The 57,113-nt window shown below is 70.7% G+C and carries 54 protein-coding genes (2 of these 54 cut by a window edge); 35 read left to right on the top strand and 19 right to left on the bottom strand.

What is annotated here, in order from left to right:
- A protein-coding gene (locus HDA40_RS38120; protein WP_253762879.1) for a hypothetical protein crosses the window boundary here: on the bottom strand, positions 1-318 show its 5' portion. Its footprint begins 648 nt before the window's first position; only the first 318 of its 966 coding nucleotides appear in the window; its start codon is at positions 316-318; its stop codon lies beyond the left edge, outside the window.
- Positions 319-459: 141 nt separating this feature from the next.
- On the opposite strand from HDA40_RS38120, the gene HDA40_RS38125 reads away from it, so the two are divergent.
- Complete coding sequence (locus HDA40_RS38125; RefSeq protein WP_253762881.1) at positions 460-3,582, top strand: AfsR/SARP family transcriptional regulator; 3,123 nt, start codon at positions 460-462, stop codon at positions 3,580-3,582.
- Between the two features lie 199 nt (positions 3,583-3,781).
- Entirely contained in the window at positions 3,782-4,192 is a 411-nt protein-coding gene (locus HDA40_RS38130; RefSeq protein WP_253762883.1) for a hypothetical protein, read from the top strand.
- 45 nt (positions 4,193-4,237) lie between these two features.
- On the opposite strand, the gene HDA40_RS38135 is transcribed toward HDA40_RS38130, so the two are convergent.
- The 3 genes from HDA40_RS38135 to HDA40_RS38145 form a co-directional block, all read right to left on the bottom strand.
- Entirely contained in the window at positions 4,238-6,283 is a 2,046-nt protein-coding gene (locus HDA40_RS38135; RefSeq protein WP_253762885.1) for an N-acetylmuramoyl-L-alanine amidase, read from the bottom strand.
- 15 nt (positions 6,284-6,298) lie between these two features.
- A complete protein-coding gene (locus HDA40_RS38140) occupies positions 6,299-7,729 on the bottom strand; it encodes an FG-GAP repeat domain-containing protein (RefSeq protein ID WP_253762887.1) in 1,431 nt (476 codons plus the stop codon).
- 189 nt (positions 7,730-7,918) lie between these two features.
- Positions 7,919-8,917 carry a LacI family DNA-binding transcriptional regulator gene (locus tag HDA40_RS38145; RefSeq protein ID WP_253762889.1) on the bottom strand — a complete coding sequence of 333 codons (999 nt, stop codon included), beginning with the start codon at positions 8,915-8,917 and terminating at the stop codon, positions 7,919-7,921.
- Between the two features lie 304 nt (positions 8,918-9,221).
- On the opposite strand from HDA40_RS38145, the gene HDA40_RS38150 reads away from it, so the two are divergent.
- The 9 genes from HDA40_RS38150 to HDA40_RS38190 all read left to right on the top strand — a co-directional run bounded on the left by HDA40_RS38150 (position 9,222) and on the right by HDA40_RS38190 (position 18,881).
- Positions 9,222-9,869: a KpsF/GutQ family sugar-phosphate isomerase gene (locus HDA40_RS38150; protein ID WP_253762891.1), complete on the top strand. Its 648-nt coding sequence runs from the start codon at positions 9,222-9,224 to the stop codon at positions 9,867-9,869.
- Positions 9,866-10,897, top strand: a complete 1,032-nt coding sequence (locus HDA40_RS38155; protein ID WP_253762892.1) for a ribokinase — start codon at positions 9,866-9,868, stop codon at positions 10,895-10,897. The genes HDA40_RS38150 and HDA40_RS38155 overlap by 4 nt, the downstream gene beginning before the upstream one ends.
- A 5-nt stretch (positions 10,898-10,902) precedes the next feature.
- Positions 10,903-11,043, top strand: a complete 141-nt coding sequence (locus HDA40_RS38160; RefSeq protein WP_253762893.1) for a hypothetical protein — start codon at positions 10,903-10,905, stop codon at positions 11,041-11,043.
- Between the two features lie 88 nt (positions 11,044-11,131).
- Positions 11,132-12,205, top strand: coding sequence for a glycoside hydrolase family 172 protein (locus HDA40_RS38165; RefSeq protein WP_253762895.1), 1,074 nt, complete (start codon positions 11,132-11,134; stop codon positions 12,203-12,205).
- Complete coding sequence (locus HDA40_RS38170) at positions 12,202-13,329, top strand: glycoside hydrolase family 183 protein (protein WP_253762896.1); 1,128 nt, start codon at positions 12,202-12,204, stop codon at positions 13,327-13,329. Before HDA40_RS38165 ends, HDA40_RS38170 begins: the two co-directional genes overlap by 4 nt.
- Before the next feature lie 8 nt (positions 13,330-13,337).
- Complete coding sequence (locus tag HDA40_RS38175) at positions 13,338-14,654, top strand: ABC transporter substrate-binding protein (protein ID WP_253762898.1); 1,317 nt, start codon at positions 13,338-13,340, stop codon at positions 14,652-14,654.
- Positions 14,651-15,604, top strand: coding sequence for a carbohydrate ABC transporter permease (locus tag HDA40_RS38180; RefSeq protein WP_253762900.1), 954 nt, complete (start codon positions 14,651-14,653; stop codon positions 15,602-15,604). The genes HDA40_RS38175 and HDA40_RS38180 overlap by 4 nt, the downstream gene beginning before the upstream one ends.
- Entirely contained in the window at positions 15,604-16,419 is an 816-nt protein-coding gene (locus HDA40_RS38185; protein WP_253762901.1) for a carbohydrate ABC transporter permease, read from the top strand. The genes HDA40_RS38180 and HDA40_RS38185 overlap by 1 nt, the downstream gene beginning before the upstream one ends.
- On the top strand, positions 16,416-18,881 hold the full coding sequence (locus tag HDA40_RS38190) for a GH116 family glycosyl-hydrolase (RefSeq protein ID WP_253762902.1): 2,466 nt from the start codon (positions 16,416-16,418) through the stop codon (positions 18,879-18,881). The genes HDA40_RS38185 and HDA40_RS38190 overlap by 4 nt, the downstream gene beginning before the upstream one ends.
- A 302-nt stretch (positions 18,882-19,183) precedes the next feature.
- Here the strand turns inward: HDA40_RS38190 and rbsD are convergent, their stop codons facing one another.
- Entirely contained in the window at positions 19,184-19,603 is a 420-nt protein-coding gene (gene rbsD / locus HDA40_RS38195; protein WP_253762904.1) for a D-ribose pyranase, read from the bottom strand.
- A gap of 88 nt (positions 19,604-19,691) precedes the next feature.
- Positions 19,692-20,684: an alpha/beta hydrolase gene (locus HDA40_RS38200; protein ID WP_253762906.1), complete on the bottom strand. Its 993-nt coding sequence runs from the start codon at positions 20,682-20,684 to the stop codon at positions 19,692-19,694.
- Between the two features lie 111 nt (positions 20,685-20,795).
- Between HDA40_RS38200 and HDA40_RS38205 the strand changes: the two genes are divergently transcribed.
- From HDA40_RS38205 to HDA40_RS38220, 4 genes are all read left to right on the top strand, one after another.
- Complete coding sequence (locus tag HDA40_RS38205; protein WP_253762908.1) at positions 20,796-21,125, top strand: PadR family transcriptional regulator; 330 nt, start codon at positions 20,796-20,798, stop codon at positions 21,123-21,125.
- Positions 21,122-21,934, top strand: coding sequence for a hypothetical protein (locus tag HDA40_RS38210; RefSeq protein ID WP_253762910.1), 813 nt, complete (start codon positions 21,122-21,124; stop codon positions 21,932-21,934). Before HDA40_RS38205 ends, HDA40_RS38210 begins: the two co-directional genes overlap by 4 nt.
- A complete protein-coding gene (locus HDA40_RS38215; RefSeq protein ID WP_253762911.1) occupies positions 21,931-22,833 on the top strand; it encodes a GNAT family N-acetyltransferase in 903 nt (300 codons plus the stop codon). The genes HDA40_RS38210 and HDA40_RS38215 overlap by 4 nt, the downstream gene beginning before the upstream one ends.
- Positions 22,834-22,919: 86 nt before the next feature.
- A complete protein-coding gene (locus HDA40_RS38220) occupies positions 22,920-23,243 on the top strand; it encodes a hypothetical protein (RefSeq protein ID WP_253762912.1) in 324 nt (107 codons plus the stop codon).
- 69 nt (positions 23,244-23,312) lie between these two features.
- On the opposite strand, the gene HDA40_RS38225 is transcribed toward HDA40_RS38220, so the two are convergent.
- The gene (locus HDA40_RS38225; protein ID WP_253762914.1) at positions 23,313-24,230 is read right to left on the bottom strand and encodes an arginase family protein; all 918 of its coding nucleotides are present in this window, start codon (positions 24,228-24,230) and stop codon (positions 23,313-23,315) included.
- A 59-nt stretch (positions 24,231-24,289) separates the two neighbouring features.
- On the opposite strand from HDA40_RS38225, the gene HDA40_RS38230 reads away from it, so the two are divergent.
- From HDA40_RS38230 to HDA40_RS38240, 3 genes are all read left to right on the top strand, one after another.
- Positions 24,290-24,889: a CGNR zinc finger domain-containing protein gene (locus HDA40_RS38230; RefSeq protein WP_253762916.1), complete on the top strand. Its 600-nt coding sequence runs from the start codon at positions 24,290-24,292 to the stop codon at positions 24,887-24,889.
- A 12-nt stretch (positions 24,890-24,901) separates the two neighbouring features.
- Complete coding sequence (locus tag HDA40_RS38235) at positions 24,902-25,393, top strand: hypothetical protein (RefSeq protein WP_253762918.1); 492 nt, start codon at positions 24,902-24,904, stop codon at positions 25,391-25,393.
- Between the two features lie 113 nt (positions 25,394-25,506).
- Complete coding sequence (locus HDA40_RS38240) at positions 25,507-26,496, top strand: redoxin family protein (protein WP_253762920.1); 990 nt, start codon at positions 25,507-25,509, stop codon at positions 26,494-26,496.
- A gap of 3 nt (positions 26,497-26,499) precedes the next feature.
- On the opposite strand, the gene sigJ is transcribed toward HDA40_RS38240, so the two are convergent.
- A complete protein-coding gene (gene sigJ, locus HDA40_RS38245) occupies positions 26,500-27,378 on the bottom strand; it encodes an RNA polymerase sigma factor SigJ (protein WP_253762922.1) in 879 nt (292 codons plus the stop codon).
- Positions 27,379-27,494: 116 nt separating this feature from the next.
- On the opposite strand from sigJ, the gene HDA40_RS38250 reads away from it, so the two are divergent.
- Positions 27,495-27,914, top strand: coding sequence for a DUF6220 domain-containing protein (locus HDA40_RS38250; RefSeq protein ID WP_253762924.1), 420 nt, complete (start codon positions 27,495-27,497; stop codon positions 27,912-27,914).
- A gap of 100 nt (positions 27,915-28,014) precedes the next feature.
- Here the strand turns inward: HDA40_RS38250 and HDA40_RS38255 are convergent, their stop codons facing one another.
- Positions 28,015-28,770 (bottom strand): 3-keto-5-aminohexanoate cleavage protein, encoded by a 756-nt coding sequence (locus HDA40_RS38255; RefSeq protein ID WP_253762926.1) that lies wholly within the window; start codon positions 28,768-28,770, stop codon positions 28,015-28,017.
- Entirely contained in the window at positions 28,763-29,269 is a 507-nt protein-coding gene (locus HDA40_RS38260) for a MarR family winged helix-turn-helix transcriptional regulator (RefSeq protein WP_253762928.1), read from the bottom strand. The genes HDA40_RS38255 and HDA40_RS38260 overlap by 8 nt, the downstream gene beginning before the upstream one ends.
- A gap of 103 nt (positions 29,270-29,372) precedes the next feature.
- Between HDA40_RS38260 and HDA40_RS38265 the strand changes: the two genes are divergently transcribed.
- Both HDA40_RS38265 and HDA40_RS38270 read left to right on the top strand, forming a co-directional pair.
- Positions 29,373-29,747, top strand: coding sequence for a DoxX family protein (locus HDA40_RS38265; protein ID WP_253762930.1), 375 nt, complete (start codon positions 29,373-29,375; stop codon positions 29,745-29,747).
- 52 nt (positions 29,748-29,799) lie between these two features.
- Positions 29,800-31,197 carry an MFS transporter gene (locus HDA40_RS38270; protein WP_253762931.1) on the top strand — a complete coding sequence of 466 codons (1,398 nt, stop codon included), beginning with the start codon at positions 29,800-29,802 and terminating at the stop codon, positions 31,195-31,197.
- 28 nt (positions 31,198-31,225) lie between these two features.
- Here HDA40_RS38270 and HDA40_RS42380 read toward each other — a convergent pair whose 3' ends face one another.
- Complete coding sequence (locus HDA40_RS42380) at positions 31,226-31,945, bottom strand: GntR family transcriptional regulator (protein ID WP_253762933.1); 720 nt, start codon at positions 31,943-31,945, stop codon at positions 31,226-31,228.
- 64 nt (positions 31,946-32,009) lie between these two features.
- Here HDA40_RS42380 and HDA40_RS38280 point away from each other — a divergent pair, with 64 nt between their 5' ends.
- The 4 genes from HDA40_RS38280 to HDA40_RS38295 all read left to right on the top strand — a co-directional run bounded on the left by HDA40_RS38280 (position 32,010) and on the right by HDA40_RS38295 (position 35,941).
- Positions 32,010-33,566 (top strand): glycoside hydrolase family 9 protein, encoded by a 1,557-nt coding sequence (locus tag HDA40_RS38280; RefSeq protein ID WP_253762935.1) that lies wholly within the window; start codon positions 32,010-32,012, stop codon positions 33,564-33,566.
- Positions 33,563-34,552: an SIS domain-containing protein gene (locus HDA40_RS38285; protein ID WP_253762937.1), complete on the top strand. Its 990-nt coding sequence runs from the start codon at positions 33,563-33,565 to the stop codon at positions 34,550-34,552. Before HDA40_RS38280 ends, HDA40_RS38285 begins: the two co-directional genes overlap by 4 nt.
- On the top strand, positions 34,549-35,394 hold the full coding sequence (locus HDA40_RS38290) for a BadF/BadG/BcrA/BcrD ATPase family protein (protein WP_253762939.1): 846 nt from the start codon (positions 34,549-34,551) through the stop codon (positions 35,392-35,394). Before HDA40_RS38285 ends, HDA40_RS38290 begins: the two co-directional genes overlap by 4 nt.
- A 154-nt stretch (positions 35,395-35,548) precedes the next feature.
- Positions 35,549-35,941, top strand: coding sequence for a nuclear transport factor 2 family protein (locus HDA40_RS38295; RefSeq protein WP_253762941.1), 393 nt, complete (start codon positions 35,549-35,551; stop codon positions 35,939-35,941).
- Positions 35,942-36,053: 112 nt separating this feature from the next.
- On the opposite strand, the gene HDA40_RS38300 is transcribed toward HDA40_RS38295, so the two are convergent.
- A complete protein-coding gene (locus HDA40_RS38300) occupies positions 36,054-37,367 on the bottom strand; it encodes a C39 family peptidase (RefSeq protein WP_253762943.1) in 1,314 nt (437 codons plus the stop codon).
- Between the two features lie 253 nt (positions 37,368-37,620).
- Here HDA40_RS38300 and HDA40_RS38305 point away from each other — a divergent pair, with 253 nt between their 5' ends.
- A complete protein-coding gene (locus HDA40_RS38305) occupies positions 37,621-37,833 on the top strand; it encodes a helix-turn-helix transcriptional regulator (protein WP_253762945.1) in 213 nt (70 codons plus the stop codon).
- On the top strand, positions 37,817-38,212 hold the full coding sequence (locus HDA40_RS38310; RefSeq protein WP_253762946.1) for a hypothetical protein: 396 nt from the start codon (positions 37,817-37,819) through the stop codon (positions 38,210-38,212). Before HDA40_RS38305 ends, HDA40_RS38310 begins: the two co-directional genes overlap by 17 nt.
- Positions 38,213-38,311: 99 nt before the next feature.
- Here HDA40_RS38310 and HDA40_RS38315 read toward each other — a convergent pair whose 3' ends face one another.
- The 3 genes from HDA40_RS38315 to HDA40_RS38325 are packed head-to-tail and all read right to left on the bottom strand — an operon-like array spanning position 38,312 to position 41,564.
- The gene (locus HDA40_RS38315; RefSeq protein ID WP_253762948.1) at positions 38,312-39,094 is read right to left on the bottom strand and encodes an ABC transporter permease; all 783 of its coding nucleotides are present in this window, start codon (positions 39,092-39,094) and stop codon (positions 38,312-38,314) included.
- Positions 39,091-40,608, bottom strand: a complete 1,518-nt coding sequence (locus HDA40_RS38320) for an ABC transporter permease subunit (RefSeq protein WP_253762950.1) — start codon at positions 40,606-40,608, stop codon at positions 39,091-39,093. The genes HDA40_RS38315 and HDA40_RS38320 overlap by 4 nt, the downstream gene beginning before the upstream one ends.
- Positions 40,605-41,564 (bottom strand): ABC transporter ATP-binding protein, encoded by a 960-nt coding sequence (locus HDA40_RS38325; protein WP_253762952.1) that lies wholly within the window; start codon positions 41,562-41,564, stop codon positions 40,605-40,607. Before HDA40_RS38325 ends, HDA40_RS38320 begins: the two co-directional genes overlap by 4 nt.
- A gap of 144 nt (positions 41,565-41,708) precedes the next feature.
- Between HDA40_RS38325 and HDA40_RS38330 the strand changes: the two genes are divergently transcribed.
- Both HDA40_RS38330 and HDA40_RS38335 read left to right on the top strand, forming a co-directional pair.
- A complete protein-coding gene (locus HDA40_RS38330) occupies positions 41,709-42,854 on the top strand; it encodes a sensor histidine kinase (RefSeq protein WP_253762954.1) in 1,146 nt (381 codons plus the stop codon).
- Complete coding sequence (locus tag HDA40_RS38335; RefSeq protein WP_253762956.1) at positions 42,851-43,522, top strand: response regulator; 672 nt, start codon at positions 42,851-42,853, stop codon at positions 43,520-43,522. Before HDA40_RS38330 ends, HDA40_RS38335 begins: the two co-directional genes overlap by 4 nt.
- A 35-nt stretch (positions 43,523-43,557) precedes the next feature.
- Here the strand turns inward: HDA40_RS38335 and HDA40_RS38340 are convergent, their stop codons facing one another.
- Positions 43,558-49,011, bottom strand: coding sequence for an ATP-binding protein (locus tag HDA40_RS38340; RefSeq protein WP_253762958.1), 5,454 nt, complete (start codon positions 49,009-49,011; stop codon positions 43,558-43,560).
- A 385-nt stretch (positions 49,012-49,396) separates the two neighbouring features.
- Entirely contained in the window at positions 49,397-50,128 is a 732-nt protein-coding gene (locus HDA40_RS38345; RefSeq protein ID WP_253762960.1) for a polysaccharide deacetylase family protein, read from the bottom strand.
- Between the two features lie 148 nt (positions 50,129-50,276).
- Between HDA40_RS38345 and HDA40_RS38350 the strand changes: the two genes are divergently transcribed.
- The 4 genes from HDA40_RS38350 to HDA40_RS38365 all read left to right on the top strand — a co-directional run bounded on the left by HDA40_RS38350 (position 50,277) and on the right by HDA40_RS38365 (position 54,537).
- On the top strand, positions 50,277-50,672 hold the full coding sequence (locus HDA40_RS38350) for an ATP-binding protein (RefSeq protein ID WP_253762961.1): 396 nt from the start codon (positions 50,277-50,279) through the stop codon (positions 50,670-50,672).
- A 61-nt stretch (positions 50,673-50,733) separates the two neighbouring features.
- Positions 50,734-52,503: a phosphatidylglycerol lysyltransferase domain-containing protein gene (locus HDA40_RS38355; RefSeq protein WP_253762963.1), complete on the top strand. Its 1,770-nt coding sequence runs from the start codon at positions 50,734-50,736 to the stop codon at positions 52,501-52,503.
- Positions 52,494-53,447 (top strand): hypothetical protein, encoded by a 954-nt coding sequence (locus HDA40_RS38360; protein WP_253762965.1) that lies wholly within the window; start codon positions 52,494-52,496, stop codon positions 53,445-53,447. Before HDA40_RS38355 ends, HDA40_RS38360 begins: the two co-directional genes overlap by 10 nt.
- Positions 53,448-53,490: 43 nt before the next feature.
- Entirely contained in the window at positions 53,491-54,537 is a 1,047-nt protein-coding gene (locus HDA40_RS38365) for an alpha/beta hydrolase (protein WP_253762967.1), read from the top strand.
- A gap of 98 nt (positions 54,538-54,635) precedes the next feature.
- Here HDA40_RS38365 and HDA40_RS38370 read toward each other — a convergent pair whose 3' ends face one another.
- Positions 54,636-55,307: a response regulator transcription factor gene (locus HDA40_RS38370; protein WP_253762969.1), complete on the bottom strand. Its 672-nt coding sequence runs from the start codon at positions 55,305-55,307 to the stop codon at positions 54,636-54,638.
- A 19-nt stretch (positions 55,308-55,326) separates the two neighbouring features.
- On the opposite strand from HDA40_RS38370, the gene HDA40_RS38375 reads away from it, so the two are divergent.
- On the top strand, positions 55,327-56,694 hold the full coding sequence (locus HDA40_RS38375) for a sensor histidine kinase (protein ID WP_253762971.1): 1,368 nt from the start codon (positions 55,327-55,329) through the stop codon (positions 56,692-56,694).
- A gap of 10 nt (positions 56,695-56,704) precedes the next feature.
- Positions 56,705-56,989: a DUF2795 domain-containing protein gene (locus HDA40_RS38380; protein ID WP_253762973.1), complete on the top strand. Its 285-nt coding sequence runs from the start codon at positions 56,705-56,707 to the stop codon at positions 56,987-56,989.
- Here the strand turns inward: HDA40_RS38380 and HDA40_RS38385 are convergent.
- On the bottom strand, positions 56,972-57,113 hold the final stretch of the coding sequence (locus tag HDA40_RS38385; protein ID WP_253762974.1) for a YoaK family protein. Its footprint extends 593 nt past the window's final position; the window shows 142 of its 735 coding nt (coding positions 594-735); the start codon falls outside the window, past its right edge; the stop codon is at positions 56,972-56,974. The two genes, HDA40_RS38380 and HDA40_RS38385, sit on opposite strands and share 18 nt — an antisense overlap.

Genomic DNA, 57,113 nt, shown 5'->3' on the forward strand with positions numbered 1-57,113 from the left:
CGTGGACCCGGTCCCGAGGGACGGCGGCACCACCGACACGTTGGTGCCGTTGACGACCGCCACCGGCGTACCGCCCTGCAACGAGGTCGCGACCGTCGGCGTGCGGTCCGCGTCCACGACGATGTCGACGTCCGGCGTCGCCGGGTCGTTGTAGGTGCTGTCGGCGATGTCGCTGGTCGCTGTGAAGAACTGCGCGTCGTAGTTCGCGGCGACCGCCCCGGCGTTGGCCGCGATGGCCGCCGCCGAGTCCGCCGCCGCCGCCGGTTGAGGCGTCGCCAGGAGCAACGCCAGCACCCCAGCCCCCGCAAGGACTGTCATCCTTCTGGTTCTCACGTGCCTAACCTCCATAGAGATCGTGTGTGCTTCGCAGGTGATCCTCGCCAGCGGCGGTGGTCGATCGGTGGTGCGACGGTGGCATGGTGGTAGTCAGCGATCGGCGTCTCCGTCTACGCTGCGGCTGTGATCGGCTTTCGGGTGCTGGGCGGAGTCACGGCTGAGCGCGACGGGGCAGAAGTCGAGGTCGGCGGGGCCATGGTCCGGCAGCTGCTGGCGGTCCTGCTCGCCGCGTCGAACCGGGTGGTGCCGCGCGACAAGCTCATCGACGCGCTGTGGGAGGGCACTCCGCCGGCAGCCGCGCGGAAGACCCTGCACGGATATGTCATGCGGCTACGCAAGGCCATCGGTGAACCCGAACGCCTCCAGTGGACCGCGGGCGGCTACCGGCTGACCGTCGGCGACGGCGAGCTGGACGCCGATCGGTTCGCGAGCCTCATCTCCCGGGGCAAGCAGGCGTGGGCTCAGCGGGAGCTTTCTGCCGCAGCGGCGGACTTCGCGTCGGCGCTCCAGCTCTGGCGGGGTGACCCGTTCCCGGACGTGCCGGCGCCAGGCGTCGCCGAAGAGGTCCTCGCGTTGCAGGAACTGCGGTTGACCGCCATCGAAGGCCAGGCCGAGATCGGCCTCGACCTGCACCGCGCCGCCGAGGTCGCCGCGTCGCTGGTGCCGCTCGCACTGGCTTTCCCGTACCGGGAACGGCTCCAGGAGTTCCTGATGCTCGCCCTGTTCCAGGCGGGCCGCCCGGCCGAGGCACTGGAGACCTACCGCCGGCTGCACCGGCAGCTCGCCGACGAACTCGGAGTGGCGCCAGGAGCCCGGCTTCAGCAGCTGCACGAGGAGATGCTGCGCGGATCGCCCGACCTCGTCGTGGCGGCGTCCTCGCCGTCGGTGCGTACGACCGTCCCACGGCGGCTGCCCGCCTCGGTGGCCGGGTTCGTCGGCCGGTCGGCGGAGCTGGCGCGGCTGCGGGAGCTGCTGCCGGACGAGGACGAGTCGGCGATCGTGGTCATCAGCGGCACCGCCGGCATCGGCAAGACCGCCTTGGCCGTGCGCTGGGCGCATCAGGTGGCGGCCCGGTTCCCCGGCGGCGCGCTGTACGTCAATCTGCGCGGCTACGATCCGCGTGAGCCCATGCGGCCGGGCGAGGCACTGGCCCAGCTCCTGCGGGCCTGCGACGTTCAGGAGCTGAGGATCCCCACCGACGAGGAGGAAGCGGCGGCGTTGTTCCGGGCGGTCATCGCGGCCGAGCCGACGCTGATCCTGCTGGACAATGCGCGATCGGCCGACCAGGTCCGGCCCCTGCTGCCCGGCGGCGGCGGTCACCTGCTCCTGGTCACGAGCCGGGACCTGCTCGGTGGACTGATGGCCCGGGACGGCGCGCGCCGGATCCTGCTCGACACGCTGAGCCGGTCCGAGGCCCTGGATCTCATGCGGTACATCCTCGGCGACCGGGTGGACGTCGAGTCCCACGCGGCCACCGACCTGGTGGCCGCCTGCGGCAACCTGCCGCTCGCCGTACGCGTCGCCGCCGCGAACCTCGCCAAGCGGCCCCGCCAGACGATCGCCGATCAGCTGAGCCGGATGCCGCCCGCCGACCGGCTGGACGCGTTGGCCGTCGACGGAGATTCGCAGAGCACCGTCAGCGCGGTGTTCGAGCTGTCCTACCAGCACCTCACCGACGGACAACGGGAGGTGTTCCGGATTCTGGGCCTGATCCCAGGGCCCGACACGGGCGCCGAGGCGATCGCGGCGACGGCCGGGCTGTCCGTCGCGGACGCGGACGTCGTGCTGGGCCAGCTCACCGACGTGTGCCTCGTGACGGAGCACGCGGCGGGCCGCTACAACAGCCACGACCTCATCAAGGAGTACGCCGCCCGGCTCGCCCGGGAGCCACGGCACCACGCCGCCGCCGAGGTCGCGCTGAAGCGGTACTACGACTGGCTGCTCGGCCGTGCGCACGCGATCGAGGCAGCGTTGGGCAGTGCCCCGTGGCGGCCGGACGGTCAGAATCCGTTCACGTCTGCCGGGGAAGCCATCGCCTTCGCCGACGCCGAGCGCCAGAACATCGCCGCCGCCGTCGAGTCCGCCGCCGCACTGGGACACGCCGCCTCCGCCTGGCAAATCACGTACGCCGTCAGCGACTACTACGTCATTCGCATGGCGCCGGTCGACCTGGTGAAGATGGGTGAGGCGAGTCTGTCCGCCGCTGTCGCCGCCGGGGACAAGCAGGGGCAGGCGATGGCGGAGATGGTGCTCGGCCAGGCGCACAACCTCGCCGAGCGGCCGACCGTCGCACTGCCACATCTCGAACAGGCCCAAGAACTCGCCGAATCGGTGGGGGCTGTCGAAGTGGCCTTGGCCGCGCTGAACGGCAAGACGAACGCCCGGCTCTTCCTCGGCGACGTGCGCGGCTATGTGGATGCCGCCGCAACGGTCGCGGCGCTGGCCGCGCGGCTCGGCCGGCCGGTGACGAGGTATGTGGGCAAGCAAGGACTGGGCTGCATGCTGCTGGGCCGGCTCGCCGAGGCGAGCGCCTACCTCGAGCAGGCCGCCGACGCCGATCCGGACTACTCGCGTCATGGCCGGGCCATCACGCTGCTGAACCTCGGCGAGGCGTACACCGGCCAGGGCCGGCACGACGCCGCGGAGCAGGTCTTCGTCGAGGCGATCCAATGCTTCGAGAGCGTCGGCGGTCACCATTATCTCGGCATCGCCCGGGTCGGCCTGTCGCACGTCCTCCGTGAGACCGGCCGGTACGCCGAGGCGGCCGAGCAGCTCCGCCGGGCCGAGACCGTGCTCGGCGAGACGGTCGAGATCCAGAGCAAAGCACAGCTCAGGTACGCCCAAGCCATGCTGCTCCAAGCGACCGGCCGGCCGCAGGAGTCGCTGGCACTGGCGATGGGGACGCTGGCCGAAGCGCGTACCGTGCGCATCGCGCATCCGCTGGTCCAGCTGCTGATCGTGGCGGCGCTGGCCTGCCACGATCTGGGGGAGGCCGACCGTGGTCTGCGGTTCGCCGACGAAGCGCACGAGCTGGCCGCCAAACACGAGTACGCGCTGCTCGACGGCATGGCCCTCGCCGCGGTCGCCGTCCTGTCCGCGGCGCGCGGCGACCTGCCCGCCGCCGTCGTGGCCGCGCAGCAGGCCGAACAGACGCACCAGCGATGCGGGCATCCGCAAGGGGTGCGTACCGCGCGCGACATCCTGGACAGAGTTCGGCCGCGACTGTCCATGGTGGCCGAATATTGACCCCGGCCGACTGACTACGCCGGGGGACCGGCGCTACACTCTGAGCCCCTGCGGCGATCAGGTGTGACGGGCTGGTGGTGGGAGCCCGTCCTCGGCGTGGACCGCTTCGGCGGTCCACGCCGCCCCACCTGGGGGACGGCGCGTTTGCCCGGCAGCGCAGCGGGGTAGCCCTAGGACAACCGTCCGAGGGGAGACCTCCATGTTTACTCGTAGACAGGACCGCACCGCGGAGTGGTGGAACAGCCTGTCCGACGCGTTGTCCGATGCCCGTGACAGTGCCGCCGACCGGGCGCACGACGTCGGTGGCAAGTTCGACGACGCCACCTCCGAAGCCCAGCGCCGCGCCGTACGCGCATGGGCGGCGCTGTCGGGCAAGCCGGTCCGGCCGGCCTGGCCGGTGATCGCGGCCGCCGTCGGCGCTGGAGTGGCTCTGGGCTGGCTGGGCGCGCAGGCGTACCGCCGGCCGCAGATCCGCCGGGCGCTGGCCTCGGCCGAGGAGACGGCCCAGGAGCGGATGCAGGACCTCACCATGGCCGCCGGCGAACGCGCCCGGCAGCTCAAGGCGTCCTCCAACAGCCTCCTGGACAAGGCCCAGGGCCGGATGTCGTGACCGTCGCGGGGGGCCGGGACTTCGGCCCCGGCCCCCCGCGCCAGCTCAGAGAGTCGCCTCGCCGGGCAGGCCGAAGAAGTCGTGCCACTTCACCCCGCCGTTGAACGACGTGCCCGTGGACAGCCCCACCCAGACGTCGTTCGTCGACCCCTTGGTGAAGGTGATGGCGTCAGCCTTGCCATCGCCGTTGTAGTCGCCCAGGAACGGGAACTCGCCGCCGAGGCAGAAGTAGTCGCTCCACTTGAGACCGGTGCCGACGAACGACGTGCCGTTCGACAGCGCCACGTACGCGTCGGCGTTCGAGTCGCAGGTGAAGCTGACGATGTCGGCCTTGCCGTCGCCGTTGACGTCACCGACCCGGGGCTGTTCGCTGCCGACCGCGAACAGGTCGTGCCACTTGGCCGACGCGCCGAACGAGGTGCCGGTCGACAGGGCGACGTAGACGTCGGCGAGGGTGGCGCCCGGTCCCCGGGTGAAGGTGATGATGTCGTCCTTGCCGTCGCCGTTCACGTCAGCGGCGGCCGGGATCTCGCCGGTCAGGGCGAAGAAGTCGTGCCATTTGGTCGACGCGGTGAACGACGTGCCGGTCGACAGCGCCACCCACACGTCGCCCTCGGCGTTGTGGGTGAACGAGATGACGTCGTCCTTGCCGTCGCCGTTCACATCGCCGACCGCCGGCACCTCGACACCCGGCGCGAACCAGTCGTCCCACTTCACCCCGCCGGCGAACGCGGAGCCGGTGGACAGCCCGACGTAGACGTCACCCAGTGAGCCGCCGGTGAAGGTGATCGCGTCGTCCTTGCCGTCGCCGTTGAAGTCACCGGACAGCAGCGTCTCCCCGGTCAGCCCGAAGTAGTCGTTCCACTTCACCGAGGTCCCCGCGAACGAGGTGCCGGTCGACGTGGCCACGTACGCGTCGTTGAGCGTACCCAGGGTGAAGGTGACGATGTCGTCCTTGCCGTCGCCGCTGAAGTCGGTCGACGCCCCGGCCACCGGCTGCCCGCCGGAGTTGACCAGGGACATGTAGTAGTCCCAGTTCCAGTAGCCGCCCGGGTCGGTGTGGTCGTTGCCCGGCATCTCGTTGTGGCCCTTGATCGCGGTCCGGTTCTTCGGCAGGCCCCACTTGTCGGCCAGGTAGCGGGTCAGCGCGGCCGACGAGCGGTACATCGAGTCGGTGAACCAGCCCGGATCGTCGACGTAGCCCTCGTGCTCGATGCCGATCGCGTAGGAGTTGGCGTCGCGTACGTGGTAGGCGGTGTCCTCCTCCCGCACCATCTGGGTGATGTCACCGTCGCTCGACCGCACCACATAGTGTGCGCTGACCTGCGCCGACGGGTTCTGGAACCAGCTGATCGTGCCGGCGTAGGAGCCTTGGGTCACGTGGATGACGATCGTGCTGATCGCCGACGACCGGCCGGGCGAGTAGTTGCTGCCGTTCGCGGCCACCCAGTGCGCCGGCGGATACTGCGGCACCGCTGCGGCGGCCAGCGCCGTCGCCTGCTGCGGCTTTCCGGTGCTCAGCTGTCCCGCCGGGGTGACGTCCGCGTACCGGCCCAGCTCCGGTCGTACGGTTCGGGGCGCTACGCGTACCGGGCCGTCGATGCCTTGGTTGAGCAGGCTGTAGACCTGGTCGGCGGCCACCCGCGCGGTGGCGTCGCTGCTCGCCCCGGCGAAGGCGGCCACCGCCGGATACCAGGCCGCGATCCGGTGCCGGTCAGCGCGGCTCATTCCGTTTTTCATCGCGTACGCGTCGAGCACGGCGGCCGCCCCGCGCACGTTGGCGGCCGGGTCGGATTTCAGCCGCGGTACGCCGACGCCGGTGAGCGCGGCGGCCTCGGTCAGCGAATGGTTCGCCGGATTGTCGGCGAGGTGCATGACGCCGTACCCGTTGTCCTGGCTGGGTTTTCCGTCGTGATCGAGCAGCCGGGTCTCGCTGAAGCCTATCGCGGCGAGCAGATCCCGGGGCACGTCGTACGCCGCCGCGGCGCGGGCGAAGTTGATGGCCAGTTCCGGCGTCGCCGGTGCGGCGGCGGCCGGGGTGGCCGGTGCGAGGAGCAGCAGTGCTCCCGCTAGGACAGACAGCGGTCTCACGATTTCTCCTTGGGGCTAGAGAGTGGTTTCGCCGGGCAGGCCGAAGAAGTCGTGCCACTTCACTCCACCGAGGAATCCGGTGCCGGTGGAAAGGCCGACCCAGACGTCATTCGTGGAGCCTTTGGTGAAGGTGAGCGCGTCGGCCTTGCCGTCGCCGTTCACGTCGGCGAGATAGGGGAACTCGCCGCCGAGGCAGAAGTAGTCGCTCCACTTGAGACCGGTGCCGACGAACGACGTGCCGTTCGACAGCGCCACGTACGCGTCCGCATTCGAGTCACAGGTGAAGCTCACGATGTCGGCCTTGCCGTCGCCGTTGACGTCGCCGACTCTGGGCAGCTCGCCACCGACGGCGAACAGGTCGTGCCAGGTGGCCGACGCGGCGAACGACGAGCCGGTCGACAGGGCCACATAGACGTCGGCGGCGGTATCACCCGGTCCCTGGGTGAAGGTGATGACGTCCGCTTTGCCGTCGCCATTGACATCCGCGACCGCGGGGTATTCCCCGGTCGGGGCGAACCAGTCGTGCCATTTGGCGCTCGCGGCGAACGCGGCTCCGGTGGACAGGGCGACATAGACGTCGCCAAGCCCGTCGTGGGTGAAGGACACGATGTCGTCCTTGCCGTCGCCGTTCACGTCGCCGGTCGCCACCAATTCGCCGCGCGGGGCGAAGAAGTCATGCCATTTCGTGGCGCCCGCGAAGGACGTGCCGGTGGACAACGCCACCCACACGTCGGCGTCCGAGCCGTGCGTGAAGGTGACCGCGTCGTCCTTGCCGTCGCCGTTGAAGTCGCCGGTCAGCGCCGTCTCCCCGCCGAGCGAGAAGTAGTCGTTCCACTTGACCGAGGTGCCGGCGAACGAGCTGCCGGTCGACGTCGCCACGTACGCGTCGGCCAGCGAGCCCTGCGTGAACGTGACGATGTCGTCCTTGCCGTCGCCGTCGAAGTCGGTCGGCGTGCCGGCGGTCATCTCGACCGTCCGGCGGGCGGTCGCCAGGAGCTGTCCCGCCGTGCCCGCCGCCTGGTCGTAGCGGTCAGGAAAGCCCGACCCCTGCACACATTGGGCGACCTGCCCCGCCGAGTACGCCGGATGGTTCTGGTCGCAGCCGATGGCGCGGGTGAAGAACTGGGTCGAGGCGTAGACCGGGTCCATGATCTGTTCCGGCGTGCCCCACCCGTAGTCGTAGCGCTGCTGGAACACGCCGAGCGAGGTCTTGTCCCCGCAGGGCAGGTTGTTCATGTGGGACTCGACCCAGCCCGCCTCGAACCCGGCGAGCAGCACTTTCTCGGAGACGTTCAGGTGCCGGGCGACCCGGTGCACGACGACGAGCACGGAGAGGTCCGCGGTGGACGGGATGGCGGGGCAGGCCGCCGCGGCCCGGCCTGGGTCGAGGACGGCGAGACCGCCGGCCGTGCTGAGGGCGCACAGTATCGCGAGGAGACGTCGCATCGAAGCTCCTGGATGTAAGAAGGGCGCACTCGTCCAAGGCGAGCGCGATGAGCTGGAAGTTCGGCGCGCCGGAGAAATGGGCGCGCTGCGTCAGGCCTTACGCGGGATGGATGGGGATCGAATTGTTGCGGGCGAAATTAGCAACCGCTGCGAAGCGGCGTCAAGTGACGAAATTTCAGCCGTCGAGGTTCACGCAGGCCGGACCGAGCTTTCCCGGATCTTGAGTTCGGTCTGCAGGGTGACCGTCGACGCCGGGCGGCCGGGCTCGGCGATCCGCTCGGCCAACAGCAGGGCCGCGGTGCGGCCGAGTTCGTACGTGGGCTGCACGACCGTGGTCAGCGACGGGCGTACGAGATGGGCCCACGGGATGTCGTCGAAGCCGACCACGCCGAACCGGCCCGGGACCGAGATCCCGCGATCGACCAGGCATTCCATCGCGCCGACGGTCATCAGGTTGTTGGCGGCGAAGACGGCGTCGGGCTCGGCACCGGAGTCCAGCAGCGACGCCATCGCGGCGTAGCCGCCCTCCTCGCGGTAGTCCGCGTGGCGGATGAGCTGGTCGTCGGCCGGGCGCTTGTGGCGCCTGACGGCGTTGGTGTATCCGCGGAGCCGCTGCTGGGCGGTCGGCAGTTTGCGCGGCCCGGTGATGCAGGCGATCCGCTGGTACCCGGCGGCGACCAGGTGCGACGTCGCGACGTCCGCGCCGTGCTCGTTGTCGGCCAGCACGGTGTCCACTGTGGCTCCCCGGATCTGCCGGTCGATCGCCACCACCGGGGTCCCGGACTCGACGAGCCGCGTGATGGTGGCGAGCTTGCCGGTCGAGGAGATGATCACGCCCGCCATCTGCTCGGCGAGCGCGGCGCTGACGTAGCGGTCCTCCTTGCCGGGGTCCTCGTCGCTGTTGCACAGCACCACGGAGTACCCGGCGGCCTGCGCGACGTCCTCGACGCCGCGGACCAGCGAGGTGAAGAACGGGTTCCCGATGTCGGAGATGATCACCGCCCAGATGCTGGTCTGCTGGCGGCGCAGGTTGCGGGCGACCGCGTTGGGGCGGTAGTCGAGGTCGCGCATGGCCTGATGGACCCGGGCGGCGAGCGCGGCGTCCACCGTCGTGCGCCCGTTGACGACGCGCGAGACGGTCGCGGCGGAGACGCCGGCGTGCCGGGCGACGTCGTAGATCGTGGCCATGAATCCCCGCCTTCCAGAAGCGCGTTGAGCCTAGCAGGAGAAATCGATCCCTCGGACCGCACACCTGGCGGCTCGCCCTAAGCGGCCCCCGATGTGGTCGGGGCGGTCACGGAGATTTCCCAGCCTGGCGAGGCTGTTTCCGGAAATCGATCTCGCCGTCGCTGACCAGGTAATACGGCTCTGACATCTGGTGCTAGCAGGCTGGAAACGAACTGTTGACAACCCTCGTTGCCGAGCCTACTCTCTGGAAATCGATTTCCCGAACCTGCTCGATCGGGACCCTCAGCACTTCGTTAGGAGCACCGTGACGACGCAATCGGCGGACGGGCCGGCTCGCCTCGATCCTGGCATCGGCGACCCCGGCATCACTGCGGCCCGCCAGGCGCTGCGGCACGAGGCCGACGCCGTCGCCGCGCTCATCGGCCGGCTGGGGCCGCAGTTCACCGCGGTCGTCGACGCGATCCTCGAATGCCGCGGCCGTGTGGTGGTCTCCGGTCTGGGCAAGTCCGGCATCATCGGCCGGAAGATCGCGGCGACGCTGGCCAGCACCGGAACCCCGACGGCGTTCGTCCACGCGGCGGAGGCGCTGCACGGCGACTCCGGCATGGTGGCGCCTGGCGACCTGGTGATCGCCCTGTCGGCGTCCGGTGAGACCGCCGAGGTCTGCGACTTCGCCGAGATGGTGACCGCGCGGGGCATCCCGGTGGTCGCGCTGACCGGCCGACCCGACTCCACCCTCGCCACGCTGTCCCAGCACGTGCTGGACGTGGCGGTCGAACGAGAGGCCGATCCGTTGAACGTCGCGCCGACCGCCTCCACGACGGCGACCCTCGCGATGGGCGACGCGCTCGCCTCGGCGCTGATGGTCCGCCGGGGGTTCACCTCGCAGGACTTCGCCGGGTTCCACCCCGGCGGCTCGCTGGGCCGGCGGCTGACCGGGGGTGCCCGATGATCCCGCAGCAGACCGGCGGCGACGACGGCTTCGACGTGTGCGTCCTGGGCAGCTTCATGAAGGACCTGGTCACGCAGGCGCCGCGGCGGCCGCGGCCGGGCGAGACGATCCGGGGCCGCGCCTTCGACGAGTACCTCGGCGGCAAGGGCTTCAACCAGGCGATCGCGGCGCGCAGAGCCGGAGCGCGTACGGCGATGATCGGGCGCGTCGGCGACGACCGGCACGGCGCGGAATTCCTCGCGATGCTGGCCGAGGAGGGCGTCGACGCGGCGTACGTGCGGCGCGACTCGGGCTGGGGGACCGGGGTCGGTCTGCCCGTCGTGGAGCCGGACGGCAGCAACTCCATCATCATCGTGCCCCGCGCGAACGACGCAGTCACCGCCGACGACGTCCTGGCCGCGGCCCCGGTCATCCAGCGCAGCCGCGTACTGCTGGTGCAGTTGGAGGTGCCGCTGCCCGCCGTGCTGACCGCGTTGCACCTCGCCCGGTCGGCGAACGTGCTGACCGTGCTCAACCCGGCGCCGTCGGCGCCGCTGCCGGAGGACATCAGCGCGCTGGTCGACGTGGTGGTCCCGAACGAGGTCGAGGCCGAAAGCCTCACCGGCCTGCCCTGTCACGGCGACGCCGTCCTCGGCACCGCGCCGACGCTGCGGCGGCGGCTGGCCCGCCGGGGCGCGATCATCACCCTCGGCGGACGCGGTGTCGTGGTGGTCGACCGGCCCGGCGACGACGAGGTGCCGCCCGAAGCCGTCGACGCGTACGCGGGCTGGCGGACCAGCGTCCTGAACCCGTTGGCGGTCGACACGATCGACACCGTCGGGGCCGGCGACGCCTTCTGCGGCGCGCTCGCCGCTCGCATCGCAGCCGGGGACGGTCTGCTGAGCGCGGCCGAGTACGCCAACGCGGCCGGCGCGCTGGCGACCACCCGACGGGGAACCGCACCGGCCATGCCCCGCGCCGACGAGATCGGCGCGCTGCTCACCCGTACGACAGTCTCCGGCGCGCCCGTCGGAGAGCACGCACTGTAACCCCGTTGGAGGTGGTGCTCGATGAAGACCCGGACGCACCGCGCCGCAGCGGCGGGCGTACGCAGGCCGAGGTGTTCGCCGGGATTTGGACGGACAACGGGGACATGTGGTTGCAGCATGACGACTTCGCGGTGGTCAAAGCCTGACACGCCCAGCCAGGAGATCAACGCCTGAGACATCATCGGATCGGTTCGGCGGCAGCGTGGCCGCTGTGACCGCGAGAGAGGGGACAGCGTGAACTACGGTTCATACGGCAGCAGCCTTCGGGACCTGCCCCGGTTGCGACCGCATCGCCGCCGGCGGGAGTCGAGCTGGGACCGGAGCGGCGGCAACGACGACCGGGTCACCGTCCACCCCGGCGAGACCGTGACACTCGCCGACATCCAGGGCGCGGGTTCGATCAACCACATCTGGATGACCGTCGCCCCGCGCGACGCGGCCACGCCCGCCACCGCCGACCGTGATTTCCTGCGCAAACTGGTCCTGCGGGTCTACTGGGACGACGCCGAGCACCCGAGCGTGCTCGTGCCGCTCGGCGACTTCTTCGGGGTCGGCCACGGCCGCACCGCGAACTTCGTCTCCGCGCCGCTCCAGATGAGCCCGCAGGACGGCAAGGCCTTCAACTGCTTCTTCCACATGCCGTTCGCCACCCGCGCCCGGTTCGAGCTGACCAGCGAGTGCGAGTCGGAAGTCCTGTGGTTCTACTACTACATCGACTACGACCAATTCGATGAGCTGGGCGCGGACCTCGGCCGGTTCCACGCCCAGTGGCGGCGCGAGTGCCCCACCGACGGGATCGAGCAGGGCGACCTGTCGAACTCCGACTGGCTGTTCTCCGGCAGCAACCTCGACGGGGCGGGCAACTACACGATCCTCGACGCCGAGGGCCGCGGCCACTACGTGGGCTGCGTGCTCAACGTGACGAACCTGCGCCAGACCGCCGACTGGAACTGGTACGGCGAAGGCGACGACATGATCTTCATCGACGGCGAGGCGTTCCCGCCGAGCCTGCACGGCACCGGGACCGAGGACTACTTCAACACCGCCTGGTGCCCGAGCGAGTCCTACCACGCGCCGTACCACGGGATCACCCTGCCCGGCGGCGAGAACTGGAGCGGGCAGATCTCGCTCTACCGGTTCCACATCGAGGATCCGGTGCCGTTCCGCAGCTCCATCCGGGTGACCATCGAGCACGGTCACGCCAACCGGCGCAACGACGACCTGTCCTCGGTCGCGTACTGGTATCAGGAGCTGCCCCACAAGCCGTTCACTCTGCCGCCCGTCGCCCAGCGACTGCCCCGGCTGTGAATCACCGACCCCGTCTGCCCGCTCTCGTCGCGGTGGTGCTGCTCGCCGCCGGATGCACGAGCCCGTCAGGAGAGACCGTGACCGTGCTGGACCCGCGCACCGACAAGCCCTTCGTGCTGACGGGCGTCGGCGGCCTGACCGAGATCGGCCAGGTCACCGGCGTGCCGGGCGGCACCGACAAGTACGCCGTGCACGGCACCGACCTGGGCTCGATGTTCAGCGCCGGCGGCACCACGTACTTCGTCTTCGGCGACACCTTCGGCGAGCGGACGGACGGGCAGACCGGGGCGGGCGGCAGCTTCTGGCGATCGAACGTCCTCGGCTACACCACGGATCGCGACCCGTCCGACGGCGTACGCCTCACCGGCATGGTCACCGACGAGATCGGGCTCGCCAAGGAACTGCTGGGCAGCAAGAAGGTCGACGGGGACGAGATGACCGTCATCCCGACGTATGGGTTTGCCGTCGGGAAGACCTTCTACCTCTATTACATGTCGGTGCGGCACTGGGGCGACCCCGGCCGCTGGGACGCCAACCACGCCGGGCTGGCCCGCTCCACCGACGGCGGGCAGAACTGGACCCGGCTGGACGCGGTGACCTGGCCAGGTGACTCCGGATTCATCCAGGTCAGCGTCACCCATGCGCTCGAGGACGGGGTGGACCAGCTCTACTTCTGGGCCATCCCGGCCGGCCGATTCGGCGGCGTACGCCTCATGCGCGTACCCGCCGCGCAGGTCGAGCAACTGTCGGCGTACCGGTACTACGCCGGCGCCGGCTCCACCGGCCCGATCTGGGCCGCCGACCGGGACCAGGCGGTCCTCGTCGTCGACGACACCGTCGGCGAGCTGTCGGTGGCGTACAACTCGTATCTCGACCGGTGGATCATGATGTACCTCCGCGAGGGCGACGGCGTCGTCCTGCGGGAGGGCGTCACCCCCTGGGGCCCCTGGAGCGAGCCGCGCACCGTTGTGGACGCGGCCGGTCACCCGGGCCTCTACGCACCCTTCCAATACCCGGTGACCAGCGAAGCGACCGATGACGGTGGCCGCCGGATCTACTTCAACCTCTCCCTCTGGGGACCGTACAACGTGTTCCTCTACTCAATTGATCTTGAGAAATCCTAGGAGTTGCGATGAAGCGCAGAGCTCTGCTCAGCGGGCTGGCCGGCGCGGCCGCGCTCGCGGCCGCCGGGTGCGGCAGTAAGGACAGCGGTTCCGGTGACAAGGCCGAGGTGACCATCTGGCAGCAGAAGTTCACCGACCAGGAGGACGCCTGGTACAAGAAGGCGGTCGCCGCGTACAACGCCTCGCAGAACAAGGTCAAGGTCGTGCACCAGATCGTGCCGGCCGACGCCTGGGACCAGAAGATGAAGGCCGCGCAGGCGGCGGGCAAGGCGCCCGACGTGTTCACCCTGAACTACAACAAGGTGCAGGGATTCGCCCGGACCAGCCAGATCCAGGCCCTCGACGGGGTCATCGCCGCCGACAAGTGGTCGGGCCTGCAGGAGTCGGTCGTCGGGTCGATCACCTACAAGGGCAAGAAGTACGGCTACCCGATGCTCGTCGAGCCGTCGGCCGTCCTCTACTACCGCAAGGACCTGTTCGCCAAGGCCGGCCTCGACCCCGAGAAGCCGCCGACGAGCTGGGCCGAGCTGGTCGACTTCGGCAAGAAGCTGACGACCAAGGACGTCTCCGGCTTCTCCACCGCCGGCAACCAGATCGACATGGGCTGGTCGACGTGGGGCCTGCAGTGGAACGCCGCCGGGCACCTGCCGATCAGCGACGACTGGTCGCAGCCGCGGGCCAACGACCCGGCGTACAAGCCGCTCCTGCAGGCCTACCAGGATCTCTACAAGCAGGGCATCATGCCGAAGCAGCCGCTCGCGCCGTACGCCGACGCCACCCCGTTCGGCCAGGGCAAGGCCGCCATGATGGCCTGCGGTTCCTGGGCGGCCAGCGTGCTGCTGTCGGACTTCCCGAAGGTCGTCGGGAACGTGGCCGCCGCGCCGATGCCCTCGTTCGACGGCGACGTCACCAAGCCGACCGCCACCCTCGGCGGCTGGACCTGGGTGATCGACGGCAAGTCGACCAAGGCCCAGGCGGCGGCCGAGTTCATCGCGTACGTGCTCGCCGGCGACCCCGCCCTCCTGGTCGACTACTTCAAGACGACCAAGTTCTCGAAGTACTCTCCCCGAACCGCGGTCGCCGACACGATCAGCAGCGACCCGGCCGCGAAGGAGAACCCGTGGGCGCAGACGATTCAGGACAAGGTGGTCAAGTACGCCAAGCCGGAGCCGACCTACGACTGGTCGATCAGCCTGGCGTTCGGCAAGGCGATCGAGAAGGCCCTCCAGGGCAAGGACATCGACACGGCCCTGAAGGAGGCCGACGCCGAGATCAAGGACATCATCGCGAAGAACAACCTGGCCGGACAGGGCACCACGTCATGACGAGCGCGGCCGGTGCTGCGACCGCGGTCGCAGCACCGGGCACCCGCGGCGCGTCGGGGTCGACGGCGCGGCGACGGCGGCACGGCGACACCAAGGTCGCGTACCTCATGCTCACGCCGCTGGTCGTCCTGCTGGCGATCTTCGTCATCTGGCCGTTGCTGCACGCCGTCTACATCAGCTTCTTCACCTGGAGCTTCTACGCGCCATCGGAGTTCGTGGGGCTCGACAACTACGTGAACGTGCTGACGGACCAGGCGTTCCTGTCCTCGGTGCTGCGCGGACTCGGGTTCGCCGCGATGGTGGTCCCGGCGCAGCTGCTGATCGCGTTCGCGTTCGCCAACCTCGTGAAGTCGTTCAGCGGGCGCATGGCCGGCGTACTCAAGGTCACGATCTATGTCCCGGCCGTGATCTCCGAGGTCATCGCGTCCATCATCTTCACGATCATCTACGCGTACCGTGGGGGCATCCTGAACTGGGCCCTGGGCCTGGTGGGGCGCGACGACACCGCGTGGCTGGGGGAGACCGGGACCGCGCTGCCCGCGATCGCGGTGCCGGCGATCTGGATCGGGATGGGCATCGCCTCGCTGATCATGCTGGCCGGCCTGCTGGACATCCCGGAGGCTTACTACGAGGTGGCCTCGCTGGACGGCGCGGGCTGGTGGTCCAAGATGGTCCACATCACGCTGCCGCTGATGAAGAACATCTTCCTGTATCTGCTGGTCACCGGGTTCGCCGGCTCGCTGCAGTTCCTCGTCGTGCCGCTCGTGATGACCAACGGCGGCCCGCTGGAGTCGACCACGCTGCCGAACCTGTTCATCTTCCGGCACTTCACCAACGACCTCTACTCCGGCTATCCGATCGCGGCCGCCCTGCTGCTGTTCCTCGTCCTGGGCTCGGTGTCGGCGATCATCTTCCGGCTGGTGCGATCCGAGAAGGCGGTGGACGGCTGATGCGGTTCCTCGTGATGGCGGGCAAACTCGGGCTGGCCGGGCTGTTCCTGCTCAGCGCCCTGTTCCCGCTGGCCTGGATGCTGATCGCGGGATTCAAGAGCAAGACCGAGGTCGTGCAGACCCCGTTCCAGTTCTTCCCCGAGGTCTGGCGCTGGGAGAACTACACCCAGATCCTCGGGGACCCCGCGTTCCTGCGCTCGATCGGCGTGACCTTCGTCGGCGCGCTGCTGTTCGCCGCGCTGAGCCTGGTGGTCAACTCCCTCGGGGCGTACGCCTTCGCCCGGCTGGACTTCGCGTTCAAGCGCACCCTGTGGGTCGTGGTCATCACGACGATGTTCATCCCGGGCATCGCCATCATGCTGACCTCGTTCATCGTGGTGACCCAGCTCGGGATGCTCGACACGATGGCGGTCCTGGTCATTCCGGGCGCGGCGTCCGGGCTCCAGGTGTTCTTCCTGCGCCAGTACTACCTGGGTGTGCCGGTCGCGCTGGAGGAGGCCGCGCTGATCGACGGCGCCGGGCGGTGGCGGATCTTCCTGCACATCTTCACGCCGATCTCGAAGGGCGCGCTGGTCGTCGTCGGGGTCACCTCGTTCCTGGCGTTCTGGAACGCGTACATCTGGCCGGTGCTCACCATCACCGACCCGAACCTGTTCCAGATCCAGCAGTACCTGGCGACCTTCCGGTCCGACCGGTCGTCCGAGCTCGGCCTGCTCATGGCCGGGTCGACGCTGGCGGCGTTGCCCGTGATCCTGCTCTTCCTGGCCTTCCAGAAGCAGATCATCGGCGGCATCCGGATCTCGGGGATGAAGTGAGGGCCCGTCCGATCCCTCACGAGGAGGGGCGCTTCGTCGCGATGCCGCTGGGTGGCATCGGCACCGGCGGCTTCGCGATCGGCGCCGACGGCGGGCTGCGGCAATGGCAGCTGCAGAACGTCGGCAACCATCGTGGCGAGCTGCCGGGGACGTTCTTCGCGTTGCGGGTCAGCCAGATCGAGCCGCCGCTCGACCGGACCTACGTGCTGCAAGCGCCGCCCGGCCCGGCGGACGCCGCCCGGACCCCGCTCGTCAACGACGATCTCGTGCCGGGCTGGCAGCGGGATCTGCTCGGGGCGTACCCAGGTGTGACGTCGACGACGTTCCGCGGGCTGTATCCGGTCGCCGAGATCGATTATCACGGGTTGCCGGTGGACGTCCGGCTGACGGCGGTCAACCCGCTGATTCCGCTCGACGTCGAACGGTCGTCGCTGCCCGTGGCGATGTTCACCTTCACCGTCACGAATCCGTCTGATGTGGATGCTCATGTCTGGCTGGGTGCGGCGATGCAGAATCCGGTCGGGCACGACGGGACCACTCCGATCGACGGCGTGACCGGGCGTGGGTACGGCGGCAACACCAATCGCGTACGGCGGGAGAACGGCTGGACCTCCCTGGTCCTGGAGAACCATGCGATCGACCCGCTCGCGCCGGGCGCGGGCCAGGCCGTCCTGGCGATCGACTCGCCGTCTGCCGCGACGCTGCCGCAGTGGCAGCATCCCGCCGAGTTCCTCGGCTTCCTCGACGCCCGCGCGTTCTACGTCGACTCCTCGGTGCTCGCCCCACACACCGCCGAGTACCAGCCCAGCGGTCCCGCGCCGACCTGGGGGCCGAGCGGCCCCGGCCGCACGTGGAACGGCGGGGTCGCGGCGGTGCTCGACCTCAAGCCCGGGGAGACCGGCACGATCCGCGTCCTGCTGGCCTGGCATTTTCCCAACCGGTACGCGAATTTCGTGCAGTTCGGCCCGCCGAATCCTCAGTGGGGGCCGACCCGGTTCTGGCTCGGCAACGCCTATGCGCAGCGGTACGCCGACGCCCAGGCGGTCGCCGCCGAGGTGGTGTCGCAGTGGGATTCGCTGCTGGCCGACACCCGGGCGTGGACGTCGGTGCTCACCGAGAGCAGCCTCGACGGCGACGCGGTGGAGCACCTGGCCGCCCAAGCCGCGATCCTGCGCAGCCCGTCCTGTTTCGTCACCGCCGACGGCGCGTTCTTCGGTTTCGAAGGCGTGCTCGGGGCGTCGACCGTGATGTGGACCGGCGACGTCGGCGGCTCATGCCCGCTCAACTGCACCCACGTCTGGAACTACGCCCAGGCCGTTGCGAAGCTGTTCCCGCAGCTCGAACGCAGCATGCGGCAGACCGAGTACGACGTCATGCAGGCGCCGGCGGGTTACCTGCCGCATCGCGTGATCTCGCCTCCCTACCTGCCGCAGCTGTGGGACAAACCCATCGGCGGCCCGGTCGAGCCGGCCCTCGACGGGATGCTCGGCAGCGTCCTGAAGACCTACCGGGAGGTACGCAACGGCGCCGGCCTCGACTGGCTCCGACGGTACTGGCCCTCGGTGCAACGGTTGCTGGACTACGTGCGCGATCGCTGGGATCCGACGGCGTCCGGGGTGCTGCGCGGCGTACAGCCGTCCACGCACGACATCGATCTGTGCGGGGTCAACAGTTTCATGGGCACCCTGTGGCTGGCCGCGTTGCGGGCCGCGGAGGAGATGGCCCGACTGGTGGACGATCCCGCCTACGGCGCGGTCGTCGCGGACCTGTTCGAGCGGGGCTCGTCGGCCTATGACGAATTGCTGTTCAACGGCTCGTACTACGTCCAGGTCCTCGACGAGGGGGAGTCCACCGACTACCAGTGGCTGCACGGCTGCCTGGCCGACCAGCTCATCGGTCAGTGGTGGGCGCACCAGCTCGACCTCGGCTACCTGCTGCCGCGGGAACACGTGGTCACCGCGCTGCGCTCGATCGTCCGGCACAACCTGCGTACGGGGTTCGACGGGTTCGATCACATCTACCGGGTGTTCGCCGACCGCGACGACACCGGGCTGCTCATGTGCACCTGGCCCGACGGCGGACGGCCGTCCGTGCCGACCCGCTACTGCGACGAGGTGTGGACCGGCAGCGAGTACCAGGTGGCGGCGCACTGTCTCCGGGAGGGACTCGACGACGAGGCGTACGCCATCCTGCGCGGGATCTGGGCGCGGTACGACGGGCGGCGGCGCAACCCGTACAACGAGATCGAGTGCGGCGACCACTACGTACGCGCGATGGCGGGCTGGTCGGTCGTCGACGCGCTGTCCACGCGACCGGGGACGTGGCCGTTGCTCACGCCGAGCGGATGGGGCACCGTCACCCGCGGCCCCGACGGCGTCTCGGTCTCGTGTGAGTACGGCGTGATCACGGTCGGCGGGGTGGACGTTCCGGCCGGCGGCCGCCACGATCTTCCTGCTTCGTAGTCCCCTACGCCCGCTCGCTTTGGTGATCGTCGGCCGCCGCCGATCATGGAGCTCTACGCGTACTGATCGTCGGTAGCCGCCGATCTTGACGGTCCTGACCGCGGTGATCGTCGGCCGCCGCCGATCATGGAGCTCTACGCGTGCTGATCGTCGGTAGCCGCCGATCTTGACGGTCCTGACCGCGGTGATCGTCGGCCGCCGCCGATCATGGAGCGCAGAGCGCCAAGAATGGCGGCAGCCGACGATCTTCCGGGTGGCGGCGCGACAAGTGGCGGTGAGACGGCGGCGCCGCGGCAGCGGGACTATGCCCCGAACGGCTCCGGCGCGGCCGGTCCATAGGGGACGCCGGCCTGCAGGATGATGTTGGCGTACGGGGTCACCTCGCCGGTCCGCACGATCGCCCGCGCGGACCGCGTGATCCGCTTGAACTCCTCGTGCCCGACCCGGCCGATCCGCGACGCGGGAATCAGGCCGGCGATGCCGTCGGCGATCGTGGCGTCGGACAGCTCCTCGGCCACGGTCGCGTGCTCCACCACGAACTCGCCGAGCACCTGCCGCAGGACGGGCAGGAAAGCGGGTTCGCCGGACCGCCACGCGAGGTGGACGACCTCGACCCCGGGCGGGGCGGGCAGTCCGGCGTCGCACACGACGATCAGATCGGTGTGCCCCGCGCTCGTGAGGATCTCCAGCAGGCGTGGGTGCCACAGGCCGTCGTGCCGCATGCTTCCTCCTGGTCCGTCCGTCGGGAACGCCAGTCCGCCGACCGAGAATTCGATTTCCCGCCAACGCTAAAGAAAGGGTCGCCCGGTGTCAACGGGCCGGCGTCAGCGCCGCCACGATGCCCGGGACGTCCTCGCGGAAGTTACGCGTCCAGTGCTCGCCGGAATGCGTACCGGGGTAGTCGTGGAAGTCGTTGGCGATGCCGGCGTCCAGCAGCCGCTGATGGAACGCGGCGTTCTGGTAGTGCACCACCCGCTCCTGCACGTCGCTCATCCAGGCGCCCGGCGTCACGTCGGTCAGCCCGGCGTACAACGCGATCCGCTTGCCGCGGAAGCTCTCCACCCGGTCCCACGGATTCTCCGGCGTCATGAGGTCGTGGCGTTCGCCGACGACGCCGTAGACCGCGCCGGGGAGCTGCCCGTCGGCGGCCGGGGTCACGAAGATCCAGCTCTCGATGTCGGCGGCGAGATTGTTCGACGGGCCCGAGTACGACGAGACGGCGGCGAACCGGTCCGGGAATTCGGCGGTGTACTTCTGCGCGCCGTAGCCGCCCATCGACAGCCCGGCGACCGCCCGGCCAGCGGCTGCGCCGGTGGTCCGCAGGTTGGCGTCGATCCACGGGATCAACTGGTGGATGTGGAAGTTCTTCCAGTTCAGCGGGCCGAACAGCGGGCGCAGGTGGTTCGCGTACCAGCCGATCTTGTAGCAGTCGGGCATGACCACGATGACCTCCAGGCCGGCGGTGGACTCGACCGCGCCGAGTTCCAGGTGCCACTGCCGGAAGTCGGTGTTGCCGCCGTGCAGGAGGTAGAGCACCGGATAGCGGCGCGTCGGGTGGGCGTCGTAGCCGTCGGGCAGCAGGATGTTCACGCCCGGGTCCCGGGTCAGCTCGGTGCTGCGGAATCGCACGTACGCGAGCCGTGCGTCCCAGCGTTGGTTCTCCAGCACGGTCAGGCCGAAGCCGTTGCCGACCGGCAGGCCGGCGGCGCGCGCGGGCGAGCCGAACAGCCCGGCGGTCGCCACGGCAGCGGTGGTGGCGGCGGCGCCGGCCAGCAGGCCGCGCCGCGAAACCGTTGGTCGCATGAGTCCTCCCCAGATGCGTCAGTGAATTGGGAAATCGATTTCGCGAAGGCTCCATGGTGTCACACGGATAGACGTTGACGAAAGGCTTCGACCCTATGTAGAGTTCCGAGCATGGTACGCGAGGTGCGATTGACCGTCCCGGTCGCGCGGGTGCTGGCGGCGCTGATCGCCGATCCCGAGGGTGACCACTATGGACTGGAACTCATGCGGGAAGCGGGTCTGCCCAGCGGCACGCTCTACCCGATCCTGACCCGGCTGACCGAGGCCGGCTGGCTGGAGAAGCGGTGGGAGGACGTCGATCCGGTCGCGGCGGGTCGCCCCGCGCGGGCGTATTACCGGCTCACCCGGGACGGTCTGGCCGCGGCCCGTCAGGACCTGGCCGCACTGCACGAGCAGACCCGGAGCACGGGCGTGCATCGGACGAAGGCGGCGACGGCATGATCCATTGGTTGTGTGAAGGTCTGCTCGACGGCGCGGCCGCCAAATGGCCAGCCGACCGCCGGGCCGAGATGCTCGCCGAGTGGCGGGCCGAACTGCAGGCCGCGCCGGGTCGCTGGGCCCGGCTCCGCTACGCGGCCAGCCTCGCGACGTCGCCCGCACCCGATCGGCCCGCGATCGGTTTGGGACGGGCGATCGGCGGCATCCTCGGTTCGCTGATCGTCCTGCTCGTAACGCCGATTCTGTACCTTTTTCTCGCTGGCCTCTGGGCCCACCGCATCGCTGACGACACCGTCGGTTGGCAGTGGTGGGCGGCCGCGGGCAGCTTGGTGGGTGCGGTCCTGGCGGGACGGCTGTGCGCCCGACTCAGCCGATCGGTCGCCCGGGTGATCGGGCCGTGGGGGACGATTCCGTGGACCTTTGGGCTCGCCTTCCTCGGCTTGCTGGGTGTGATCGCCGCGATCGATGGTGTCCGGGAAACAGAATTGGTCGACCTGTTGCTGTGGGCCCTCGGTGGAACGTGCTTCCTCGGGATCAGCGCGGCCCTCGCCGTCCGCGGGCGACGGGTGCTGTCGTGGACGTTCACCGCGCTCGGCGTACCGGGTGCCATCGCCTTGTTCACGACGCACGCCGCGCTGTTCCTGCCCCTCGCGGATGAGGACATCTTCGGCGGTCACCTACTTCTGATCTATCTCTTCGAGTTCGTGACGTCGCCGGTGGTGCACGTCACGGTGTTCCTCATGGTGTACGGGCAGACGCTCGTGGTGGCCGCGTGGGACGCACCCAGGAATGGCGTTACGTTGTCTGCATGATCCAGGTGACCTACCGCCCGGCGACGATGGCGGACGCGGCCGCGCTGGCCCGGCTGCGGACCGCCGTCCACGAGGAGTCCGGCCACGGCCGGCCCGCCGCCGAGGTCGACGTGGTCCGCGAGTTCACGGAGTACGCGACGCCCGACTCGGTCCTGCTCGCCGAGGCGGGCGGAGACCTCGTCGGCTGGGCGTACGCGGAGACCGCCGGTGACCCGGGGCGGCGCTTCCTGCCGGGCGGAGTACTGCCGGCACACCGAGGCCGGGGCATCGGCCGGCGCCTGCTGAGTTGGCAGCTCGACCGGTTCGGCCCGGCGGGTCAGCCGATCATCGGCTGCCGGAGCACCGACCTGGCAACCGAGGCTCTGCTTCGCCGATTCGGGCTGCGCCCCCAGCGCAGCTTCCTCTGGATGACCCGCGACGTGGCACTGCCGACGCTCACCGCCACGACGGGGCTGACAGTCGCCGCCTACCGGCCCGGCGACGAACACGCCCTGTGGGTGGCTCACCAGGAGGGGTTCGCCGATCACTACGGCTTTCATCCGACGCCGTTCGAGGAGTGGGCCGACCGGTTCCCCCGGGACAAGCGGTTCCGCCCCGACCTGTCATTCGCCGCCTGGGACGGCGACGAGTTGGTCGCCTTCGCGTTGTGCTACCAGCTGTCACTGGCCGACGAGAAGCCGAGGACGGTCGTCATCGAGCAGGTCGCCACGCGGACGCGGTGGCGAGGTCGCGGGGCGGCCGGCGCTCTGCTCGCCGCGGTGATCGACGCCGCGCGGGCGGCGGGCGTACCGGAGTTGGCGTTGAACGTCGACGGCGCGAACCCGACCGGAGCCGTCCGGATCTACGAGCGGGCCGGTTTCGTCGAGGCGTTCCGCCGCGTCCAGTTCGCCCGCCCGTGACCGGGATGCGAAGCGGGCCACGCGATCCGCGCCGTCGGTGCTAATTTCCTGGGCGATACGCATCAGATGGCGGACGGGAGCAGCCGATGAACGACGACCTCGACCTGGGCCTCGACCTGGACGTGGCAGTGGCGATCGTCGGCGAGGGCGCCATGATGAGCGACTTCCTGGTCTGGACGCTTCAGCACGGCTATCAGGCCGGGGAGCGGACGAAGGTCGGCGACGGGTTCTCCCGGCTCGAGATCGTCTACCGCGGGCGGGTCACCGAGCAGGATGCGCGGTCGGCCGAGGAGAACCTGCGCCGCCTGTGGACCCGGCACGCCAAGAAGCCGTACAAGGTCCGGGTCAGTTTCGTGCCGAGCCAGGGCCAGGCCTGGCAGCAGAAGTACCCGGCGTCGGGAAACTGGTGAGAAGCCCCCGTTCAGCCCGGCAGTGACTTCAGCCCGGCAATGACTTCAGCCTGGCAGTGACGAGGTCCGTCACCGCCGGGCTGCGAAGCCCTCGCCGAGCGCGTCCGCGATCGGTCCACTGTAGAGACGATCGGGGTCCAGCTCCGGGTCGTAGATGCCGACGTCCGCGCCGATGACCCGCTCGTCCGCCGCCAGCCGCCCGAGCAGCTCGGTGAGCTGCGCGAAGTCGAGGCCCGGCGCGCCGGGGGAGTCCACGGCCGGCATCACGGCCTCGTCAAGGATGTCGACGTCCAAGTGCAGCCACACACGGTCCAGGCCGCGCTCGCTGAGCCGGTCGAGCGTCCGGGCGCTCGTCGTCTCGATGCCGTGGCGCAGGATCTGCTGCGTGGTGAAGCAGACGATCGCGGAATCCTCGACCATCGCCCAGTGGTCCTGCTCGGCCGGCACGTCGGTCTCGCGGTCGCCGAGCTGGACGACGTCGGCGTCCGCCACCAGCGGCGTACCGATGATGGGCCAGTGGGTCAGCAACGGCTCGCCGCGACCGGTCGCCAGCGCGAGGTCCATGCCCGCGGCGGAGCCGAGCCGCGCCGCGGTGTCGTAGTTGTTCGGGTGGAAGAAGTCGTTGTGGCCGTCGAGGTGCACCAGCCCGCACCGCCCGTCGCGGCGCGCGCCCGCGAGGCACCCCAGCAGATTCGCGCAATCACCCCCGACCACCAGCGGAAATCGGCCGGCCGCCAGGGCCGTGCCCACGACCTCCGCGATGATCATCGAGTACGCCCGCAGACCGTGCCCGTTGCGTAGCCGCGTGAGGGGCTGGGCCTCGAAGTCATAGTCGGGATGGTCGAGCGTGGTGACGTGGCGGGCGCCGAGGCGGTCGGCGAGCCCGGCGTCCAGGAGGGCCTGCGGGGCGCGCCAGGCGCCGGGTTCGTGGCCGGGTGTGAGTGGCCGCAGGCCGAGGCTGGACGGTGTGGTGATGAGCTCGATCATGCCGGCAGTCTACCAGTGAAACGCTGTTTACCGGTTGCATGATCGCGTATCGTGGAGACATGCAGGTACGAGCGCACGACTTCCAGCCCCGGGACCTGGTCGCCGGCGACGTCGTGCTCGACTTCGTCAACACGGTCACGGCGCGGGACACCGAGCCGATCGACTGGCTCGACGACTACGCCGCGTTGCTCTCCTGGTCCGTGCTGGCGGACCTGCCGCCGGACGCGGTGGCCCGGCTCGCCTCCGAGGCGGTCGCGCACCCGCGCCGAGCCGCCCACGCGTTGGCGGGGGCGAAGGTGCTCCGCGAGGCACTGTGGGAACTGTTGAGACACGACCAGGCCGAGGACGCCGTCGCCCGGCTGACCGAGTCGTGGCGGTCGGCAACGACCGCAGCCGTCCTGACCGGCTCAGCCGGTCGGCTGGAACCGACCGCCAGGGTCGAGAACTCCGGGCTGGCCTATCCGGAGCACTTCGTCGCCCTAAGGGCCGTCCGCCTGCTGGAGACCCTGCCTTCCGTCCGCCTGCGAGTGTGCGGCGGTAGGCACTGCGGCTGGCTGTTCCTGGACACGTCCAAGGCCGGCCGACGCCGCTGGTGTGACATGGCCACCTGCGGAAACGCCGAGAAGACGCGTCGCCATCGATCTGTCCTACGCCCGTGACATCATCGGATCATGGAGATCACGAACGACGGACGGCACGACTTCGATTTCATTTTCGGCCAGTGGCACGTGCTGAATCGCAAGCTGCGGGATCCGCTCGACGCCGACTGCGATGAATGGGTGGAATTCGGAGCGCGCGCGGTCGCCGAGCCGATCCTTGGCGGTCTCAGCCACGTCGACCGGATCTGGGCCGAGGCGCCGCCGGGAGGGACCGCGTTCGAGGGATACACCCTGCGTCAATTCGACCCCGCGGCGAGGACCTGGCGGATCTGGTGGGCGTCCACCCGGCAGCCCGGCCATCTCGACCCGCCGGTCGAGGGGGCCTGGTCGGGCGGGCAGGGCGTGTTCGAGTGCGACGACGTGCTGGGCGGGATGCCGACGCGCGTGCGGTTCACGTGGACGCACGATCAGCCAGACCAGGCGCGGTGGGAGCAGGCATTCTCCGTCGACGGCGGAGTCACCTGGCGTACGAACTGGGTCATGGAGCTGACGCGGGCCGCCTGATCCGGGCCCAGGGGAGATCATCAGGGCTCGACCAGGGATTTTCCCGGGGGTCGGCGAGGGGCGTTCCGGACGACGATGGCGATAGGAGATCACGTCGTACGGAGGTAACCGTCATGGCAGCACAGTGGACCGTTCCGGACGGGCTGCGTACCACCCCGCCGAGGTTGCCGGTCGAGGGCGTGGTGCCGTCGTTCGCCGGTGCGCCCGCCGATCTGCGCGGGAACGTCGCCCTGGTCAGCTTCTGGACCTACACCTGCGTCAACTGGCTGCGGCAACTGCCCTACCTGCGCGCCTGGGCGCACAAGTACGCCGATCACGGGCTGGTCGTCCTCGGCGTGCACACCCCGGAGTTCGGCTTCGAAGCCGAACCGGACAACGTCAGCCGGGCCGTCGCCGCGCTGGGCGTGGACTACCCGGTCGTCGCCGACGACGACTACGCGATCTGGCGGGCGTTCGGCAACTCCGCCTGGCCCGCGCTCTATCTGGCCGACACCGAGGGCCGCATCCGGCGTCACCACCTCGGCGAGGGCGAATACCAGCAGACCGAGGCGGCGATCCAGGCGCTGCTGACCGAACGCGGCTCGACCGGATTCGACCCGGCCCCGGTCACGGTCGCCGCCGAGGGCATCGAGGCACCGGCCGACTGGACGACGCTGCGCACCGCCGAGACCTACACCGGATACCAGCGGACGGCGTACTTCGCGTCTCCCGGCGGCCTCGTGCCGAACCGGCGGCACGCGTACGCCGAACCCGCGCGGCTGGCCGTCGACGCGTGGGCGCTGGCCGGCGACTGGACCGCCCAACCGCAGGCTGTCATGTCGGACGCGCCCGGCGGCCGGATCGCGTACCGGTTCCACGCCCGCGATCTGCACCTCGTCCTGGCCCCGGCCATGCCCGGCAGTTCGGTGCCGTTCCGCGTACGCCTCGACGGCGGCGCGCCCGGTCCGGCGCACGGGCTGGACGTGGACGCCGACGGCTACGGCGTACTCGCCGAACCACGGCTGTATCAGCTGATCCGGCAGCCCGGCGAGATCACCGACCGGACCTTCGACATCACGTTCGGCGACGCCGGTGCCGGGGCGTACGCCTTCACCTTCGGCTGACGGTCAGTCCTCGGCGGTCCACGGACCCAGCTTCTCCGGATTGCGTACCGCCCAGACGCGCCGGATCCGGTCACCGGCCAGCTCGAACGCGAACACCGCCACAGTGACGCCGTCGCGCCGGCCGACCAGGCCCGGCTGGCCGTTGACGGTCCGTTCCAGCAGCACCATGCCGGGCGCGTGGGTGGCGAGGTAGAGGGCGAACTGAGCGACCTGCTCGGCGCCCTCCACCGGGCGTACCACGGTGCTGACCAGCCCGCCGCCGTCCGCGACCACGGTCACGTCCGGGTCCAGCAGACCCACCAGCGCCTGGATGTCCTGTGCCTCCCAGGCCAGCTTGAAGTTCCGCACGACAGCGGCCAGATGCGTCGCCGGAGCCGGTGACGGCTGCGCCGCGTCCAGCCGCCGTCGCGCCGCCGTCGCGAGTTGACGGCAGGCCGCGGGCGTACGCCCGACGATGTCGGCGACCTCGGCGAACGGGTAGCGGAACACGTCGTGGAGGATGAAGGCGACCCGTTCCGCCGGGGTCATCGACTCCAGGACGACCAGGAACGCCATGCTGACCGACTCGTCGAGGGTGACCCGATCGGCGGGGTCGGCCGGAGCCTGATCGGGGATCGGCTCGGGAATCCACTCGCCGACGTAGCGCTCACGCCGCACCCGGGCCGAGCCGAGCAGATCGAGACAGATCCGGCTGGCGACCTTGGTCAGCCAGGCCCCCGGCGACTCCACCTCGTCCTGCTGCTCGCGGGTCAGGGCGTACCAGCGGGCATAGGTGTCCTGGACGACGTCCTCGGCGTCGGCCAGCGAGCCGAGCATCCGGTACGCCAGGTTGATCAACTGGCGTCGTTCGGCCGTGATGGCGCTGATGTCGGGAGTGCTCATACCGCTCCGACGATATAGCCGGCCGGAATGTGACCTGGGCCTCCCTGCCTCACATTCACAGCCGCTGCGTCGTCGGACTCAGTGAAAGTGAGTCACCCCAAGGACAGGACAAACCGATGCGCAAAATCTTCGCCGCCCTCGCGGGACTCCTCGTGCTGCTCGTCGTGGCGCAATTCTTCTTCGCCGCGAGCGGTGGCTTCAGCACCCGGCCGGGCGAGGAGGCGTACAAGGGGCACCACATGCTCGGCTACGTGCTGTTCCTCTGGCCGATCGTGATGATCGTCGTCGCGGCGATCGGCCGGATGCCCGGCCGGCTCATCGGCCTGACCGCGGTGATCCCGGCGCTGACAGCATTCCAGGTCGTGGTCGCGAAGATCGCCATCGGCATGCACGACAGCGGCAGCGGCACGGGCTCCGAGATCGTCTTCGGCCTGCACGGCATCGGCGGCCTGCTGACCGGCGTGTTCGCGGGCCTGATCCTGCGCCAGGCCCGGGCCCAGCTCAAGCCCACCGCCACCCCACCCGCCACCGCCTGACTGATCGGTCGCCGGCCGCCGGTGAGCAGCGGATCAGGGTTCCAGGTCGATTCAAGCCCCATGATTCGACCTGGAACCCTGATCCAGCCGAAAGGGAGCGTCAGCGGGAGAGTTGGGCGAGCGCGACGCGGACCAGGTCGGCGTTGTCGCGTACGGGATCGCCGTCCGGCCCGGCCAGCGCGTCTTCGAGGCCGATGCGGGTGGCGAGCCCGAGACGCCCGGCTCGGCCGATCAACGGCCACGCCGACGAGTTCTCGCCGTGCAGCAGCACCGGTGGGCGCAACGCGTACGCCCGCAGCCGGTCCAGGATCGCGTCGGCCTCGGCCTCGCACGTGTCGGCGGGGAAGTCGATGACCTCGACGAGGATGCGTAACACGTCCTGCGCGTGCCGCGAGCGTCCGAGCCGGTCGGCGTCGGCGAGCGACCACACGCCGGCCTCGACGGCGACTCCGGCGCTGTGCAGGATGTCGGTGAGGTCGTCGAATCCGGGCTCCGAAAGGTTCACCGAGGCGTAGTCGGGCAGGCCGTCCGGGTCGGCGTCGATCCAGCCCCGGATCAGGCGAAGACGCGCTGCGGCGTCTCCGTCGGTGATCCAGAGCCCCGTCGTGACGCCGATCGGCGTACCCGGGCAGGCTGATCGAACCGCGTGCACGGCTGCCGAGATGTCCGCGTACGCGAGGGATTCCTGGCCGTCGGCGCGGCGCGGATGCAAATGGATGGCGTCCGCCCCGGCCGCGACGGCATCCTGCGAAGAGACCGCGAGCTGCGCGGGCGTGATCGGGACGGCCGGGTGGTCGGCGGCCGAGCGACCGCCGTTGAGGCACACCTGGATGCGGCGGACGAGCGGCTCAGTCATCGGCGGCGGGGCCGTGGAATTCGAGGCAATGATCGTTGGGGTCGATCGCCTGGATCACCTTGGCGCCGATCTCGGCGAGCTGGCGGGCCTGTTCCGGGGTGAGCGCGTCGAAGACGTACTTGCGGACGGCCGCGACGTGGCCCGGGGCGGTGGCCACGACCTTGTCCCAGCCGTGGTCGGTGAGCAGCGCGAGGGTGAAGCGGCCGTCGTCCGGGTCGGGTTCGCGCCGGACCCAGCCGCGCTTCTCCAGCCGCCCGACGACGTGGGACAGCCGCGACAGCGAGCCGTTGGCGAGCACGGCCAGGTCGCTCATACGCATGCTGCGGCCGGGGCTTTGGGAGAGCCCCGCGAGCACCTGGTACTCGAAGTGGTTGAGGCCGGCGTCGCGTTGCAGCTGGGCGTCCAGTGCGAACGGGAGTTTGATCATGACCGCGTTCAGCGCCAGCCAGCTGCAGGTCTCCTCGCTGCTCAGCCAGCGAGCCTCGGCCGGGGTCCCCATGGGCACGATCGTACCCGGCGGCCCGATTTTCGACGGTTGACGCTTCAAGTAACTGCGGCTACGGTTCGCTTGAAGGTTCAAGTCATCGAACGAACGGATCCCCATGAACGTCGTGCTCTGGATCGTCGCCGGCCTGCTCGCGCTGGCATTCCTCGGCTCCGGGCTGATGAAGGTCAGCCAGACCCCGGCCAAGCTGGCCACCATGGGCATGGGCTGGGCGGTGGACTTCTCGCCGGCGGCGGTCAAGACCATCGGCGGGCTGGAACTGCTGGCCGCGATCGGGTTGATCCTGCCGGCCCTGCTCGACATCGCCCCGGTCTTCGTGCCGCTGGCCGCGCTCGGCCTGGTCCTGGTCATGATCGGCGCAATGGTGGTGCACGGCCGGCGCAACGAGAAGCAGGCCCTGCCGATCAACGTGCTCTTCCTGGTGCTCGCGGCAGTGGTGGTCTGGGGCCGATTCGGCCCGTACGCCTTCTGACCTCGAGCCACGGGGGACGCGACCACCACGGCGGTCCGTAGGATCTTCGGACATGCAGCGTGTGCACCGGCTCTACACCGTCGTGGTGTTCGTGATCCTGGCCTCGCTGGACAACGTCGCCGCCGGGCTGGTGCCGCCGCTGTACAGCCCGATCAGCTCCGACCTGCACGTGCCGGAGGCGGCGATCGCCGCGGTCACGGCGACCGGGTTCCTCGTCTCGGCCGTGGTGGCCGTCGGATGGGCGTACGCCGGGGATCACTTCAACCGGCGCTGGCTGCTGATGGCCGGCACGACGATCTGGGCCGCGGGCACCTTCGGCACCGCGCAGGCGCAGAACTACGGGGCGTTCTTCGCCGGGCAGCTCGTGGCGGCGGTGGGCCTCGGCGCGGTCGGCTCGGTCGGATTCTCGGTCGTCAGCGACCTGATCTCGCCCCGCCGCCGAGGCCTGATCATGAGCCTGTTCGGGCTGTCCCAGGGCGTCGGCACGCTCGCCGGAACGCTGATGGGCGGCGTGCTCGGCGCCGAGGACTGGCGTCGCCCGTTCACCCTGCTTGCGGTGATCGGCCTGGGCGCGACGGCGGCGTACCTGCCGACGGCCAGCATCCGCCGGGGGCAGAGCGAACCGGCGCTCAAGGAGGTCTTCGAGGCCGGCGGCGAGTACGACTACCGGATCAGCCGCGCCGACCTGCCGAAGATCGCCCGGCACCGGACCAACATCTGGCTGGTGCTGCAAGGTGTGACGGCGCAGCTGACCTTCGGCTCGCTCGTCTGGCTGCCCCGCCTGCTCCAGGCGAAGGCGGAGGCGCAGGGCTACCCGCAGGACACCGCGATCGTCATCGGCACCATCTTCGCCACGATCTTCCAGCTCGGCGGGGCGCTGTCGATCATCGGCGGCCTCGTCGGCGACCGGTTGCAGCGGCGTACGCCGAGAGGCCGGGCCCTGGTGGCGGCGGTCGGCGTCCTCGCCGGCATCCCGTTCTACGTGATCCTGTTCTTCCTGCCGCTCCAGGTCGACATCGCCGAGGACGCCGGAGCCGGTGGGGTCACGGCCAGCGTCCTGCGCAGCCTGGTCACCGAGCCGCTGATGGGGCTGGCTGCCGTGATGGCCCTGATCGCCCTCGCGCTGTCCTCGGCGAACTCGCCGAACTGGTTCGCCTTGATCGCCGACGTGAACCTGCCCGAGCATCGCGGCACCGTCTACAGCGTCGGCAACCTCGCCAACGGCGTCGGCCGGGCGGCCGGCAACAGCCTGGTCGGCGTCGTCTTCAGCGCGCTGTCGCGAGGGCTGCCCCCGCCGTGGAACTACGCGACCGGGCTCGCCCTGTTCCAGGTCTTCTTCCTCCCGACCGGTGTCATGTACTGGCTCGCCTCGAAGACCTCGCCCCGGGACATCGCCGACGTCGACCAGGTGCTGCACGAACGAGCCGAAGCGAGGGCCACTGCGTCGTGAAGCCGGCCCGCCCGAGGAGAGGCCCGGGTCACTGCGTCGTGAAGCTGGTCCGCAGCCGATAACGCGATCCGGCGTACGCGACGACCGACAGCAGCGCCGGCCGCCCCGCTGCCGACAGGACCACCTGGTGCAGGAAGAGCACGGCGGCGCCGTCGGTCAGCTCCAGGTGCCCGGCCAGCTCGGCGTCGGCGGGCCGGGCCTCGATCGCGACGTCGGCCCGGCCGAGCGCGACGCCCCGCGCGGCCAGTTCGGTGAACAACGACGCCTCGGTGAAATCCACCTCCACCAGCCCCGGCGCGAGGGCGATCGCCAGCAGCGAGGAGTCGACGGCGACGCGTACGCCGTTGAGCAGCCGGACGCGACGCAGGTGCAACAGCGGCGTCCCGGCAGGCAGTGCGAGTTCCTCCGCCTCGTCCAGGGTCGCCGGGCGTACCTCTTGGGTCAGGACCAGCGAACTCGGCGTCAGGTTCTTGCGGCGAGCCGTCGCGGTGAACGACTCCAGCTCCTGCGGCCACTCGCGGGCAGCCGCCTGCGGCTCGGCCACGAACCAGCCCCGCCCGTGCGAGGGCGTGACCAGGCCCCGTTCGTCCAGCTCGATCAGCGCTTTGCGCAGCGTCACCCGGGAGACGTCGAGGCGTTCGCAGAGCTCCCGCTCGGCGGGCAGGCGGTCGCCTGGGCCGAGCCCGTCGCGGGCGATCTGACCGAGGATCTGGTCCGCGGTCTGCGCCCAAAGAGGTGCGGCGGTCACGGCAGCGACAATACCACCGCATACCGATCTTGACGAAGTGCAGACCACCGCATACCTTTGCCGGGTGCAGGTGCTGATCTCCCATCTCGGCTACCCGGCGTACGGCCCCAAATCGGTCGTCGTCGCCGGGACGCCCAGCACCGCCGAACTCGTCGGGCCGACGCGTACGCCGTTGACGGTCGGGCCGGTGGAGCACGTCGACCGCTGGCACCTCGGCCCGTTCGCCCGGATCGACCTGCCGGTCAGCCTGCCGCCCGGCTCGTACCGCGTGGTGGCCGACGGCGTCGCGTCCGAACCCTTCGAGATCACCGCCGACCCGTACCTGGCCACGCTGCCCGACGTCGTCGGCTACTTCCGGGCCATGCGTTCCAGCGGCGCGATCGACGCCAAAGACCGCCACGCCGCGCTCTGGGACGACCCGCTCGGCCGGACCGTCGACGCGAGCGGCGGCTGGCTCGACGCCAGCGGCGACACCAGCAAGTTCCTCAGCCATCTCACCTACACCAGCACGATGAGCCCCCAGCAGATCCCGCTCTGCGTGTGGGCGATGCTGGTCGCGCATGCGGAGACCGGCGACCCCGCGCTGCTCGACGAGGCGATGTGGGGCGCGGACTTCCTGCGCCGCTTCCGGTCGCCCGACGGCTACTTCTACACCGGGGTCTTCGACGCGCTGACGAAACGGCTCGACGAACGGGTGGTCACCGCACCGCTGCAGGACTGCGTGCGTACGTCGCGATATCAGGCGGGCTATCGGCAAGGCGGCGGGCTGGCCATCGCGGCGCTCGCCCGCGCGTCCGCCCACGACGCAAGCCTGCTGCCCGTCGCGATCGGGGCCTTCGAACACCTGGAAGTCCACAACCGCGAGTACCTGTTCGACGGGCAAGAGTCCATCGTGGACGACTACTGCGCGCTGCTCGCCGCGGCCGAACTGCTCGCCGCCGGGCACGCCGACGCCGCACCGGCCGCCGAACGCCGCGCCCGCTCACTGCTCGCGCGCCGCGACGGCTGGTTCACCGTGGCCGGCCGCCCGTTCCACCACGCGGCCGAATCGGGCCTGCCGGTGCTCGCGCTCCAGCGGTTCGCGGCGGTCCAGTCCACCGCCACGTGGGCCGCTTCCGGTGCGCTCCAAGCGATGTCCGCGTTTCTCACGGGTACGCACAACGCCGCGAACCCGTTCGGTTATCCCCGGGCGGGCGCCTACTTCTTCCCTCACGTCAACGACACCGGCTATTGGTGGCAGGGGGAGAACGCGAACATCGCCTCTCTCGCGGCGGCGGCGTATGCCTGCGCCCGGCACGACGCCGGACGCCGGACCGAGCTGGTCGCCTTCGCCGAAGACCAGTTGGCCTGGATCGCCGGGCGGAACCCGTTCGACGTCTGCATGATCGACGGCAAGGGCCGCAACAACGCCGTCTACTCCGCCGACTTCCCGCCGAAGCCAGGCGGCATCGTCAACGGGATCACCTCCGGCTGGACCGACGAACAGGACATCGCGTTCCTTCCGCCGGACGCGCCCGCGGGTGACGCCTGGCGCTGGGCCGAGCAGTGGATCCCGCACTCAGGCTGGTATCTGCTGGCCGCGGCCACCGGAGCCGCCTTCCGAAAGGACACCACCGCATGACCCGCATCTCGTACGCCGAAGGCCGGGCCGCGCAGCCCGAGGCGCTGGATCGCATCGTCGGCCGCCTGCGCGGTTCGCTCGACCTGCCCCCGGTACGCCGTCCGCTGTTCTGCGGCATCGGCGCGTCGTACGCGGCTCTCGCCGTACCCGTCGAGGCGCTGCGCCGGTATGGCGTACCGGCGTATCGGGTGCTTGCGAGCGAGGTCGCCGAGTATCCGGCCGCCTTCGACGCCGACGTCCTGATCGCGGCGTCCCAGGGCGGCAAGAGCTCGGAGACGATCGCCGCGTTCGAGCAGACGCGGGCGGCGACAGTCGCGGTCGTCAACGTCGGCGACTCGCCGTTGGCGGTGCTCGCCGAGCATCTGGTCGGCCTGGGCGACGAGCCCGACTCGTACGCCTCCACCGTCGGGTTCACCGGCACGATCGTCGCTCTCGACCTCATCGCTGCGGCCGTCGCCGGCGACCCGGCCGCCGCCAAGAAGTGGGACGGGATCGGCGAACTCGTCCGCTCCGTTGGGCGTATCCCTGATGTGGCCTCTTTCGTGGCAGCGGACGTCGTGGGCTCCGGCGCTTCGCGGGCCTCCGCCGAGGAGGCCGCGCTGCTGTTGCGTGAGGTGCCCCGCGTGCCCGCCGCCGCCTCCGCGACGCGTAACTACCTGCACGGCGAGATGGAGTCGGCGGGCGGCACGCTGCACTTGATCTTCGGCGCGGACCGCGAGGTGGAGCTGGCCCGGACGCTCGCGGGCGCGGGCCATCAGACGGTGCTCGTCACGACCGCCGCCGTCGACAGCGACGGCAAGCTGTCGGTCGTGCGGCTGCCCGACGTGGACCCCGCCGTACGCGTCGTGCTGGAGACGGTGGTGGCGCAAGAACTCGTGGCGGTGCTGGCCGAGCAGCGCGGCGTCGTGCCCGAGCAGTTCGTCTTCGCCAACCATGACACCAAGCTGGGCGGCGTCGACCGGTCCGACTTCGAGGCAGCGTCATGATCGTCGGCGTGGACGTGGGCGGCACCAAGACGCACATCCGCTCGTCGTCCGGTGTGGACGTCGTGCTGCCGTCCACCGGATGGTCCGCACTGGACGGTGCGTCGTGGCTGCTCGAACGGCTTCCGGCCGGAGTGACGGCGTTGGCCGTCGGCGCGCACGGCGCCGAGGACCGCGCCCAGTGCGCCGCCTTGCGGGACGCGCTCGCGGCGGCGCTGGACGTGCCGGTGACCGTCGTCAACGACGGGGAGCTGCTACTCCCAGCGGCCGGCCTGCGATCAGGCGTCGCCGTCGTGGTCGGCACGGGTTCGATCGCGCTGCACGACGACGGTTCCGGCGGAGTGCACCGCGCGGGCGGCTGGGGCTGGATCCTCGGCGACGACGGCAGCGCGTCCGCCCTGGTCCGCGACGCCGCACGGGCCGTGCTCACCGCCGACGACCAAGGTCAGCCGCCCTCGCAGCTGGCCGACGTGCTGACGCAGTCCTTCGGCGTCGCCACCATCCTGGACCTGGCGTACGCGCTCGGCTCGGACACCGAGACCTGGGGCCGGCACTGCCCGGCCGTCATGAGCGCCTTCGCGGCCGGCTGTCCGCTCGCCGAGTCGGTGGTGACCGGTGGGGCGTCGTCGCTCGGGACCCTCGTCGCGACCTTCTCGGCTCGCGGGCTGGCCTTCGACGACGTCGTCCTCGGCGGTGGGCTGGTGACTGCTGTTCCGGCGTACTGGGCGCTCATCCAGTCCGCCGTCTCGGCAGCGGTCCCGTCCGCCCGCGTGCGCCTGCTCACGGCTCCGCCTGTCGCGGGCGCGCTCTCGCTCGCCCACTCCCTCGCTCGCTCCGCTCGCTAGCCCCCCGCCCGCCCCCCTTTCCGCGCGATCATGAACTATCGGTCGTGATCAACCGGCGTGTCGTGTCCCGGAGACCCTGATCAATCCCGCAACTCCCTGATCAACCCGCGTCGGGGCGGCCGCCCGGCCCGACGCGGCCGGTAAGCTGGACGAGGTGACGCTTTCGCACGAGGAACTCTTTCAGCGCTACGTCTACGCCGGTGCGATCCGCCGCGATCCCGACGCGCTCGCCGAGCTGTTCACCGAGGACGGCTGGATCGAGGCGCCGCTGCTGCCTGCGGGGCACCGCCTGCCCCGCCGCATCGAAGGCCGTGAAGCTATTCGTACGCAGATCGGCGCGTACCATCGCGAGCCCGCGTACAAAGCTCCGGTGGACGTGAGCCGATCTCGATACGTGCTGCATGAGACGGCAGATCCGGACGTCTTCATCGCCGAGATCGACACCGCGTTCGAGGGTGCCGCCGAGTCGATGTCGCTCGTGCAGATCTTCCGCGTGCGTGGTGGGCTCATCGAGTCGCTTCGCGACTACTTCGCCCCCGAACCCTGACCGGAGCTGATCCTCATGATCATCAGCATCGGGGCGATCGGATCCGTGCCCAGTGCACGGGCCGGCCCACGAAAGTCCACAGGGGACAGAAGCGAGCCGGCCCGTCCGAGTGTCACCAGTTCGACGAGCCCGGAACCTGAGGCAGGGGCTTCCACCACGGCGTGATCAGGTAGGCGATGCCACCCGATCCGCTGCCGACGGTGCCGTTGGCGCGTACGCGCTTGGTGCGCTGCCAGACCGTTTCCAGCTGGTCGCGCTTGTAGACGTTGCGCACCACGTCGTCCGAGGACGACGCCGGGTCGTTGACGACGACGTCACCGGTGGCGGTGAAGCCGACGATCACGAACAGGTGGCCGGAGGTGGAGTAGTTGGAGCCGTCCAGCTCGCTGGCGAGGAAGGACAGCGACACCACCACCGGGATGCCGTGCTTGATGAAGGTCTCGACCTCGTCAAGCGAGTGCATACGGGTCACGATCGCGTCGAGGCCCACGAACGAGGCCGCGTACGCGGTGTTGAAGGGCCAGTTGCCCGCCCCTTCGTACTGCGAGTCGTAGGTGCCCCGGGCGGCCGCGTCGACCTGTGGGTCGGCGTACGCCGGGTTCACCCAGGAGGTGTCAGGGGTGTAGCCGTAGTAGCTCACCACCATCTGGGTGGACGTCGGCGAGCACCAGGCTTCGCCGCCGCCGTCGTACTCGGGGTACTCGCCGCTGTGGATGTTCTGCGAGTACGTCGGCACCGCCAGTTCCTTGCCCCAGGCGATGTGCCCGGTGCTGAGCGGGACGGTGAATCGGTCCGGCACGTTGCTCGCCATCGCGCCCAGCTCCCAGACCCGCGGGCGCTGCACCTGACCCGGCTTCTTGTAGAGGGTCAGCCGCAGCTGGTAGTCGCTGAGCAGGACGCCCCGGGAGGCGTCGTCGATGGAGAAGGTGTCGGTCCAGATCGTCGAGTAGGGGTCGCCCTGGTCGTCGACGCTGGTCCGACGGATGTCACCGTCGCCGGAGGCCCAGATGCCCATGGTGTACCAGGGCGTCTGCTCTCCGTTCGTGTACGTGCCGTGCAGTTCGACCTTGATGAACGTGCCGGCCGGGGTGACGGCGTTCCACGAGGCGACCGCCTCGGTCGCGCCGAACCCGATGTCGTGCACCGGCGACGTCCAGGTCGAGTACTCGTAGGCGGCGGTGACGCCGGTGTGCGGGTCGGTGTAGTCGGTCGTGCCGGCCGCAACGCCCATGGTGACACCGGTTCGCAGCCCTGGGATCGCGAACGCGCCTTGCGACGTGCCCTGGGCCCAGTCCCGGTACGAGCTGATGCGGTGGTACTCGATCTGCTCGTCGTGCTGCACCGGCTTGGCCGCCACCGCCGGGGTGGCGGTGAGGCCGATGCTCAATACGCCCGCCGCGGCGAGCGTGAGGATGCGCCGTGCCATTGCTCTCCTCCCACGCAGATCCCACGGGGGATCGGGTCGATTCACTATCGACGTCGCAAAGGAATTTCGCTAGGGGTGAGACGGATGAAAATCCATAACCGATGTCAAGCACGCTTGACATCGGTTCGAGTGTCAAGCACGCTTTACACATGCGCGGTCTACTCTCGATGGTCCTGCTCCGCGAGCACCGACTGGTACGCACAGGAGCGGCTGATCGGCACGCTGAACTGCCGCTGACCTTCGAGGGGCACCGGTGGAACTGGAGCTGACCGGCAACGACGTCCGGGAACTGCGGATGCGGCGCGGGCTGTCGCAGGCCGACCTGGCGGCCGCGGTGGGAGTCTCCCGGCAGACCGTCAACTCGATCGAGACGGGCCGGTACACCCCGTCGTTGCCGCTGGCGATCGCGCTGGCCCGCTTCTTCGAGACCACTGTGGAGGAGATGTTCCATGTCAAGGAGCAGTAAGCGCACCGCGACGTACTGGACGATCCCGTCGATCTGCGTGGCGGCCGGGCTGGCGTACCTGGTGTCGGCATGGGTCGGCGGCCGGCCGGGGCTCGGCGTCGTGCTGCTGTCGGCGATGCTGGTCTTCGCCGGGATCGTGCTGCTCGCCGCGCGGCGGTCCGAGACGGTCCGGCATCTGCTGGACCGGCGAGACGAGCGGATCACCGCCATCGACCTGAAGGCCAGTGCGGCCGCTGGTGGCGTACTCGCCGTCGCGGTGGTGGCCGGTGCGGTCGTCGAGCTGGGCCGGGGCAACTCCGGGGAGCCGTTCACCTGGCTCGCCGCGCTCGGCGGAATCGCGTACGCGGCCGCAGTCATCGCCGGCCGCGTACGCGGTTGACCCCAGCAGATCAGGGATGTGGCGGCTTCCGAGGCCCTCGGTAGCCGCCACATCCCTGATCTGTCGCAAATGAGGGTCAGGATCTGCCGCCCAACAGCGTCAGGCGTCGCGGAGTCGGAACAGGATCGCTCCGGCGAGCACCGCTGCGGCGGCGTAGGCCGCGAGCACACCCAGACCGGCCCAGGGCCCGATGTGGGTGGTGGCCGCGAAGTCCCGGGTGGATTGGATGGCCAGCCCGGCGTCCATCGGCGAGAACCGGTGGATGCGATGCTGCCACTTGGCGTCGGTGATGAACATGGCGATCAGCGGCGAGCCGTAGAGCAGCGCCAGGATCGCCGCGATGGTGCCGCCGGTGTCTCGCAGGACGAACCCGAGCCCGGCGCTGATCAACGCGATCAGCCCCAGGTAGAGCACCGATCCGGCGTACGCCCGCAGGGTCAGGTGGTCCGCCAGCGACAGGTAGGCGTACCCGTTGGCGGGGGTGAACCCTTTGCCGGGCAGGACGGCGCGGGCGGCCAGCAGCGAGCCGGCCATTCCCGCCGCCCCGGCCGCCAGCGCCAGCCCGGTGACCACCGTGAGCTTGCTCAGCAGCACCCGGATGCGCCCGGGTGTCGCGGTCAGCGTCGGCCGGATCGTGCGGGTGGCGTACTCCGAGGTCACCGCGAGGGCGGCCAGGATCGCCACCGCGGCCTGCCCGAGGCGTACGCCCATCAGGCTCATCCGGGTCAGGTCCTCGTGGCATTCGCTGCGGCAGTGGTCGGCGTCGATCGATCCGGTGACCGCGAAGCCGAGGGCCACCGTCGCGACCACCGCGGCGAGCAGCAGCCATCCGGTGCTGGGCAGGGATCGCAGTTTGGTCCACTCCGCTCGCACGGTCCTCACACGTCCCTCCGCCGCAGCGACCACCAGGCCAGCCCGAGCGCCACCGCGGTGTACGCCGCGACCACGCCGATGCCCGCCCACGGCCCGATGAGTGCCCACGGTTCGGCGAGGGTCAGCGTCGGGGGTTTGGCCCGCTGCGTCGCCATGCCGCCGGCGAGGGTGGTGTACATGAGCAGTCTCGGCAGCGTGCCGGGCAGGATCGAGCCGACGATGATCGGCAGGATCACGAGCACGATCGTCAGCGTGATCGCCCCGGCGCTGTGCCGCAGTAGTACGCCGACAGCCATCGCGAAGACGGCGAGCAGCGCCATGAACGCCGCCGACAACAGCAGTACGCGGATGACGACGGGGTCGGTGATGGACTCGTCCGGGAAGGCAGGCGGGGCGAAGCCGTTCTTTCGCAGCGCCGGGCGGGCGATCAGATACCCCGCGACCACTCCGACGAGGCCCAGGGCGAACGCGGTACCGCCGAGGACCAGCGCCTTGGCGGCGAGCACCCGGCCTCGCCGGGGTTCGGCGGCGAAGGTCGTGCGGATCATGCCCCGCCGGTACTCCGACGTGGCGTACAGGACGCCGACGGCGATCAGGGCCATGACGCCCGCGATGACGCCGAGCAGGGAGGCTTCCACCGGGTCGTCGTTGAAGTCCTGCGGGCCGATCCGGCCTGCGCCGGTCACCGTGTAGGTTCCGCCGGACTCTTGGAACTCTGTCGGGTTGGGTGCGCCCGACTTCACCTCCCGGCCCTCGTCGCCCGGTTGCCGGACCGCACCGGTCTGCCAGGTGGACGCCGTCGCGCCGGTCAGGGTGATGCCTTCGAAGGTGGCGGTCGATCGCGTCATGTGCGCGGCCACCGACGATCCGCCCGCGCCCCGGGACACGTAGAGGGTGGGCGAGGAGGCGACGTAGAACCCGATCTCGGCGGTGGCCGGCAGATGGGCCGGGGTCACCTCGCCGATCTTCGCCCAGGTGTTCCCGTCGGCCGACTGATACGCCGAGATCACGTTCCCCGACCGGGTGAGCCGCAGCCATTGGGGGGCCGTCGAGGACTGCCCGGCGACGTCGGTGTGGAAGTCGGACTGCAGGCGTACGCCTTGGCTGGAGTTGACGAACACCGCCGCGTAGGAAGAGCCGGACGTCGTGCCGTCTTTGATCAAGATGCCGGCCGAGGTCCCGTTCCACGGCGACGGATCGTCCAGCTTGGTCATCATGCTGTCGCCACCGGGGAGTTTGCGTTCCGGCGGTTCTTCCTGCCGGTTCAGCGAGCCGACCTTGACGGTGAGGGAGACATCGCCGGTCGCCGGCTGGTGGACGTAGGCGAACGCGTCGGCGACCGGAGCACCGGTGGGTCCGACGACGAAGTTGGGCTTGTCGTTGATGTCGGTGTCGGACCCGTTGGCGCCGAGCAGGCTGATGCCGATGGTCAGCACGGCCGCGCCGAACAGGGCGATCACCCAGCGGTTGACCGAGCGCAGTTTGACCCATTCCGCCCGCAGCAGGCCGCCGAAGCCCCTCATCGGCTCGCCTCCTCGACCGCCGTGCCGTCGGCCGGAGCACCGGCTGAGGCGGGAGTGAACTCCACCGAGGAGCGCGTCAGCTCCATGTACGCCTCCTCGAGCGAAGCGCGGTGTCGTCGCAGTTCGGTGAACGAGACCCCGCCGCCGGTGAGCAGGCCGCCGATCCCGTCCGGCGGCAGCCCCTCGACGATGACGGTGTCCGAGCCGGTGACCGACACGGTCGCCCCGGCGTTGGCCAGCACCGTCATCGCCTCCGTACGCTGCGCGGTGCGTACCTCGACGCGGTCCTTCGACGCGGCGGCCAGCAGTTTGGCGACGCTGGTGTCGGCGACGAGCTTGCCGCGCCCGATGATGACCAGATGGTCGGCGGTGTCCTCCAGTTCGCTCATCAAGTGGCTGGACACGAGCACGACCCGTCCTTCGGCGGCCAGCGACCGCAGCAGGCCCCGGATCCACACGATGCCGTCCGGGTCCAGCCCGTTGACCGGCTCGTCGAGCAGCAGCACCGGCGGGTCGCCGAGCAGCGCGGCGGCGATGCCGAGCCGCTGTTGCATGCCGAGCGAGTATGTGCCGGCCCGGCGCTTGCCGGCCGATGCCAGGCCGACCTGGTCGAGCACCTCGTCGACCCGCTTGCGGGAGATGCCGTTGCTGTGGGCCATCCACAGCAGATGGTCCCGGCCGCGCCGGCCCGGGTGCACCGCGCCCGGTTCGAGCAGCGCGCCGACGTGGGTCAGCGGCGCGCGCAGCGTCCGATAGTCCGCCCCGCCGACCAGCGCGGTTCCGCCGTCGGCCGCGTCCAGGCCCAGGATGAGCCGCATCGTCGTGGACTTGCCCGCCCCGTTGGGGCCGATGAAGCCGGTCACCTCACCGGCTCGCACGGTGAACGACAGCCCGTCGACCGCGACCGCGCCGCGATAACGCTTGCGCAGGTCGCGTACCTCGATGGAAGTTTCCATGCCGAGCACGCTAGGTCGGGTGGTGCACCGAAGGCGTCACGCGCGACCGTGGTCTTGCCGCGGCCGCGTCCCTCCCATAGGGGATGGGCGCACCCCTGGAGCGGAGGACGACAGTCGGCGCAACCGCAGGTAAGAATGGCTGCCGTGAGGTGGACGGGAAACGTGGCGGCGGGCTGGCCCGCGATCGGCGCCGCCATCCTGGGCACCGCCGCCGTCGCCGAGAGCGCCGTGCGTACCGCTTCTCATCCGGACATGGCCGGCTTCGCGGCGCTCGCCACGCTCGCGATGGTCGCTCCGCTCGCGCTGATCCGCGTGTGGCCCGGCACGGCGGCCGCCCTCTCGGCGTCCGCGTGCCTGCTCGGGCTGTTCCTGGGCGCTTTCCCGCCCGCCGCCGGGCTCGCGGCGCTCACTCTTCTCTACCTGACTACGGCGATACGCCGAAAGCCGTGGACGGGTCTGGTGCTGGTCCTGCCGTTCGCGGCGTACGCCGTCGCGCCCGTGGCAGCCGATCAGCCCGGTGGGCGTACGCTCGCCGTCGTCCTCTTCGCGGTCACCGGGCTCGCCGCGGCCGGGGGAGCGGCGTACCGGGCGCGGGGTGAGGCGCAGCGGCAGGCCGCCGCCGATCAGGCCGTCCAGGATTCGCTGCTGGAGCACATCGCCCGGGGCGAACGGGCGCGGATCGCTCGCGAACTGCACGACGTCGTGGCGCACCACATCTCGATGATCGCGGTGCAGGCGGAGGCGGCCCGGCTGACGACGCCCGGCATGCCGCCCGAGGGGGCCAAACGGCTCGTCGCCATCGGCGACACCGCCCGGACGGCGCTGACCGAGATGCGACGGCTGCTCGGTGTCCTGCGGGAAGACACGGCGTCCGCCCCGATCAGCCCGGTCCGCCGCCCACAGCCCACCCTGCAGGACCTCACGGAACTGCTGGACGAGGTACGCGACCTCGGCTCCGGGAGCGCTCGGCTCATCGTGTCCGGCTCGGTCGCACCCTTGGATCAAGGGATCGAGCTCACGGCGTACCGCATTGTGCAAGAGGCGCTGACGAACGCCCGGCGGCATGCCGCGGGTGCCGCAGTGGACGTGGAGCTGCATTATCGGCCGGACGCGTTGCTGGTGCGGGTGCGCGACAGCGGGCCGGGACGCAGCGCGGGCGTGCCGGGACACGGACTCGCCGGAATGCGTGAGCGGGCCGCGATGGCCGGCGGGCGGTTGATCGCTGGGCCTGGTCCCACCGGGGGCTTCGTGGTGGAGGCGGTTCTGCCGGTGGCGAAGGGAGATCAGTGAGCGTCACGCGCATCGTCGTCGTCGACGACCAGGAGGTGGTGCGGGCCGCGTTCGCCGCGTTGCTGGCGACGCAGCCGGACTTCGCGGTCGTCGGGGCGGCGGCCGACGGCGCGCAAGCCGTCCGGGTATGCCGTGAGCAGCGGCCCGACGTCGTCCTGATGGACGTGCGGATGCCCGTCGTCGACGGCATCGAGGCGACCCGCCGCGTGCTGGCCGACGGCGGAGACACCCGGGTCGTCATCCTCACCACGTTCGACCTGGACGAACACGTCTACGACGCGTTGGAGGCGGGCGCGAGCGGCTTCCTGCTCAAGGACGTCACCGCCGAGCGTCTGTTCGACGCCGTACGCGTCGTCGCCGCCGGCGACGCCCTCCTCGCCCCGGCGGTGACCCGCAGGCTCGTCGCGGAGTTCGCCCGATTGCGCGTACGCCGTCCAAGCCCGCCCACGAGTCTGTCCACATTGACTCCCCGGGAGACGGAGGTGCTCCGGCTGATCGCCGAGGGGCTGTCGAACCCGGAGATCGCCGCCCGGCTGGTCGTCGGCGAGGAGACGGTGAAGACGCACGTCAGCCGGGTGCTGGGCAAACTCGGTCTGCGCGACCGAACCCAAGCCGTCGTCCTCGCTTACGAGTCCGGCCTGATCGTCCCCGGCGGGCCGGCTTTCTAGGGCCGGCCCGCCGCAGGTACGTCAGGCGTCCCGCCTCAGGCGGCAAGGCCCCGTTCGACGGCCGCGATGATCTGCGGGCGCAGCTCCTCGGGGCGGATGATGGCGTCGACCGAGCCGACCTCGACCGCCCGCTGGATGCTGTGGACCCGGTCGAACTCCGCCGCGACCTCGCCGAGCTTCTCCGCGCGTACGCTCGAGCGCACCTCGGTCAGCTGACTGATCAGGGCGGCCCGCTCGGCCCCGGAAGCGGCCGCGATCGCCTTCTCCAGGTCGGTCACCCGCACGTCCTTCGCCGTACGCCCGTTGACGTCACCGACGAACACGACGGCCGCCGCCGGGGCGCCGCCGATGACCGAGGCGAACGAGCCGTCCACCGCGAGCACCGTCATCGACGGGTTGAGCGCCTTGGAGAAGACCACGAACGCGCCGCCGTGGTAGCGGGAGATCACGGTGAAGACGATCGGCCCCTGGAAGTTGACGATCGCCCGGCCGATCTCCGCGCCGTACTCCAGCTGGAGTTTGCGCATCGACTCCGGCGAGCCGTCGAACCCGGACAGGTTCGCCAGCACCACCAGAGGCCGGTTGCCGCTGGCGGCGTTGATCGCCCGGGCGGCCTTCTTCGACGACTGCGGGAACAGGGTGCCCGCCGTGTAGGTGTCGGGGCCGTCGGTGGGCGGGAACCCGCGCCGCGACACCGAGCGGGACTCGATGCCGAGCAGCGTCACCGGGATGCCACCCAGGTGGACGTCCTGCACGACGGCGGTCTCGGCGTCGGCCATGCCGGCCCAGCGCTCCAGGACCGCGTGATCCTGGTCGGCCAGCGCCCGCATGAGCGAACGGATGTCGAACGCCTTCTTCCGGTCCGGGTTGCGCTCCTTGGAGAAGATCTCCCCGACCGTGGTGAAGTCGCTGTCAGGCATCGAGTGCGGGTAGCCGGAGACGTCACGGTCGGTCGGGTCGGTGGTGGCCGCCCGGCGCGGCCGGGTCTCCCCGGGCGCGACGTACGCGTGGTCGTAGTGCGCCATCAGCACCTCGCGGGCGCCCCGCAGGTCCGGCGCCCAGTACTGGGCCTGCCCGTTCGGGCCCATGACCCGGTCGTAGCCGCCGATGCCGAAGTTGTCCTCGGCCGACACGCCGCCCGAGAAGTCCAGCGACTGCTTGCCGGTGAGCACCATCGCCGAGTCCGGCGTCATCACCAGGATGCCCTTGGTGTGCATGAGCATCGTCGCCTCGGCGTTCCAATACGGCTGGGCGCCGACGGTGATCCCGGCGACCACGATGTTGATCTCGCCGCCGGCCTGGGTGAACTCGACGATCCGCTTGAGCGCGGCGGCCACCCAGTCCATGTTCTCCGTGCCGGAGTCCATCGAGATCCGGGCACCGGCCGACAGTGCGAACCAGTCGAGCGGGACCCGCATCCGCTCGGCCAGGTCGAGCGCGGCGATGACCCGGGCACATTCCGGCTCGGAGAGCGCGCCGAGCGCCTTGGTCGGATCGCCGAGCAGCACGACCCGGGTGACGCCCTCGGGATACCGCTCGGTCGGCGTACGCACGACGCCCGCGACCAGGCCCGCCTTGTTCTGCCCCTTCGGCCGGTCGACCGGGACCAGCGCGCCGGTGTCGTCGAGGTCGTGCTCGATGAACGTGCCGTCCGTCCCGGCGAGCATGTCGGTCAGCTCGTACGGATACGTCGTGCCCCGGCGGCGGGCCGCCAAGACCTTCTGCCGGTAGTCGTCGAGCGGCTGGATCGGCTCGTTCGTCGGCTCCGCGGCCGAGATCTGCATGCCCTGGTCGTAGGAGATCTTGACGGCGATCTCGATCAGCTCACCGGTCGCCTCGTCCCGCTGGCGGCCGATGAACAGGACCTCCTCCAGCCCCGCGCCGGCCGTGATCGGCAGTACACGGTGCGCCACGTCGTTCAGCTCGGCGACGCTCAGCTCGATCGGCGGCCACACGTAGAGCGTGATCCGGTTGGTGTCGAACCGCTTCTTGGCCGGCCGCTGGGCCTGCGCCTTGCGGATGGCGTCGAGGCAGGCGTCGAGCGCGCCTTCGACGGCGGGCAGGGCGACGATGCGGCCCTCCCCGTCGCGCAACGGGGTCAGGTCGCGGACCTGGGCCATCGCCGCGATCCGCTCGTCGGCCGGGTTGTCCGGCGCGACGCAGTGGAAGACGTAGACCTCCTCGTCGGCCGAGGGCAGCCGGTTCAGCGTGAAGTTCCGCAGCCGCGGCAGCTGCAGACGCTGGGCGATCAACGGGTGCAGCCCGCGGATGACCAGGTCCTCGCCGGACCCGGGCAGGAAGGTGAAGTGGTGGTGCATGGCGGCGCCGGCGTCCCCGGCGACCGTCATGGTGACCCGCTGGACGACGTCGAGCAGCCCGGCCTGGTCGAGGATCTGGCGCAGCGTCGCCGCCATCGTGTCGGCGTCGGGCTGGTGGTCCCACGTCACGTAGACGTCGGCCACGGTGTCCTGGGTGGACAGCGCCGCGACCTCGGCGAGCGCGGCGGGCAGGTCGGCGTGATCGGCCGCGGTCGCCACGAGCCGGAAACGCCCGCCGTCCCGGTCGTACGCCGCGGTGAAGAACGCGGCGCCGGCCCGGTCGGCGCAGGTGGCCTCGATCAGGCCCCGGTTGCCGTAGTAGCGGCGGCTCAGCACCTCCAGCATCGGGCCGTGGTCGGCGCCCGGCCGGCCGATCCGCTGGCCGAGGAGGCGTACCAGGGGCTCGGGGGTGGCGACCATCTTGGCGATGCGCTCGCCGCGGTCGGCCGCGTCCGGGTGCTCGTCAAGGTAGCGAAGGTGGCCGCGGACGTCGGCGTACACCTCGGCCCGCTTGCGGCGCAGCATCGGCTGGGCGGCCCAGCGGAACACGATGCTGCGCGCCAGGTCGGCCACGGCCGGGAAACGCAGCTGTGTCGCCGCGATCAGGTGCTCCAGCGCCTGACCCACCTGCTCGCGCAGGTTCTCCGGCGGCAGCGGCTCGGTCAGCCACTGCTGGAGGAACGTGACGATGACCGAGACGTCGGCCGCCGCGCGCTGCTGCGCCAGGAAGATCCGGAACACGGCGTCTTCCAGCTCCGGCGTACGCTCAAAGTCGTCGATGCCGTAGTGCGCGAGCGCCCGGGCCAGCCGGGTGCGGAAGGTCTCCGACAGCCCGGCCCGCTCGACATCGAGGCTCTGCAGGTAGGTGTGGAAGTACTCGCGGGGGCTGTGCACCCGGGTGTCGGCCTTGTTCTCCTCGCCGGCCGGCCGGTTGCGGCTCAGCTCGGACAGGTCGGCGAAGACCTGCAGCAGCCCGGCTTCCCGGCGCAGCGGCCGATATCCCAGGTCGACCCGGGCGGCCAGATAGCTCGACAACGCCCGCCGCTCGTCGCGCGGATCGAGGTCGTAGCCGAGCAGCAGGCTGGTCAGGTCGGCGATGCCCCGGGTCACCCGCTCCTCGATGGTCCGGTCGGTCGGCTCGGCCGGCAGATCGAGGTCGACCGCCTCGGACTCGACGACCTCGGTCGCCGTGTCGTCGCCGATCGGCTCCAGGCGCAGCAACGGCGCACCGGTCTCGACCTGGCTGCCGACCGAGACCAGGCACTCCTTGACCCGAGCCTTGACCGGCGAGCGCAGGACGGTCTCCATCTTCATGCTCTCCAGGACGAGCACGGGCGCGCCCGCCTCGACCTCGTCGCCGACCGCCAGCGGGGTCGCGACCACCAGCGCGGGCGCGGGGGAGCGCAGCACGCCGCCCTCGTCGTGGCTGACGCGGTGGGTCACGCCGTCGACCTCGACCAGGTGGATCGGGCCGTGCGTGTCGGTGACGAGCCGGTAGCGGCGGCCGTTGACCACGATGCGGCCGGTGTGCTCGTCGAACCGCTCCAGCTCGACATCCACAGTGGAGGAATCGCCGTCGCCGACGCAGACGCGGAACCGCCCCGGACCGGTCTGCGCCACCGTCACCCGATAGGTCGCGCCACGCAGCTTCAGATCGATCGGACGGCCGCTCTCGTGCTGCACCTGCGGACGGCCGCCGTGCGCCGTCGACAGCAGCCGCTGCCGCTCGACCGTCGCCTCGTCCTCGTACGCCTCGATCGCGGCGGCGGCCAGCGCCACCCCGGAGTGCTGGGTGGACACGAGCCGGCCCTCGGCGCGTACGCGGTCGATCCAGCCGGTGTCGGCGCTGGCGTCGATCACCTCGGGCTGGTCGAGCAGGTCGAGCAGGAAGCTCTTGTTGGTCGCGCCGCCTTCGATGATGACCGTGGTCTCGGCGACGGCCCGGCGCAACCGGCCGAGCGCCTCCTCCCGGGTCCGCCCGTACGCGATGATCTTGGCGATCATGGAGTCGAAGTCGGCCGGGATGACGTCGCCCTCGCTGACCCCGGTGTCCACCCGTACGCCGGGACCGGCGGGCAGGGTCAGCCGCTCGATGCGGCCGGGGGACGGGGCGAAGTCGCGATCCGGGTCCTCGGCGTTGAGCCGCGCCTCGACGGCGTGCCCGATCTCGGTCGGTACGCGGTCGCCCAGCCGGCCGCCGCCCGCCACGTGGATCTGGGCCTTGACCAGGTCGAAGTCGGTGGTCGACTCGGTGATCGGGTGCTCGACCTGCAGCCGGGTGTTGACCTCCAGGAAGGCGAACAGCTTCTCACCCGGGTGGTACAGGAACTCGACGGTGCCCGCGCCTCGGTAGTCCACCGCCAGGGCCAGCCGCTCGGCCGCCCCCTTCAGCTCGGCGACCTGCTCGGGGGCCAGCACCGGCGAGGAGGACTCCTCGATGACCTTCTGGTTGCGCCGCTGCACCGAGCAGTCGCGTACGCCGAGCGCCCAAGCGGTGCCCTGACCGTCCGCGATGACCTGCACCTCGACGTGGCGCGCCCCGGTGACCAGGCGCTCCAGGAAGACGATGCCGCTGCCGAAGGCGCGTTCGGCCTCCAGGCTGGTCCGCTCGTACGCCTCGGTCAGCTCGCCGTCGCTGCGCACGACCCGGATGCCCCGGCCGCCGCCGCCGGCGGTCGCTTTGAGCATCAACGGGTAGCCGATCTCGGCGGCGGCGCGCTTGGCCGCCTCGAGCGTCTCGACGGCGCCCCGGCTCCACGGCGCGACGGGCACGCCGACCTCTTCGGCGATCAGCTTCGAGCCGATCTTGTCGCCCAGTCGGCGCATGGCCTCCGGGCTCGGGCCGATGAAGGTCACGCCGATCTTCTCGCACATCTCGGCGAAGGCCGGGTCCTCGGCCACGAAGCCCCAGCCGACCCAGGCCGCGTCGGCGCGGGTCTCGATCAGCGCGCGTTCCAGGACGGCATGGTCCAGGTACGGCCGGGCCGACGCGGGCCCGATGCAGAAGCTCTGATCCGCCTCGCGGACGAAGGTCGCGGTGCGCTCGGCCTCGGTGTAGAGGGCGATGGTCTCGATCGGCGGAGCCCCGTCCGTCGCGTTGAGCTCGCGGACGGCGTGGATGAGCCGCATCGCGGCCTCTCCCCGGTTGACGATGGCGATACGGCTGAACACCGAGTAAGCCTCCCAAAGCTTCGTACGCCGATGGACGGGGCCTCCCGGGTTGTGGAGGGGTCCGAGGCAGGGCCTAAGTCAACCTTCGCGGTTACTCATCAGTAGCGAATCGTTGGACTCGCCAGCTCGGGTGGGCGAAAATTGTGGGGATCCTCCAACAGAAGGTGTGGGATTGGTCAGTCCGGCCGGGGTGGACATCCACGGTCGTCACGAGCGGGCCACCCGCTCCCAGCTCGCTGAGCAGGGCGTCCGAGCGGTGCGTACGGCGTCAGGCGAGCGGCTCGGCAGTGTTCTCCCGCAGAATCTGGCGCATGGCCCGGATCGCGACGATCAGAATCCAGACCGGTAGGACGACACCTGCGATGAGCGGCAAGATGCTTTCGGATCAGGTGAGCAGGGTGGTCGCCGTGACCGGGGTCAGGCCGCGCTTGCGCAAGGCCGCGATCAGCTCGGGTAACGCCTCGACGGTGCCGGGATGGCCGAGGTGCAGGCTCACGATCGATCCATTGTGTACGCCGTCCAGCGTGGTCCGGACGACGGCGGCCGGACCGGGATCGGTGTAGTCCAGCGAGTCGACGTCGTACGCCAAACAGGTCGGGTATCCCGCGCGCTGGGCCTGCCGCTGGAGGGCGGCCGACGCCCGGGGTGTCTGCGAGGGCCGGAACCAGCGCCCGGCCGAACCGGTCAGCCGGCGGAGCACGTCGGCGCAGCGGGTGATCTCGGCGTACTGGGCGGCGGTGGGCAGGCTGCTGATGTCGGCGTGAGAGTAGGTGTGGTTGCCCAGCTCGTGACCGCCGTCGAGGATGGCGCGGGCCGACGCCGGGTGCTCGTCGAGCCAGCTGCCGACCGCGAGGACCGTCACCGGCGCGTCCAGCTGCGCCAGGACGGCCAGCGTTGTGCGTACCAGTTGATCTTCGCCTTGGCCGTGGAAGGTGAGCGCGACCTGCGCGCGGTCGCGCGGGCCGTGGACGATCTCGCCGGGCCGGGGTGACGGCGAGGGCGACGCGGACGGTGCGGCCGACGGACTCGGGCTGGGGGTCTGTGCCTGGGGTTCTGCGCCGCAGCCGGCGAGCGTGAGGGCGCCCGCCGCGAGTGCCGCGCGGCGGGTGAGCTGCATGCACGCCAGCGTAGGCCGGGCCGGTGCGGTGACCGGCCCGGCACGCCGGACTCCTCCATACCTGGGCGTGGCACGGGATGGCGCACGCGACTTGCCGCCTGGTTCACCATCGGCGAGGATGAGGCGACGGAACGTGACGGAGGCAGGGATGGTGATTACGACCTCGGCGTACCTCCGGCTGCCGCTCGACCACACCGCGCCCGCGGCCGCCCGGCACGGCGCCAAACCCGTCCTGATCGGCTGGGGCTGCACCGACGAGACCTGGCTCGGCGACGCCGCCGTGGTCATCAGTGAACTGGTCTCCAACGCGGTCATCCACGCCGACGGCTGCGTCGAGTTGAGCTTGGAACTGCGCGGCGGCCGAGTGGTCTGGATCGGCGTCGCCGACACCTCCTCAACCGTCCCGGTGCGCCGAGTCGCCACCGTCGACGGCGGACACGGGCTGGCCATCGTCGAAGACCTCACGGCCCGGCTGCACGTGCAGCGCTACCACCGCGGCAAGCGAGTCTGGGCGGTCCTGCGCCCCTGCCCCCTGGGCATCTAGCCCGCTGGGATGGGCGGAAGTTCTCATCGTCTTCTCATCAGGCTCTGGGCAAGGTTGGAGCGTGCCCGATTCCTCCGACGCCCGGCGCAAGCCGGTGACCGAGCGCCGTCCCCCGGCGCGGGTGCCCTCCAGCGTTCGCTGGACGGCACGGTTCCTGGCTCTCGCCGGTGTCGTCGACCTGCTGACCGTTCTGCTGCCGCCGGCTCGATACCGGCTGAGCCTGCTCACCGAGGTCGTGCCCCTCACCGGGGTGCAGACCGCCCGGGCCGCCACCGCGGCCGTCGGCCTCCTGCTGATCTATCTCAGCGTCGGGCTGCGGCGTCGCACTCGCGAGGCCTGGTTCCTGGCGGTCGCCCTGGCCTTGGTGAGCGCGGCGCTGAACGTGCTGAAGGGGCTGGATCTGGACGCGGCCGCCATTTCGGCGGGCCTGCTGGCCGCTCTCCTGGGCGGCCGGCGGGACTATTGCGCGGCCGTCGAACGGACCAGCCGATGGCGGGCACTCGCGGCGCTGGCCGGATTCGGGGCAGCGGGCCTGGCGGTCGGGGTGGCGGAGATCGCCGTCCGGTCCCGTGCCCTCGAACCCGGCCAGTCGCCGCGTCTCTGGGTGGTCGACGCCGCGGAGGGAATGGTGGGGGTTACCGGCCCACTGCGGTTCACCCGCCCGGCGGTGGCCGACGCGGTGTCGCTGACCACCGGGACGATGGGGCTGCTTGCGGCGGCCGTCGCCCTGGTGCTGTTGCTGCGCCCGCTCGGCCGCCGCCCGGGGCATACGCCGGACGACGTCGAACGCATCGGCCGGTTGCTGGCCACGCACGGCCGCCAGGACTCGCTCGGCTACTTCGCGCTGCGGCCGGACAAGTCGGTGATCTGGTCGCCGACCGGCAAGGCCGGGGTGGCGTACCGGGTGATCTGGGGGGTCAGCCTCGCGTCGGGGGATCCGATCGGCGATCCCGAGGCGTGGCCGGGTGCGGTCGAGGCCTGGCTCGCCGACTGCCGCCGTAACCGGTGGACGCCGGCGGTGCTCGGCTGCGGCGAACGGGCTGGTCTCGCGTACGCCAAGCAGGGGCTGAACGCCATCGAACTGGGCGACGAGGCGCTGGTGGACGTGGCGGAGTTCGCATTGGACGGTCGTTCGATGCGGGCCGTACGCCAAGCGGTCGGCCGGGTCGAACGGGCGGGCTACACCTGCCACCTGGCCCGGCAGCGGGATCTGTCGCCGGACATGCTCGCCGAGGCCCGGCGCGCCTGCCACCAGTTACGCGACGGCGAGGTCGAACGCGGCTTCTCCATGGCGCTGTCCCGGGTCGGCGATCCGGCCGACGGCGACTGCCTGCTGGTGCTGGCCCGGGATGCCGACGGCCGGCTGCGCGGCCTGCTCCAGTTCGTTCCGTGGGGGGACGACGGGCTGTCGCTGGACGTGATGCGTCGGGATCGGGCGGCCGACAACGGGCTGATCGAATACATGGTGGTCACGGTGCTTCGGCAGGCGGCCGACCTCGGAGTCAGTCGCGTGTCGCTGAACTTCGCCGTGCTGCGGTCGGTCTTCGCCCGAGGCGACCGGCTGGGCGCCGGGCCGGTGCTGCGCCTCTGGTACCACGTCCTGATGCTGGCCTCGCGCTACTGGCAGCTCGAATCGCTGTACCGGGCCAACGCCAAGTACCTGCCGAGGTGGCAGCCGCGATACCTCTGCTATCCGTCGATGGCGGACCTGCCCCGGATCGGTCTGGCCGCGCTGCGGGCCGAGGCGTTCCTGACCATGCCGCCGATCCGGCTGCGGCCGCGTACGCTGCCCGAGGTGGCGACCGCGAAACAGGTGGCCACGTGGGGCTGACCAGTCTCACGCTGCTCGCCGTGGCCTTCGTCGCCACTGCCGCCGCCCTGGCCGGTCTGGTGTTGCTCTGGCGGCGGCTGCGCGGCCCGCTCGTCGTGCTGCGGGTCGCCGGCATTGTGGTGGCCGAGACCCTGCTGTTGGCCTCGATCGGGTTGACCGTGAACCGGGCCGGCGACTTCTACCCGAGTTGGGCGTCGCTGCGCGGCGAGACCACTCCGATCCAGCAGTCCACCACCCAGGCCGTACGCCTCAGCCCGGAGCTGGCCGCGCAGGCGGCGTCGGGACGGCAGAACGGCCTGGTGTTCCCCTGGCATCCGGCGGGGGAGCGCGCCTGGCGCCTGGCCGGGTCACCGGTCGCGTACCTCCCGCCGGAGTCCTTCCAGGAGGACGGCCTCGCAGTCCCGGTGATCGTCGTCGAGTCGACGGCCGCCGTTCCCACCGACGCCGCGATTCCGGGGCTGGCCAGGGCGGCGGGTGAACCCGTGGCCCTGGTCTTCGTCCGGCTCGGCCCGAAGACCCCGATCCCGGTGCTCGCGATCGGGCTGGGCCGGGACCTGCCCGCCACGCTGCCGGTGCTGGGTCACGGCTGGGCGCTCGTCGGGTCCGGCTCGGCGGCTCTGAGCCTCTGGCAGGCGGGCCAGCAGCGGTTCGTCGCGCTGGCTTTGACCCCGCAACCGGATCAGGCGACTGTCCACAGGGCACAGTCGGCGGTCCGCACCCGGCTGTGGACCGGCCCCGACCTCACCGGCGCGCTGCGTTGGGCAGGCACGCAGACCCCGCCGCCGTTGCGGCCACCGGTCGCGCTGACGCCCCTGCCTGCGCCGTCCGTCTCGCCGCAGTCCGTCTCGCCGCCGGTTTCGGCGACGCCCACCGTCTACCGGCTGGGCGTTGATCATGGACTTTCCGGTCACGACACACCGCCGACACCACGGTCAACTCCATGATCAACGCGCCGATCGGCGGGGCGAGCGGGGGGAGGGGGATGGGGTGGCGCCGGACGGTGAGGTGACTCAGGTCGTCGCGTTGGCGGCGACGGTGCTGGTCGCGATCGCGACGGCGGTCGGCTGGGATCGGCTGCGCGGCCGGGCGGCTCTTCCCCTTCGGGTGACAGCGGTCGTCGCCTGCCTCGTGACCTCCGTCGCGGCGGGCTTCGTCGCGGTGGATCGGACGTTCGAGTTGTACGGCTCCTGGTCGGATCTGCTCGGCATGGCGTCCGCCGACGAGCCGGTGGCGATGGCACAGCCGCCGGCCGACGCCACGCACAGCCAGATCGTCTCGTTCACCGTGCACGGCAAGGCCAGCCACATCGACCTGCCCGCGTACGCGTATCTGCCGGCCGGGTACGCGACCGAGACCCGGCGGCTGCCGGTGGTGGAGGCGCTCGACGGGTTCCCCGGCAGTCCCCGGGTCTGGCTGCGTTCGCTGCTGGCCCAGCAGGTGCTGGATCAGGAGATCGCGGCGCGGCGCATACCGCCGATGATCGTGGTCTTCCCGACCCAGACGCAGACCGCCCAACGGGACTTGGAATGTGTCGACGCCGTCGGCGGCCCGGCGATGGACACCTTCCTGACGACGGACGTGCCCGACGCCGTCGAGCACCAGTTCCGCGTACGCTCCGACGCGGCGGGCTGGGGCTTGATCGGCTACTCCACCGGCGGTTTCTGCGCGGTGAATCTCGCGTTGCGCCACCCCGACCGGTACGCCGCCGCGGCCAGCCTGTCCGGCTACTTCTCGGCGATCACCGACCGCACGACCGGCGACCTGTACCGGGGTTCGCCGCAGACGAGGCTGGAGAACTCGCCGTTGTGGCGGGCGACGTCGCTGCCGGTGCCGTCGATGTCGCTGTACATCGCGACCGCGGCGGACGACCGGCCCGGATACGTCCAGCTCCGCCGGTTCGCCGAGGCCGCGAAGCCGCCGCTGCGGATCACCACCGCGACGATTCCGGTCGGCGGGCACAGCCGCAAGGTGTGGCGCCAGATGGCCGCCCCGGCCTTCGACTGGCTCGCCTCCTGGCTGGCCGGCCCCGAATGAGCCGGTCCCCATGAGCCGGTGCCCGAGTGAGCCGCGCCAATGGGCCCGCAGATGAGCCTGCCCCGATGAGCCGGCGCAGAGTCGGGCCAAGAGTGAGGTCAGGAGGTGCCGAACCGGTACCCCGCTCCGCGTACTGTCTGGATGGTGTCCTGGGCGAACGGGCGGTCGACCTTCTCCCGCAGGTAGCGGATGTACACGTCGACCACATTGGACCCGTTCAGCTGGTCGCTGTCCCACAGCTGGTCGATCAGGTAGGTCCGTGTCAGCACCTGATCGGGATGCCGCATCAGCTCGTGCAGCAGCGCGAACTCCCGGGCCGACAGCGCCACCGGCTGCCCGTCGCGGGTCACCGTCCGTCGCGCCGGGTCCAGGGTGATGCCGGCCAGCTCCAGGACCGCCGGCCGCTGGCTGGGCGCGCGGCGGGTCAGGGCCCGCGCTCGCGCGTACAGCTCAGCGAGGGCCACCGGCTTGATCAGGTAGTCGTCCGCGCCCGCGTCCAGCGCGGTCACCCGATCGGCCACCGCGTCGCGCGCGGTCAGCACCAGGATCGGGGTCCAGCGCTCCTCCGCCCGCAACGTGCGGGTCACGGTCACGCCGTCGGCGCCGGGAATCGTCAGGTCCAGCACGATCAGGTCGTACGCGAATTCGCGCGCGGCCCACAACGCCTCCGTCCCCGAGACGGCGAGGTCGACGGCGTACCCTTCGCCGATCAGTCCCCGTCGCAGCGCCCCGGCCAGCGTCGTGTCGTCCTCCACCAGTAGCAGCCGCACGCGGACTACCGTACGCCGGGTGAAGGCGCTGTTCTGGCGATGGCTACCCGGCTCGCTGCGTGGCCGGATCACGGCGGTCTACCTGCTCGCGCTCGTCGTCACCCTGACGGGGTTCGGCGTCGTGGGCTCGCTGCTGTTCGCCAGCGACCTGCGTCAGGGCGACACCGACGAGGTGACCGCCCGGGTCGGCGACCTCGCGGCGGCGGTCCGGGCAGGCGACCTGACCCCGGTCGAGCAGGACCCGTACGCCCAGGTCATCGATGGTGGGCAGGTGACCGTGCGATCGTCGGCCGCCCCGGCGACCCCGGTGCTCGACCCCGCCGAGCTGGCCGAGGCGCGCCAGGAGAAGCTCGTCGTGCACCGGAACGTCGCGGGCCTCGGCGACGACGCGGTGCTCGTGGCGACGCCGCTGCCGGACGGCAAGGTGGCCGTCGCCGGGGCCAGCCTCGACACCGTGAACACCGCGGCTCGCCGGCTCATCACCGGGCTGGCCCTCGGCCTGCCGATCCTGCTGGTGCTGCTGACCCTCGGCGTACGCCGGCTGCTGGGCTCGGCGTTGCGGCCGGTCGCGGGGCTGACCGCGGAGGCGCAGGAGATCAGCACGGCCGACCCCGGGCGGCGGTTGCCGGTGCCGCCCGGTGAGGACGAGATCGCGTCCCTCGCGCGTACGCTCAACGGGATGCTCGACCGCATCGCGGCCGCGACGAAGCGGGAGCGCACGTTCCTGGACGCGGCCGCGCACGAACTGCGTACCCCGGTGGCGGCCTTGCGGGCGGAGCTGGAGCTGGGGTTGGCCGGGGGCGACGCTCAGGCCGAGGAGGCATTGCGGGGCGCGTTGCGGGAGGCCGACCGGCTGGCCCGGCTGACCGCGGACATGCTGACGCTGGCCCGGGCGCGGGCCGGGCAGCTGCCGTTGGAGCGGATGCCCACCGATGTGACCGACCGGGTACGCGCGACCGCGCGACGGGTGGCCGGGACCTATTCGCTGAGTCTGCGGGTGGTGGGCGAGGAACTGGTCGGCGACCTCGATCCGGTTCGCCTGGATCAGGTGGTGACGAACCTCGTCGCCAACGCCGCGCAGGCCGGAGCCGGGCAGGTGACCGTGGGAGTACGCGGCCAGGAGCCCGAGACGGTCGTGATCACGGTCGACGACGACGGGCCCGGATTCCCGGCCGCGATGCTGCCCGTGCAGTTCCCCGAACCCGGTTCGGTGCCCCGGCACGATTCGAGCGGGACCGGGTTGGGCCTGACCATCGTCGACATGATCGCCCGGGCGCACGGCGGGTCGGTCGTGGCCGCGAACAGCTCTCCGCTCGGCGGCGCGCACGTCGAGGTGCGGCTGTCTTCCGCGCGGGATTCGGGTCGCGATTTGTCGGACTCGGCGTAGATTGGCCTACGTGGCTGATCCGTACGAGCTTGTCAAAGAGACCCTGGCCGAGTTCAAATTCCCGGGTACGCAGCAGGAAATCGTCGAATACGCCTTCCAGTACGGCGCCGACCCGGACACCCGCCGGGCGTTGCACAGTCTGCCGCTGGCGACCTACGACAACCTGGCCGAAGTGCTGCGCTCGGTCCGGCTGCCCACCGTCGACGAAGAGGGCCTGACGCCGTCGGAGAAGGCGGCCCACTCCCGGTCCAAGCACAGCCGGCAGGTCGCGGAGTACCTACGCGACGTGAGCTGACGCCCAGCGTTGCGTCGACCGCGCGGCGCGTACCGCCGTGACGGCCACGAACGCCAGCACGATCGAGGCGACGACCAGCACCCAGTCCGGATGGCCTCGATCGACCAGCAGCGCGCCCGCGAAC

Source organism: Hamadaea flava (genome assembly GCF_024172085.1).
Taxonomy (GTDB): domain Bacteria; phylum Actinomycetota; class Actinomycetes; order Mycobacteriales; family Micromonosporaceae; genus Hamadaea; species Hamadaea flava.

Bases quoted from the DNA above. Each gene is read 5' to 3' on its own strand.
- HDA40_RS38310 (WP_253762946.1), top strand. From the start codon at position 37,817: ATGTCAAGGAGCAGTAAGCGCACCGCGACGTACTGGACGATCCCGTCG.
- HDA40_RS38320 (WP_253762950.1), bottom strand. From the start codon at position 40,608: ATGAGGGGCTTCGGCGGCCTGCTGCGGGCGGAATGGGTCAAACTGCGC.
- HDA40_RS38285 (WP_253762937.1), top strand. From the start codon at position 33,563: ATGACCCGCATCTCGTACGCCGAAGGCCGGGCCGCGCAGCCCGAGGCG.
- HDA40_RS38325 (WP_253762952.1), bottom strand. From the start codon at position 41,564: ATGGAAACTTCCATCGAGGTACGCGACCTGCGCAAGCGTTATCGCGGC.
- HDA40_RS38200 (WP_253762906.1), bottom strand. From the start codon at position 20,684: ATGCGACCAACGGTTTCGCGGCGCGGCCTGCTGGCCGGCGCCGCCGCC.
- HDA40_RS38205 (WP_253762908.1), top strand. From the start codon at position 20,796: ATGGTACGCGAGGTGCGATTGACCGTCCCGGTCGCGCGGGTGCTGGCG.
- HDA40_RS38130 (WP_253762883.1), top strand. From the start codon at position 3,782: ATGTTTACTCGTAGACAGGACCGCACCGCGGAGTGGTGGAACAGCCTG.
- HDA40_RS38155 (WP_253762892.1), top strand. From the start codon at position 9,866: ATGATCCCGCAGCAGACCGGCGGCGACGACGGCTTCGACGTGTGCGTC.
- HDA40_RS38255 (WP_253762926.1), bottom strand. From the start codon at position 28,770: ATGACTGAGCCGCTCGTCCGCCGCATCCAGGTGTGCCTCAACGGCGGT.
- HDA40_RS38215 (WP_253762911.1), top strand. From the start codon at position 21,931: ATGATCCAGGTGACCTACCGCCCGGCGACGATGGCGGACGCGGCCGCG.
- HDA40_RS38220 (WP_253762912.1), top strand. From the start codon at position 22,920: ATGAACGACGACCTCGACCTGGGCCTCGACCTGGACGTGGCAGTGGCG.
- HDA40_RS38145 (WP_253762889.1), bottom strand. From the start codon at position 8,917: ATGGCCACGATCTACGACGTCGCCCGGCACGCCGGCGTCTCCGCCGCG.
- rbsD (WP_253762904.1), bottom strand. From the start codon at position 19,603: ATGCGGCACGACGGCCTGTGGCACCCACGCCTGCTGGAGATCCTCACG.
- HDA40_RS38175 (WP_253762898.1), top strand. From the start codon at position 13,338: ATGAAGCGCAGAGCTCTGCTCAGCGGGCTGGCCGGCGCGGCCGCGCTC.
- HDA40_RS38230 (WP_253762916.1), top strand. From the start codon at position 24,290: ATGCAGGTACGAGCGCACGACTTCCAGCCCCGGGACCTGGTCGCCGGC.
- HDA40_RS38185 (WP_253762901.1), top strand. From the start codon at position 15,604: ATGCGGTTCCTCGTGATGGCGGGCAAACTCGGGCTGGCCGGGCTGTTC.
- HDA40_RS38250 (WP_253762924.1), top strand. From the start codon at position 27,495: ATGCGCAAAATCTTCGCCGCCCTCGCGGGACTCCTCGTGCTGCTCGTC.
- HDA40_RS38140 (WP_253762887.1), bottom strand. From the start codon at position 7,729: ATGCGACGTCTCCTCGCGATACTGTGCGCCCTCAGCACGGCCGGCGGT.
- HDA40_RS38210 (WP_253762910.1), top strand. From the start codon at position 21,122: ATGATCCATTGGTTGTGTGAAGGTCTGCTCGACGGCGCGGCCGCCAAA.
- HDA40_RS38290 (WP_253762939.1), top strand. From the start codon at position 34,549: ATGATCGTCGGCGTGGACGTGGGCGGCACCAAGACGCACATCCGCTCG.
- HDA40_RS38300 (WP_253762943.1), bottom strand. From the start codon at position 37,367: ATGGCACGGCGCATCCTCACGCTCGCCGCGGCGGGCGTATTGAGCATC.
- HDA40_RS38265 (WP_253762930.1), top strand. From the start codon at position 29,373: ATGAACGTCGTGCTCTGGATCGTCGCCGGCCTGCTCGCGCTGGCATTC.
- HDA40_RS38225 (WP_253762914.1), bottom strand. From the start codon at position 24,230: ATGATCGAGCTCATCACCACACCGTCCAGCCTCGGCCTGCGGCCACTC.
- sigJ (WP_253762922.1), bottom strand. From the start codon at position 27,378: ATGAGCACTCCCGACATCAGCGCCATCACGGCCGAACGACGCCAGTTG.
- HDA40_RS38180 (WP_253762900.1), top strand. From the start codon at position 14,651: ATGACGAGCGCGGCCGGTGCTGCGACCGCGGTCGCAGCACCGGGCACC.
- HDA40_RS38235 (WP_253762918.1), top strand. From the start codon at position 24,902: ATGGAGATCACGAACGACGGACGGCACGACTTCGATTTCATTTTCGGC.
- HDA40_RS38350 (WP_253762961.1), top strand. From the start codon at position 50,277: ATGGTGATTACGACCTCGGCGTACCTCCGGCTGCCGCTCGACCACACC.
- HDA40_RS38270 (WP_253762931.1), top strand. From the start codon at position 29,800: ATGCAGCGTGTGCACCGGCTCTACACCGTCGTGGTGTTCGTGATCCTG.
- HDA40_RS38240 (WP_253762920.1), top strand. From the start codon at position 25,507: ATGGCAGCACAGTGGACCGTTCCGGACGGGCTGCGTACCACCCCGCCG.
- HDA40_RS38345 (WP_253762960.1), bottom strand. From the start codon at position 50,128: ATGCAGCTCACCCGCCGCGCGGCACTCGCGGCGGGCGCCCTCACGCTC.
- HDA40_RS38260 (WP_253762928.1), bottom strand. From the start codon at position 29,269: ATGGGGACCCCGGCCGAGGCTCGCTGGCTGAGCAGCGAGGAGACCTGC.